The following is a 57671-nucleotide window of genomic DNA, read 5'->3' as shown; positions in this document are numbered from 1 at the left end:
CAAAACCTCGAGCACCGGGGAGACTCTGAGGCGTGCGACGCAACGGCCAAGCCGTTGCAGGAACATCTTCTTCAAATGACCACGATGCAGGGTGACCACAAAATCCCATCTGCGGATCCCTCAAATTCCCAGTCCGAGAATCGCCGCCGAGGTTTCCAAAACCTCGAGCACCAGGGAGTCTCTGAGGCGTTCGACGCAACGGCCAAGCCGTTGCAGGAACATCTTCTTCAAATGACCGCGAGGCAGGGTGACCTCAAAATCCCATCTGCGAAACTCTGCGCCATCTGCGGCTCCCGCAAACTCTCAGCCCGGCGATCGCCTGCCGGCACTCAGCGCGCGGCCACGCTCTGCTCCAACAGGGCAATTTCTCCCTGGCGGGCAAAGTCGATGGCCTCACCCAGAATGCGGGCCACTTCCTGCGGCGCGTGAAAACCCATGGAGTTTTCCGCCGCGACAAAATCCAGACGCCATTGCGCTTTCCGCTGCAGCGCCTGCGCGCGTTGCAGGCTTGCTTCCGGCACGCCGGCCGCGCGCGCCTTCTGCAAGGCCGCAATCAGGGCCACCACCGCTTCCTCGGTGCGCGTCATCAGCGCCTTGGTGCGATCCTGAATCGCTTCCGCGCGCGCTTTGATTTCGGTCTCGGTAAAATGATGGCAGGTCTGGCAGGCGCTCGCCACATTGAGCAGCGGACTGCGCACGTGATGATCGCTGACCTTGATGGCGCCTTCGCGCTTGTAGGGCATGTGGCAATCGGCGCAGGCCACGCCGCTGGCCGCGTGAATGCCCTGGCTCCACATCTCGAACTCGGGATGCTGCGCCTTCAACACCGGCGCGCCGCTGGCGGCGTGCGTCCAGTCTTTGAATCCCATCTCGTCATAGTATTGCTCGATTTGCTCGACGCGGTTGCCCCTGTGCCAGGGATAAGTCAACAGCTTGCCTTCGCCCTTGAAATAGTATTCGACGTGGCACTGGCCGCACACGAACGAGCGCATTTCCTGACGCGTGGCGAGCAGGTTGGGATCGTAATCGCCCTTGCGGCCGTCCTGGCGCCAGCGCTCGATGCTGGGCAGATGGGGCACTGGCTGCTCGCTGGCCGCCAACGCGCGGATACCGTTGAGAAAGCCCGGTCGCGTCACGCGCAACTGCATGCTGGTGGGATCATGGCAATCACCGCAGGTAATCGGCGCGGTCACCATCTTGCGCGCCTCGGAATAGGGCATGCCGCAGACGATCTCGAAGCCCTTCATGATCTGTTCTGAACGGGTTGCCGCGCCCGCCTGCGCGCCGGCTTGCAGATAGGCGGGGATCACCGCGGAGTGGCAATGCAAACAGGCGCCGGGTTGCGGCACCGCCTTTACGCGCTCGGTCTCGTCCTGGTCCGACAGCATGTAGGCATGGCCGCGTTCCTCGCGGTAATCGAGGCCGAAAGCATAGCCCTTGAAGATTTCACGCCAGCGCGGATCCTCATCGAGTTTTTGGAAGGCTTCACTGCCGCCGTGGCGGGTGCGTTCGATGTCAACCGTGCGTTTGTAGCTGTCATACTGGCGCGGGTAGTTCTTGCCCCACACCGCCGGGTCGATGGTGTCTTCGTCGATTTCCACCACGCGAAAGATGTGCTGCTTGCCCTCTTCCTTGCGCTGCGCGATGTTCTCCATCAGCAGCATCACCGCCGCCGTGGCGAGCGCCACCACGCCGATCGCCAGGCCGTAAATCATGCGGCCGGGCTTGCGGGAAGCAGGTTGGGAAGATCCATTCATGTCAGTCACCTGGTTGATCATTGTGAGGGGCCGTGGCCCACGCGCTTATGGCATTGCACGCAATTGATTTCCTCGCCGTCGTGCGCTGCGCCGGCCACGACTTCACTGACGAATTCGCGGTGGCAATACAGGCAGTTCTGCTGCAGCACTGCCTGGCTGCGGCGGCGCAGGCGGATCGGCTCGTGGAAATCCTGCAGGGTGAAACCCTTTGCATGCCAAAAGCCGTTTTCCAGTTTGGTGAAGTACTTGGGAATGAAGGAATGCGGTACGTGGCAATCGTTGCAGGTGGCAAAGGCATGGTGGCTCGCCTTCTGCCAGCCGTCATATTGCTCACGCATGATGTGGCAATTCACACACGCGCGCGGATCATTGGAGAGATAAGAGGCACCGCGCGCATAGTAAAATGTATATCCGCCCATCCCCAACAGCAACCCCAGCAAGACACTCAACACCAGCAACGAGATGCGCAGTCGATTCATGAGGCCATTGTCGTTTCACGTCCACTCGGTTGTCTTTGCAGCGTCTTCGCTCGCGATGCACGCTCGCCCCGTGCGGCCGGTTGCGGTTTGCGACACGACAGCCCGGCCGGCAGAACGGCTTTTTTGCCGGCGAAATAGTAACAATTTGCCAACAATTGAGCAAATGATTTTCTTCGCGCACCGGCAAAAGTTCAACTTTGAGATTTCCTCCGACCAAGCTGTAATTCTTTCATCGTCACACAAACCTTCTGCTCACGGCGTGCACGCTGCCGGCCGCCGCCGCTCCCATTGCGCTGGATCGCCGGGAGAAAGCGCAAGTCATTGCGCAAGTTGATCCGCCGCCGCGACCGGCGAGCCGGTTGATTCGCACATGGGCAGGGCGGACGATGCGCGGCGCGGTTCGTTCTCCCGCCTGTTGCATTGGCATGAGAATTGACTTCGGCCACGGTTGGCATTCTCGACCGGCAGCGGCACTGTGCACGCCACCTGCTGTTGCCGGCCTTCGCTCTTTGTCATCGTGTGCGCGCCCACCGCCGCAGCGGAAACCGTTGCCTCCTTTACCGGCAGCCGCCCCGGCGCTTGCCGCATCATCTACAGGACGTGAAAGACCTCAACCTCGAGAAAGGGTGAAAGACATGGATCGTGAACTTCACCGCAGGCACTGGAACGTTTTGTTCCTCCTCATTGCATTTCATTACAGCGCATTCACGCAATCACTGCAACATGGCGAAGGGGATCAGGACTTGCCGGCGGGAGCGGATTTCTCCGGCCCCAGCAGCATCAGCAGCGGCCTTCCTTCTGCCGGCCTGGCAAGCACCGGCATTTGGACGAACAGCGCCGAGCTCAAGCTGCTGCCGATGCAAGGCCCGGCATGGAAAAATCTCAAATACATTGCGAACCAGCCGGCCGGCACGCCGGATCTGTCGAATCAAGATGATCCGGTGAACGTGAAAATCATGGCCAAGGCCCTGGTCTATGCCCGCACCGGCGAAACGCGCTTGCGCGCCGAAGTGATCGCGGGCTGCATGGCGGCCATTGGCACGGAAAAAGGCGGCCGCACGCTTGCGCTCGGCCGCGAGCTGGCCGCTTACGTGATTGCAGCGGATTTGGTCAAACTCCCGGCCGCCGAAGACCAACGCTTCCGCGCCTGGCTGGTGGAGACGCTGGCCGAGAATCTCTCCGGCAAGACGCTGCGTTCCACCCACGAAGAACGGCCCAACAACTGGGGCACGCATGCCGGTGCCAGCCGTGCGGCGGTGGCGGTCTATCTCGGTGATCAAGCCGAACTGCAGCGTTGCGCGCAAGTCTTCAAAGGCTGGCTGGGCGACCGGAATGCTTATGCCGGATTCAGCTTTGGTGACCTCTCCTGGCAGGCGGATCCCAGTCGGCCGGTGGGCATCAATCCCAAGGGCGCACGCAAAGACGGCAAACCCGTGGATGGCGTGCTGCCCGATGATCAACGCCGCGGCGGGGATTTTTGCTGGCCGCCGCCGCAGGAGAACTATGTGTATGAAGCCTTGCAAGGCGCGCTGGTGCAGGCCGTGATTCTGCATCGCGCCGGCTACGAGGTGTGGAATTGGCAAGACCAGGCCCTGCTGCGCGCGTATCAATGGCTGCATCAACAGGCCGATTTTGCCGCCACCGGTGATGACAACTGGCAGCCGCATGTGATCAATTACTATTACGGCACGCACTTCCCTGCGCCCACGCCCGCCAATCCCGGCAAGAATGTGGGCTGGACCGACTGGACGCACGGCAGCGCGGCGCAGTCACCCACAGCCATAGAAGAACGCAGCGTGTTACCGCCCCGCGGTTTCGTGCTCGAACAAAATTATCCCAATCCTTTCACCGCAACCGTGGGCGCAACTCAAATCAACTATGAAGTGGACGCGGCCACCACGGTCTCCGTGGCGATTTTCAATGTCATGGGACAACACCTGCGCACTTTGTTCAATGGGGAGGCACAACCGGGCCGGCACACGGTCTCGTGGGACGGCCGCGGCAAAGATGGCTCGGCCGTGCCAAACGGGCTTTATGTCTATCGCCTGCATGCCGGCAACCAGACCATTGCCAAAACGCTGATGCTCGCACGCTGAGGCGGCCGTTTGAGCAATGCCGTCCATTTCGGGCTACCTGCGATAGATTTCAGAAGTCAGACTTTTCTTTGCAGGCCTTTGCGGCTTTGCGTGCGTTTTTGTCTGCTTTGGTTCCGGCTCGTTCGGCTGGTGCAGCTCTCACGGTTTCATTTCAAGTTTGGCAGGCCAATCGTGCGACCCCTCTGCGCATCCGAGTGACATGGGTTGTAATCTTGTTGGTTCTCTGCCGCAAGGCTGCCGCTGTTGTTTTGATTGACCGTCCCCAAAATCTCAGCAGGAGTACATCAAAGCGGTGAATGCTCACGCGCAGTTTTTGCGAGGCCTGGTTTGTGGTTGCCTGGCGCTGATGAGCAATCCGGCCGGGCTGCCTGCGCAATCGACCGGCATTTGGATCAGCGCCGCCGAGCTGGCGCCACTGCCCACTGCCGGCCCGGCGTGGGAAAACCTCAAAGCCGCTGCGGAGGTGGAAAGCGGCCGGCCGAATCTCGCGGATCAAAACGACCGCACCAACGTCTGCGTGCTGGCCAAGGCCCTGGTCTATGCCCGCACGCAGGAGGAACGCCATCGCCAGGAGGTGATCGCTGCCTGCCGGCAAATCATGGGCAGCGAAGAGGGCGGCCGCGTGCTGGCGCTCGGCCGCGAGTTGGCGGCTTACGTCATTGCGGCGGATCTTGTCACGCTGCCTTCCAACGATGATCACAACTTTCGCGGCTGGCTGCGCAATTTGCTCGACCGCCGGCTCGCCGGCCAGTCGCTGCGTTCCTGCCATGAAACCCGGCCCAACAATTGGGGTACGCATGCCGGCGCCAGCCGCGCCGCCATTGCTGCCTACCTGGGCGATCGCGCCGAGCTGGACCGCGTGGCGCAAGTCTTCAAAGGCTGGCTCGGTGATCGCAGCGCGTATGCCGGCTTCACTTTTGGTGATCTCTCCTGGCAGGCTGATACCGCCCATCCGGTGGCAATCAATCCCAAAGGCGCGCTGAAAAACGGCAGGAACATCGACGGCGTGCTGCCGGATGATCAACGCCGCGGCGGACCGTTTCGCTGGCCGCCGCCGCAGGAGAACTACGTGTATGAGGCCTTGCAAGGCGCGTTGGTGCAGGCAGTGATCTTGCATCGCGCCGGCTATCCGGTGTGGGAGTGGCAGGACCAGGCTCTGCTGCGCGCCTTTGTCTGGCTGCACGCGCAGGCCAATTTCCCCGCGACCGGCGATGACAGTTGGCAGACGCATTTGATCAATCATTTCTATCACACCGATTTTCCCGCGCCTGTGCCCTCCCGGCCGGGCAAAAACGCCGGCTGGACTGACTGGACGCATCCCCGCCAATAGCGGCCTCCTCGTGCACGCAACTATCGCGCAACCAACAACCTGCGAACCAGAGGGTGAATTCACATCGACGCTATCCCACCACCTTCAACCAGCCCTACCAATTCCAAAGAGGCTATACTGCGCAGGCAGCAGAAAAAACAACTCCGTCACGCCGATACCGTTGCTGCGCCGAAGCGACCACGCCACACCATCAAACCGCCGGAGTTCCCCACTCGAGGTGATGACCGGAATTTCCGCTAAAACCCGCATTGTGGGTAAATATGAACCGAAAAGAAAGAAATGTTAAAGATTTCGCTAAGATCATTCCGGTTCGGACACCATGAGCTACTTTGAAAGGGATTTCAAACAGATGCTGCACATGCGCATTCCAGGAGAAGTGGAAGGATGCCGGTGGGGCGGGCACCATAGAGTCTGGGCGCCCATTCTCCTGCTTGCACTGGCGCTCAGCGAGCTCTCGCTTACGGGATGCGCCAGCACTCCCTCCACCCGAGTTGCGGCCAGCCCCGGTTTGCGTTCCTCTGCCACCCTGCCGGCCTACCGCGACCGTGTCGCCATTACGGGCGTCGCGAGCGCGCCCCCGGAGTATCGCATCAACATTCTCGACGAGCTCGAAATCAAGACCCGCTATCACGAGCGGCTGAATGAAATCGCCAAAGTCCGGCCGGATGGTCGCATCACGCTGGAAGCAGTCGGCGACCTCTATGTCGTGGGCCGCACGCCTTCGCAAGTGGACAGCCTGATTACCGCCGCCTATGCCGAGATCGTGCATGCGCCGGAGGTGACGGTTTATGTGCGCAATTTCGCAGGGCTGGCGGTCTATGTGCTGGGTGAAGTCGACAAGCCCGGCCAGCTCGAACTGCTGCCGAACATGACCGTGTTGCAGGCACTGGCTGCGGCCGGCGGCCCGATTCGCGGCGCCAAAATGAACAGTGTGATTGTATTGCGGCCCGATCAGGCGGGTGAACTCACCGGCGTGCGCGTCGATCTGGCGCGGCCGGCGCTCGCGGCGGCCGCGCATCAGGACTTGTATCTGCAGCCGCAGGATGTGGTTTATGTTCCCAAGACGTTCATCGCCAACGTCAACGAGTTTCTCACCCAGGTGTATGACGGCCTGTTTCCACCTTTCGACATCTACCTGAGGGCCTTGCGCGAATACAACCGCCCCCGTTGAGCGGCGCGGGTGACAAAGCAGGAAGCTTTTTTTGAGATGGAGATCAGATGACACTCGGCAGCAACAACTCTCTCGAACCACGACGCCCCGAGATGGCGATCGCTGACGCCTCCGCCCTGGCCGCCGCGCCGCCGCCACCCGGCGTGTCGCTGCGCGACTTGGGTCTGATGATTTACCGCCGCCGCAAGCTGGCGCTGCTCGTCTTTGCCGGCATTTTTCTGACCGTGGGCGCGGTGACCATGATGATGCCCTCCGTGTATGTGGCGCGCGCGCAAGTCATGCTCAAAAAAGAACGCGCCAGCACCATCATCTCAGCCAATGAAGCCACCGACACCGACACGCGGCCGACGATCTCCGAAAACATCCTCAACTCCGAAATCGAGATTCTGAAGAGCGCCACGCTGCTCCGCAGTGTGGTCAACACCAACGGCTTGTACAAACGCCTGGTCAAACCGGAGGCGGTCGCCATTTTGGACAGCGCCCTGGTGGTGGAAATCGCGGTGGCCACGTTTGCCAAGGCGCTGGAGTGCCAGGCCGTGCCCAAGTCGAACATCATCGAGATCAGCTACGAATCCGAAGACCCGCGCCTGGCGGCGCAACTGGTCAATGAACTGTGCCGCCGGTATGTGGACCGTCATCTCGAAGTGCACGAAAGCCGCGGCGTCTATTCCTTCTTTCTGCATCAGGCACAGGCCTTGCGTGATACGCTGCAGGTGGTCGCCGCTCAACTCCGGCAATTTGAAATCGAAAACAATCTGATTGCGCCGGACAAACAGCGCGAGCTGTTGCTGCAGAAGATCGCGGAATATGAAGGCCAGCGCAATGCCGCGCGTGCCGGCGCCCAGGCCGCCGACCGCCAGGTTGGTTTTCTCGAACAACAACTGGCGAACGAGCCGGAGCGCATTCACACGCGCAAGCAGCGCGCTTCCGCCAGCGTGCTGGAAGCGATGAAGCGCGAGCTGGCCGAACTGCAGGTCAAATATGACTTGCTGCGCCAGGAGGAAACGCGCAGCCGGGCTGCTGCCGCGCCCAACAGCCGGATGACGCGCAGCCTGCAGGCGCGCATTGCCCAGCTCGAAGAGGCGATTCAGGCCGAGCAGCGCGCCGAACAGCCGACCGCGGTCGCGGACATCAGCAATACCGTCCTGCAACTCTCCAGCGATTTGACGCGGGCGCGCATGAGTCTCGTCGGCTATCGCGCCCAGGAGGAAGAACTGCAAAAGGCCATCGACCAGCAGAAAGCCCTGCTTGCCGGCCTGGAGCGCGCGACCCTCACTCACGAGGCTCTGCTGCGCCAGTTGCACCTGCACGAGAACAATTATCTGCTGTATGCCAAGAAACAGGAAGAGGCACGCATCTCGGAAGCGCTCGACCGCGAGAAGGTGGCCAACGTCAGCATCATCGACCCGGCGAGTGTGCCGCTCACCGCGGTGCGGCCGAACCGGAAAATGAACCTGGCGCTCGGGCTGGCTCTGGGTGTACTGGTCGGTTTGGGCGCAGGGCTGGCTGCGGGTTATTTCGACAGCTTGATACGCAACCGCGGCGACCTCGAGCGTCAGCTCAATGTGCCGGTGCTGGTGACCATCCCCGAGGGGGACTGGCCGCTCAATCTGCTGGCGGAGGAGAATTATGATCCCCGCGCGGAGGCGTCGCAGCGAACCTAACATGGAGTCAGCCCTCACCTTGCCATCATACAACTACAGAAATTCAGAGGCCTCGCCGGCCGGCGACCTGCAAGGGATTTCGCTGCCCGAGGCGGAAGCGGGAATCGTCTCCCCATCCAGCGGCCGCTTGCTGCCGGCGTTGAGCAAAGAACAGCTCAAGCTGCGCAACGCGCTGTTGCTGGCGCGCGAACAGCGCGGTATTCGCTCGGTGCTGCTCACCGGCGCGGACGAAGGCACGGGCGTCACCGCGGTCGCGGTCAGCCTGGCGCTGGGTTTGAGCCTCGATCCCCAAAAAGAGATTTTGCTGGTGGACGCCAATGTGCAGCGTCCGCAATTGCACCGCATTTTCCCGCTCAAGATGAGCGAGGGATTGAAGACCACAGCCAGCGAGGGCGGAAGTTACCTCGAGATGGCGGTGGTTGCCGGACTGCCCAACCTGCATGTCATGCCGGCCATCGGCGGCGTGTACGGCACACCTTTCGAAGCGCGGCGCTTTGCCGCCGTGGCTGCGGCCCTGCATGAGACCTTTGATTTTGTCATTCTCGACGCCCCGGCGTTTGGCACCACGCCCGAGGTGGCAATGCTGAGCGCCTACGTCCAAAGCGTGATCATCGTGGCCGAGGCCGAGCGCACCCGCGTGCCGGAAGTCCGGGAGATCGTTCGCGAGCTGAGCCGCGTCAAAGCCACCCTCCTGGGCGTCGTGCTCAATCGCGAACGGGAGCAGTTACCTGCCTTGATTCGCAAGTGGCTTTGAGGCCACGACGCCTTCCCCGCACACGGTGTTCAGCAATTTCACCGCGGGACTCGTCAGGCCCGGGGCGGGGTATTGTGTTATTGCCGGCAGCAGAACACCTCACCGCCGGCACGGCGGGCTAAAGTGCGTTGCTGCTGGCTGCGGCTGAACAACGCCGTGCCGGCCACCTCAATTTCGCGGTCACAGGGTTGACAGCAGCACGCACAACCACGATTCCGGTTCAGGTCACCCGAGGCTATTTTTCGCGCCCAGTTCATGACAGCGAGCATGCGACATTCTATCGAATTGCTTCAGACCGCACGCCAATCCGCAGGCAACGACTTCATTTTGGAGCCGTGGCTGCTGGTGATCATCCTGGCGTGTCTGACCTCGTTTTTGTTGGGCCTGCTGTGGCAGCGGCACCGCAACGGTGCCAGGACCGCCAAGAGTTTGCAGGCCGGCTGGCATCGTGCGATTCTGCCGTACGGCAAATCACTCACCCGCATGATCGCGGAGTTGGAACGCGCGCGGCGCTATCATCGCACGCTCACCCTCACCGTGCTGGTGGTGGATTATGAGGTGAACAAGCCCAAGCGGCGCGGCCTGCCAACCGTGTTGGGCGATGCCGGCCTGGCGTCGCAGTTGCTGCTCTCCCTGGTCAGCTCTTTGCTGCGGGAGAATATGCGGAGCAGCGACCTCGTGACCTACAATGCCACCGATGATCGTTATATCATCCTGTCACCGGAATCATCGCTGGCCAGCGCCGAGCAGGCGGTGGCACGTCTGCAACGCCTCATTTCGAATCGCACCAAAATCACGATGCGTTTTGGGGTCGCCGAGTTTCCGGCGGACGGCCTGATCCTGCCGGACCTCGTCGCCCGCGCCCATGCCCGCAGCCAACGGAAGGCTGCGGAACATCCACCTCAAATAGACGCTGCCAAAACCAACCAAGGGGTGCAGCGCACGGAACCCCTGGTGTCATCTCTGAAATAACATCACGACGACTCACCCGGGCTGCGCGGACGCGCAGCGAGCCTCAGGAGGTGGCGGTTCCATGCAAGGTGCCTATTTCATCGGAGAAACATTGCCCGCCAGCGCGGCGATTGCCGCGGCGCAGGTGGAAAAACCCTGGTATCTGCGCGGCGAAGTGCGCAACAAAGTGCCGGGCAGCAATAAAACGTATCAACTCGTCAAACGCGGTATCGATTTGATCATCAGCCTGGCGGCGTTGCCGGTGGCGTTGCTGTTGCTCGGCCTGTGCGCCCTCGCCATTCGCATCGACTCGCCCGGGCCGGTGTTCTTCTTTCAATACCGCACCGGCCGCGGCGGCCGGCGCTTCAAAATGTACAAGCTGCGCACGATGGTGGAAAACGCCGAGCAGCTCAAGGAAAAATATCTCCATCTCAATCTGCTCACCTGGCCGGACTTCAAGATCGCCGATGATCCGCGCATCACGCGCGTCGGCAAGTTCCTGCGTAAAACCAGCCTGGATGAGCTGCCGCAGATCTTCAACGTTCTGCACGGCGAAATGAGCATCGTTGGGCCGCGCCCCACTTCCTTCAGCGCCTCCACTTACAGCCTGTGGCATACGGCGCGGCTGGAGCTGAAACCCGGCCTCACCGGATTGTGGCAGGTCTGCGGCCGCAATGAAATCGATTTCGACGAGCGCTGCCGCCTCGACATCGCCTACATGCGCTACCAGTCCTTCTGGCTGGATTTGCGGATCATGTTCCGCACCGTCTCGGTCTTGTTCACCGGCCGGGGAGCCAACTGAGATGGCGGCCATTCTGGTGACGGTCTTCTGGCTCGCGCTCGCGGTGCTGTTCTATGCCTACGCCGGCTTCACGCTGCTGGTGATGGCATGGGCGCGCTTGCAGCGGCGGCGCGTGCTGCAGGCGCCCATCACCCCGCGGCTGAGCCTGATCATTCCAGTGTGGAACGAGGAGAAAACCATTGCCGGCCGGCTGGATAATGCCCTCGCCCTGGACTATCCCAAATCCGCGCTCGAAATCATCGTGGCTTCGGACGGCTCGGACGACGGCACCGAGGCCATGGTCGCGCGTTATGTCGGGCAGGGAGTGCGGCTGCTGGCGCTGCCGCGGCGGGGCAAGCTGCATGCGATCCGGGAAGCCGTGGCCTGCGCCACCGGCGAGCTGCTGGTCTTCTCCGACGCGAATTCCATGTACCAAACCGAGGCGCTGCGCAAGCTGGCGCGCAACTTCGCCGATCCGCAAGTAGGCGGCGTGTGCGGCAATCAAATCTATCTCAAGGCCGGCCGGCACGCGGACACCACCAATCAGGGCGAGCATCTCTATTGGTCTTTTGACAAGTGGCTCAAGCAACAGGAGAGCCTCACCGGCAGCATCGTTTCCGCGCACGGCGCGATCTACGCGATCCGGCGCACGCTGTACCGCCATCCGGCGAGTGCAGCCGTGACCGATGACTTCGCCATTTCCACCGCGGTGATCGAACAGGGCTATCGCCTGGTGTTCGAGCGCGAAGCCGTTGCCTATGAGGAGCCGGCGCCGGCAGCAGCGCGGGAATTCAGCCGCAAGGTTCGCATCATGACGCGCGGTCTGCGCGGCGTGCTGTTGCGCCGCAAGCTGCTCAATCCCCTGCGCCATGGTTTCTATGCCGTCACCCTGTTTTCGCACAAAGTGGTGCGACGCCTGGTACCTGTTTTTCTTTTGCTGTTGTTTGGTGCCAGTCTGGCGCTGGCCACGCACCATGATTTCTACGCGGCCGCGGCAATGGGGCAGGCACTGTTTTATGCGCTCGCCGGCCTGGGCTATGGCTTGCGGCAACGGCGCAGCGGCCGGCTGAAATTGTTCTATATCCCCTTCTTCTATTGCCTCGCCAATGCCGCCGCGTTGGTGGCGCTGGCCAAAGTGCTGCGCGGCGACCGCATCGAACGCTGGCAGCCGCAACGCCAGATCGCCACCTCCGACGTGCAGATAACCTGAGCGGCGCGGCGCTCAAGCTCGAATACATTGATCTCATCCTTGGAGAACCTCCCGGCATGAAAATTCTGATTGTCAGTTCAATTGATCCCGAAGCCATTGACCGGTTGCGACAGCGCCACGCGGTGGAGTGCGCTTTCAATCCTCCGCCGGCGCTGCTGCGCGAAAAAATCAAGGATTGCGCGGTGATCATCTGCCGCAGCGGCGTCGAGCTTGATGCCGCGGCCCTGTCGTGCGCCCCGCGGCTGGGCTTGATCGTGCGCGCCGGCTCCGGATTCGACAATCTCGACCTCGAATACATTCGCACCCACAACCTCAGAATGGTGCGCATTCCCGGTCCCGGCGCACAAGCAGTCGCGGAAATGACCTTTGCCCTGCTGCTCGGACTGGCGCGCCGCGTGGTCGAAGCCGACCGGTTGTGGCGCCAGGGCCGATGGGTGAAGAATGAAATGATCGGCAATTTGTTGACCGGCAAAACCCTCGGCATTGTCGGTTGCGGCAACATCGGCACGCGGGTGGGACAGTTGGGCGTGGCCTGGGGCATGCAAGTACTCGGTTGCGTGGACTCCTCCTCCGCCAAGGAATCCGAACGCCTGCGGGAAAAAGGCATCACGCTCACCAATTTTGCGGAGGTACTTCGTGCCGCGGATTATCTAACCGTGCACGTACCGCTGCAGAATTCCACCCGCTACTTGATCAACGCGGCGGCGCTGGCGGCCATGAAGCCCACCGCCTATCTGGTCAACATGGCGCGCGGCGGCGTGGTGGAGGAAGCGGCATTGCTCGCGGCGCTGCAGCACAAGCGCCTGGCCGGCGCGGCGCTGGACGTCCACGAGCAGGAAGGCGAAGGCAAAATTTCGCCGCTGGCCGCTTTGTCGAATGTGATTCTCACGCCGCACCTCGGCGCGATGGCCGCGGATGCGCAGCGCGAGATCGGCCGCATTGCCGTTCAACACATTGAAGCCTTTGAAGCAGAATACCACCGCCGGTAGGCGAGCCATTCAACCTCTGAGAGATTATCAACCAGGATCGACAACATGAACAGAGCTGCCAAGAAACGCGCGGCATTGCGCGCCGGATTGCAGGCCCCCCAGCCCGTGGTGGCGGTGGGCGCGCACGATGCCATGAGTGCACAATTGATCGAACAATACGGCTTTGACGCCATCTGGGTCAGCGGTTTTGGCGTCTCCACCATGACCTATGCCCTGCCGGACTTGAATCTGGTGACGATGACGGAAGCGCTGGAAGCGGCAGTGCGCATGGATGCCGCCACCAATCTGCCGGTGGTGGCGGATTGCGACAACGGCTTCGGCGGCCTGACCAACGTCGTGCGCACCGTGAAGGAATACGAACGCGCCGGCATTGCCGGCATTTGCGTGGAAGACAATGTCTTTCCCAAGCGCAACAGCCTGTTCTCCGGCGAGGCCAAGCGCGAGCTGATCCCCCTGGCCGAGCAGGCGCGCCGCATTCGGGCGGCGAAGCAGGCGCAGGAAGCGCGCGATTTCGTTTTCATCGCGCGCGTCGAAGCGTTGATTGCCGGACACGGCGTGGCGGCGGCCTGCGAGCGCGCCGACGCCTATGCCGAAGCCGGCGCGGATGCGATTCTGATTCATTCCAAAGACAAGACGCTGCGCGAAATCGAAGGCTTTCTGCAGAGCTGGAAGGGTCTGGGCAAGATTCCGCTGGTGGCGGTGCCCACGCTTTATCCCACGTTCACCGTCGAACAACTGCATGCCAAGGGTTTTCAAATGATCATCCTGGCGAATCAGCCCATGCGCGCGGCGGTCAAAGCCATGGAAGACACGCTGCGCACTTTGCAGGAAAAGCGCAATGCCGCGGCCGTGGATGATCACATCGCACCGGTGAATCACGTTTTCGAGCTGGTGCGGACGCAAGAGACCATCGCTCTCGAAGAAAAATAGCGCGTGTGAGCCCGCTAATCCGGACCACCGTGAGGGTGCGCGGCGCTGGGTCCGGCGCCACGCGCTTCCTCACCGGGCGCCAAAGCTTTCGGAGTTCCACGCTCGACGTGCATGGCTGCAAATCAATCAAACGGGATGCGTTCCAATGTCATCTGCAAAACGTCTGTGGTTATTGGGGGCGGGTGCCTTGTGCTTGCTGGCACTCGCCGGAACGGCCGCCAGCAAATTGTGGCAGGAGAGCACCGTCATCAAGGTGGCGCCGGTGACCGAGACGGAGCCGGTGCCCTCACGGGGAGACGCGGCCGATGATCCGGCGATTTGGATCAACCGCACGAATCCGGCGCTGAGTACGATCATCGCGACGGACAAAGACCTGGGGGTCGGCGTTTATGATCTCTCCGGCAAGGAACTGCAATTCCTGCGCGACGGCGAGATTAACAACATCGACCTGCGTCCGGGCTTTCCCCTTGCCGGGCGCACGGTGGACTTGGTGACGGGCAGCAATCAGAGCAACAACACGATTGCGATCTACCAGGTCAATCCCGACACGCGCGCGCTGGAAGAGGCGGCGGCGCAGCCGATCACCACCTGCGCGCCCTATGGCTCCTGCATGTATCGCAGCAGCCTCTCCGGCAAGTTCTACTACTTTGTGAACTCGCGCGAGGGCGACGTCGAACAATGGGAATTGTCCGACAATGGCGCCGGTAAGGTGGCGGCGCAGCGCGTACGCGCCTTCAACGTCGGCGCGCGGCCCGAGGGCTGCGTGGCCGATGACGAGCTGGGTTACCTTTACCTTGCGGTGGAAAAGAAGGGCATCTGGAAATTCGGCGCCGAGCCGGAGGCCGGTGAGGCTTACACCGTGGTCGACCGCACCGGCTGGTTCGGCAATCTCGTGCCTGACGTCGAAGGCCTGGCCCTCTATGACACCAAAAACGGCACCGGTTATCTCGTGGCCTCCAGCCAGGGTGAAAGCAAATACGTGATCTATCGCCGCGAAGGCGACAACGAGTTCGTGGCCAAATTCAAGATTGTAGCGGGCAACGGCATCGACGAAGTCACTCACACCGACGGCTTGGAGGTGGTGAATTTTGATTTCGGCCCCGCCTTTCCCGAGGGTTTGCTGGTGGCGCAGGACGACAAAAACGACAAGGGCCGGCAGAATTTCAAACTGGTGTCGTGGCAGGCAATTGCCGAAGATCTGTAATCGCCCCGCCCGGCGCCGCCACTGCAGGAGAATCGAACGACTTTATGCCCGCTGCAACAACACCTCTGCCGCACGCGATCGTCATCGGCTTGGATTGCATCACCGGTCTGCAGACCGCCCGGATTCTCGCCCGGCACCGCGTCCCGGTCATCGCGCTGGCCAAGGATGCCAGGCATTACTGCTGCCGCACCCGGGTGTGCGAGCGCATTCTGCAGGTCAACACGGCCTCGGACGAACTGGTGCAGGCGCTGGAGACACTGGCGCCGCGGCTGCCGCACCAGGCCGTGCTCTTTCCCTGCACCGACATGAGCGTGCTGTTGCTTTCGCGGCACCGCCAGCGGCTGCAAAACTGGTTTCACTTTGCGCTGCCCGAGGCCGCGACCGTGGAAATGCTGATGGACAAGATCAGCTTCTACACCCATGCGCAGCAGGCGGGCTTGCCCATTCCCGCGACCTTCTTTCTGCGCAATCGCGCGGAGGCCGTGGCCGCCGCGGCGCAGTTGCATTATCCCTGCATTCTCAAACCGCCGATGAAAACGCCGGTGTGGGAGAAGAACACCAAAGCCAAAGTCTACAAGGCGGCCAGCGGGGCCGAGTTGCTCGCGCTGTATGAGCGCTGCTCGCCCTGGGCGGAGGTGCTGATGGCGCAGGAATGGATTGCCGGCAGCGACGCGCAGCTCTATTCCTGCAATTGCTACTTCAACGCGCAGGCAGAACCACTGGTAACTTTCGTGGCACGCAAGCTGCGCCAGTGGCCGCCGGAAACCGGCACCAGTTGTCTGGGCGAGGAATGCCGCAACGACGAGGTGTTGCACCAGACACTGCGGCTGTTTCGCGGGGTGAAATATCACGGCCTGGGTTATGTCGAGATGAAGCAGGATGTTCGCACCGGCAGACAATATATCATCGAGCCGAATATTGGCCGGCCCACCGGCCGCTCGGCGATTGCCGAAGCCGGCGGCGTGGAGTTGCTCTACACCGCCTATTGCGATCTGCTCGGCCGGCCGCTGCCGGCGCAGCGCACGCAGATCTACCGCGGGGTGAAATGGATCTATTTGCGCCGCGATGCCCAGTCCGCCTTCCATTACTGGCGGCGGGGCGAGCTGACGCTCAAGGACTGGTGGCGCTCGGTGCGCGGCCGCAAGGGATATGCGGTGTTTTCCTGGAGCGATCCGCTGCCCTTCTGGAGCGATCTCTTTCGCGCTTTCACCCTGTTTCCGCGGCGCGCCGGCGCGCGCAAACCGGCCGTGGCCGCGACTGCCGCGCCGCCTCCGCAACCGGCGCGTTTGGAACGTATCAACTGACGCCGGAAGTCTTCCAGGAAGGAGCGCATGTCACCTCTGATCGGCAATGCGGGTTCACCTCCCGACCATATCGACTACGATATTCATGGCTTGGTCGGCGTGCGCCTGCTGCAGCCCACGGCCGCCGAGGCCGCCGCTGTGGCCCGCCAACTCGGTCCGCTGCAAGCGCCGCTGCAGCGAAAGCCTGACCTCACCATCCGCTTTGTGGACCATCTCCCCACGCCCGGCTTGCGCTTGCTGGGTCTGGAGAAAAACGGCTATACCCGCGACGGTTTCTTCATTCTGCGCAGCAGCAAGAAGAAGGCAAAGGTTCGCCTCGATTTTGCCCAGATCGGCGGCCCTTGTGAAATCGTCTGTGAACGCGGGGTTGCCACCGTGCCGCTGCTGCTGGCGATGGTCAATCTCACTGCCTTGCAGAAAGACTGCGTCGCGCTGCATGCCTCCGCCTTTGTTTACCAGGAAACCGGCATCATCGTGACCGGCTGGGCGAAAGGCGGCAAAACCGAAGCGCTGCTCGCCTTCGCGCAACACGGAGCGCGCTACGTGGGCGACGAGTGGATTTTGCTGCGCGGCGACGGCCGGGAAATGTACGGCGTGCCCGAAAACATCCGGTTGTGGGACTGGCATCTCGATCTTCTCCCCGAGCTGCGGCGTCGGGTCAAGCGCGAACATCTGCTGCGCTTCAAGGCGATTCATGCGCTCGACCGGCTGCAACACAAACTGCCGCAGCGCCGCAGCCTGCTGCCGGTGAAATACTTGCGCGAGGCCATGCCGGCGCTCAAACGCCAGCTCAATGTCACTCTGCCCGCAGCCACGATCTTTGGCGAAAGGTGCGGTCCCTTTTCCGCCCGGCCGGAGAAGATTTTTCTGGTGGCGAGCCATGACCTGCCGGAGACGCGGGTGGAGCCGGTTTCGCCGCAGGAGATTGCCGCGCGCATGAGCGCGTCGATCCAATACGAGCTGTTGCCGTTCATGGAGCATTACCTGGCGTTCGCGTTCGCGTTTCCGGAACGGCGCAACGCCTTCATCGAACAAGCGCCGCTGCGCCAAGCCGAGATCCTGGGCCGTGCGCTGGCCGGCATGGAAGCCTATGTGGCCTGGCATCCCTATCCGTTTTCATTTGATGACTTGTATCGGCAAATGAAACCGTTTTGTGCGAAGGGCGCCGGCGCCGCGAATGTGTGAATTCGACAAGGAAGGCATTCAGCGTGACTCTTCGCATGCTTCGCCGAGTGGCCGTGAGTTTGAGCGTGAGCGCCGTCACCATCTTTGGGCAGGTTCCAGATACCATCACCGTGACACCGCGGTTGGCGACCACCGCCGTGCTCACCGACGCCGATGATCCGGCCATTTGGATTCACCCCACCCGCCCCGAGCGCAGCTTGATTCTGGGGACGGACAAGGGCGCGGCGCCCAATGGCGGCCTCTACGCGTGGAATCTCGACGGCTCGCTGCAGCAGCGGCTGGTGCTGCCTCGCCCGAACAACGTCGACGTACGCCGGGGCGTGCCACTGGGCGGACAATTGGTCGACATTGCGGTGGTCACCATGCGTGCCGATCATGAGCTGCGCGTGTTCGCGATCTCTCCTGAAACGCGCACGCTGACCGAGATCACCACGGCCGGCGGCATCGAGGTTTTCAAATCGCCCTACGGCCTCACGCTCTATCAGCGCTGGCATGATCGCGCCTTGTTTGCCATCGTCAGCAGCAAGCACGATTCCACCCGGTCGCAATTGTGGCAACTGCGTCTGCAAGATGACGGCAGCGGCCGCGTGCAGGGCACCCTGGTGCGGCAGTGGGGCAATCATGCCGGCATCATCGAAGGCATGGTCGCGGATGATCAATTGGGCTATCTCTACGCCTCCGAGCAGGGCGCCGGCATTCACAAGTATTACGCCGACCCGGACCACGGCGACGAACCGCTCGCCTTGTTTGCCACCGAAGACGGCATTGCCGGCAATCACAAAGGGCTGGCGCTCTATGCCTGTCCGGACGGCACCGGCTATTTGCTGCTGGCGACGCCCAAGGATCAGGCCCTTCGCCTCTATCCGCGCGACGGTGAGCCGGGACAGCCGCATCGCCACCGCCTGCTCACCACCGTGCGTCGCACGCAGGGGGAAACCGGCGTCAGTGTGGAGGTCACGAATTTCCGCACCTCGAACGACTTCGCCAACGGCCTGCTGGTCTGGCATGATGAACTCGGCCGCCGCTTTTCATTGATTGGTTGGGAGGAAATCGCGCGTGCGTTCTTGCACGTCTGTGTCGCTGCGGTCACCTCGTCGGGGGTCGCTGACGAAAGTGCCGGCGCGGGGATCGCAGGTTTTGCATTGCACCAAAACCATCCCAACCCCTTCAATCCGCAAACGCGGATTCAATTTGACCTGCCGGCCGCGGGTTGGGTGCAACTGGCGGTCTTCGATGTCCTGGGGCGGCGCCTCAAGACGTTGCAGGAGGGTTGGCTGCCCGCCGGCGCCCATGCGGCCTGGTGGGATGCCACGGACGACCGCAGCCAAATGGCGCCCAGCGGAACTTATTACCTGCGGCTGCACACGGAAGGATTCACCGAAACCCGCAAAATGACCTTGCTGCGTTAGCTCGATCACCTCTTGGAGGTCGCGTGTTCAGGAATTGGAATCAGATAATTTGACCAGGAGGTGTTGCATGCGTTGCGCGCAGACGCTGCTGGACTGTGCCCATTCAAACTTCTTCGCCCGTGCCGGCCTGCTGGCGGTGACGGTCGTGCTGCTGTTGGCCGCCGCCCCCGCCGCGGCGCAGGAATGTGCCTCGACCCCGATCGTCACGGGTTATCGGGATCACAACTACGGCAGCTCGCCTTACAGTGAAATCACCGCTTCCAAACCGGAAAGCAAATTGTGGTGGAATGACGGCTATTGGTGGGGATGCTTGTGGAGCAACGCGACGGCGCAGTATCGCATTCACCGTTTCGACCGCGCCAATCAATGCTGGCGCGACGTTGGGCCGGTGATCGACAATCGCAGCAAGAGTCTGGCAGATGCGCTGTGGGACGGCCAATATCTTTACGTCACCTCGCATCTGGTTTCGAGCAGCGGACCCACGCGCCTGTATCGCTATTCCTACAATTCCGCCAGCCAGAGCTACAGTTTGAACAGCGGTTTCCCGGTCGACATCAACAATGAAAACACCGAAGCGCTCACGCTCGCCAAAGATTCCAGCGGCCAGCTCTGGGCGGCGTGGACCGCGGGCAACAAGGTCAAGATCAACCGCTCCGTGGGCGACGACTACACCTGGGGCAGCGCCTTTGTGCTGCCGGTGCAGGGCAACAACCTGGCCTCGGATGACATTTGCGCGCTCGTCGCCTTCGGCGGCAACCAGATCGGCGTGATGTGGAGCAACCAGGTTGACCGGAAAACCTATTTTGCGACCCATCTCGACAGCAAGGCCGATACCGCCTGGGAGCCGCGCGAAGAGGCGCTGGCCGACGCCAATCTCGGCGCCGTCGCCGACGATCACATCAATCTGAAAGTGATGCCGGATGAAGGCGGCAATGTCTACGCGGTGACCAAAACCAGCTTGAGCGGCTCCAGCTCGCCTTTGATCTTTTTGTTGAAGCGCGACGTGAACGCCAACTGGTCGCGGCACATCTTCGGCACCAAGGCGGAAGATCACACCCGGCCTCTGCTGCTGATCGACGAAGAACATCGCGATCTTTACATTTTCGCGATGAGCTTCAAAACCTCGCCGCGCCGCATCTACATGAAGAAGAGCAGCCTCGATCACATTGTGCTCGCCGGCGGATTGGGCACGGAATTCATCCACAGCGCGACGGATTCCTATGTCGACAATCCCACTTCCACCAAGCAGAACCTGAACAGCGCCACCGGGCTGCTGGTGCTGGCGAGCGACAAGAATACCAAGAATTATCTGCACAACTACATCGATTTGGGTGACGGCGGCGGCGGTGAGCCGGGCAATGTGCCGCCGCTGGCAAACAATGATGCCGCCACCACGCCCGAAGATCAAGCGGTGGCCATCAACGTGCTCGGGAATGATTCCGATACCGACGGCAGTCTCAACCCGGGCAGCGTGACGGTGGCCGCGGCGCCGGGCCACGGCACGACTGCAGTCAACGCCGCCAACGGCGTGATCACCTACACCCCGCACGCCGATTACTACGGCTCCGATTCTTTCACCTACACGGTGCGCGACAATGACGGCGCCATTTCCAACGCCGCGACCGTGAGTGTGACCATCGCCAGCCGCAATGATGCGCCGGTGGCGAACGCGGACGCCGCCACCACCTCGGAAAACGCCGCAGTAACCATCGCCGTTTTGGCCAACGACTCGGACGTGGACGGCAGCCTGCAGGCCGCGAGTGTAACCATCGTGCAGGATCCGATCTTCGGAATGATCACGGCGATCGACCCGGTGAGCGGCGCGATCACCTACACGCCTGACCAAGGTTATCAAGGCGCAGATGAGTTTGCCTACACGGTGGAAGACAACGAAGGCGCGCTGTCGAATGCCGCAACGGTTACGCTTTCCGTGACCGGCGCAGGGTCCGGGACCGTGACTTTTCTGGTCAGCGACGATGCGTATGTGAAATCCTCGAGTCCGGCGAAGAACTATGGCGCCGAAACCACCTTGCGCTTGCGCAGCGGCGATCCGATTTACAACAACTATTTCAAATTCAACCTCACCGGTTTGACTGGCGGCGTGCAGAGTGCCAAGCTGCGGCTGTTCGTCACCGATGGCGGCCCCGACGGCGGCGCGCTTTACGCGGTTTCGAATTTCTACAAAGGCACTGCGACGCCGTGGAACGAAGCGGGCATCACCTGGAACAATGCGCCGGCAATCAGCGGAGTGCCGCTGGTGCAAAGCGGCGCGGTGGGCGGGGGTGTGTGGGTGGAATATGATGTCACCGCGGCCATCAACGGCGAGGGCGTTTACAGCTTCGCGATGACCACGGCCTCCACCAACAGCGTCTATCACAGCTCCCGCCAGGGCGAGCACCCGCCGGAGCTGTTGGTCGCGGCGAACGGCAGCAGCGGCGGCGGTGAACCCGGCAACCAGCCGCCGGTCGCCAACAACGATGCTTCCGATACGGCGGAAGATCAGGCCGTGACCATCGCCGTGCTCGGCAACGACGAAGATGCCGACGGCACGATCGCTCCCGGCAGCGTTGCCCTCGCCACCGGCCCGAGCCATGGCACAGCAGTGGTGAATTCCGCCACCGGTGAAATTCACTATACGCCGGCGGGCAACTACTTCGGCGAGGACGATTTCACTTACACGGTACGGGATGATGACGGCGCGCTCTCCAATGCCGCCAGCGTTACTGTAACCATCACGCCGGTGAATGATCCGCCGCAAGCCGAAGACGACAGCGAAACCACGGCGGCGGACACGGCAGTCGAGATCGATGTGCTCTCGAATGACAGTGACGTCGAAGGCGACCTTGATCCTGCCAGCGTCGCGATCGTGGCCTCGCCCGGCCAGGGCAGTATCATCACCATCGCTCCCGCCAGCGGCGTGATTACCTACGCGCCGGCAGCCGGATTCAGCGGCTCGGATCAATTCACCTATTCCGTGCAGGACAACGAAGGCGCCACCTCCAACACCGCGACGGTAACGGTCTCGGTGGGCAGCTCGACTCCGGCAACGCTGACGTTTGAGCCGAGCGATGACGCGATGGTAAAATCCTCGAGTCCAACGAAGAACTATGGCAACGACAGCACCCTGCGCCTGCGTGCGGGTGATCCGCAATACTACAGCTTTCTCAAATTCACGGTCACCGGCGTGAGCGGCATGATCCAATCGGCCACGCTGCGGCTGTATGTCACTGACGGCAGCAATGACGGCGGCACGGTCTATCTGGTGTCGAACGCCTATCGCAACAGCAGCACGCCGTGGCAGGAATCCGGCATCACCTGGAACAACGCGCCGGCGATCAGCGGCGCCCCGCTCGCAGCCGCGACCAATGCCGCCGCCGGCACCTGGGTCGAATATGACGTCACCAGCGCCGTCGCCGGCAACAGCACCTACAGCTTCGGCATGAGCAGCGCTTCGACCAACAGCATTTACTTCAGCTCCAAGGAAGCGGCATTTCCGCCGGAGCTGGTGATCACGACTGGCGCGGCTCTGCCTGCCGGGGCGACGGCCACCGCCGATCAGTTGGTTGACATTCGCCTGGCGAGCGAAGGCGGGCAACCGGCAGAGTTCTATCTCGCGCCGGCTTATCCCAATCCCTTCAATCCCGCGACGGTGATTGCGTATGGCCTGCCGGAGGCCGCACCGGTGCGCCTGTCCATCTACAACCTTTTCGGCCAGGAAGTGATCAAGCTGGTGGAGGGCGTGCAGCCCGCCGGAAGCAAACAAGTGCATTGGAACGGCAGGAATCAAAACGGCAACACGGTCAGCTCCGGCATTTATCTGATTCGTCTCAACGCCGGCGCGCATCAATTCATCCGCCGGGTGACGTTGCTCAAGTGATGCCATGCCGGGCACCGATGAGACGAAAAAGGCAGGCCCAAACTCTTGATTGAAAGCTGTCGCTTGCGCGTGCCGGCGGGCGCGCGCAAGCGGCTGCAATCGGGAAACATCTGCGTGGGACAATCCAGCAAACACTCAACACCTTCAGCAGCAGAGCAAGCGGCGTTGAAAGTTCTCTACCTCACCACCGAGATTCCCTATCCTTTGACCAGCGGGTTTCTGCGGCACTATCATTTTCTGCGCAGCCTGGGGCAGAAACACAAAATCACCTATTGCTCGCTCACCAAAAAGCCGCGCATCTCCCCGGAAGCCCTCGCGGCGCTCCAGCCTTTTACCGAGAGAATCATGATTTTTGGCGAGACGCGACCGCGCGAGCCGCTGTGGGTGCGCTGGCTCGGCGCGCTGCCGCTGGTGGGCGCCAAACCGCAGAAGGCGCTGCGCTTCCGCGCAGCAGCGCGCGCCATGAAAAAAGCCGTGCGGGAATTGCTGCAGCGGGAAGCCTTCGACGTGGTGATGTACAGCGGCAAGAACACTTTTCCCGTGATCGCGGATCTGCGCGGCGTGCCGATCGTGGCGGATTGCTGTGATGCCACTTCGGCGCGGGTGCGTGGCGAGATGCGGCATGCCAACTTCGCCCGGCGGCTCTGGCTGCTCATGCGCTATCTCGAAGTGCGGCGGATCGAGAAGCGTCTGGTGCGGAAGACGCCGCATCTGGCGTTTGCCTCACGGCGCGATCGCGCGCTGCTGCTGGCGGGCGCGGAGAATGGCGAAATCATTCCGCAGGCGGTGGAGGTCGATTTCTGGCGCCGGCTGCCGGAGCCGCGAGCGGACAATTGCATCATTTTCACCGGCGTGATGAACTACGCGCCCAACCACGACGCCGCCCTGTTCCTGCTCGAACACGTTTGGCCGCGGTTGCAATCGCTGTTGCCGAAACTCGAGCTGGTGCTCGCCGGCCGCGATCCGTTGCCGGCCCTCAAGGCGGCGGCGCAACGAATCCCCAACGTCACGGTCACCGGCTTCGTCGATGACTTGCGGCCGTATCTCAGCCGCGCCACGCTCTATGTCGCGCCGATTCGTTTTGCTTCCGGCGTGCAAAACAAAATTCTCGAAGCGCTGGCGATGGAGCTGCCGGTGGTCACCACACCGGTGGTTGCCGAAGGCCTGCGCTTGGGTGACGGCAGCGCGGCGCCGCTGCGGGTGGCGCAGAGCGCGCCGCAATTCGCGGCCGCCATCGTTGAGCTGCTGCAACATCCCGAGGAGTGCCGGCGTCTGGCGCAGGCCGGCCGGCAATTCGTCGAGCAGCATTTTGTCTGGCCGCGCAATATCGCAAAACTCGAGGCACTGTGGCTGGCAGCGGCCGGCCGCAATGGTGCCGCGTGAGCGGTGCCGGCGCACCAGCCGCGCGCGCGACACCCAATTCCACCAGCTCATTCATTTGAAAAAAGAGTGACGATGTTCTCGGTTGCAGTCATTGGCCCGGATGGCGCGGGCAAAACCACCATCGCGCGCCAGCTCGCAAGCGCCGGCGAGCTGCCCATCAAGTATTTGTACATGGGCATCAACATCGAGTCGAGCAATGTGGCCTTGCCGACTTCGCGCTTGATCGAATTTATCAAGAAGCTGCGCCGCCGGAGATCCGGGGCGCCGCCGCCTGCCAGCAACTCGCTGCATCAGCGCAGCAGCGGCTCCGGCAAATCCAAAAGCCGGCTGTGGGCGCTGGTGAAACTGTGCAATCGTCTGGCGGAGGAATGGTACCGCCAGTATCTCTCCTGGCGCTACCGCCGTGCCGGCGCGATCGTGGTCTATGATCGCCATTTCAAATTCGACTTCGAGCGCGAGGAGAGCCGCAACGGCGAGCGCCGGCCCTGGAGCGATGGTTTGCATCGCTGGTTCCTGGCCCGCCTCTATCCCGCCCCGGATTTGGTGATCTATCTCGACGCGCCGGCGGAGGTGTTGTATGCACGCAAACAGGAAGCGAGCATCGCTTACCTCGAAGCGCGGCGCCAGGCTTTCCTACGCCAGGGAAAAGTGACGCGCAATTTCATCACGGTCAATGCCAATCAGCCCTACGAAGCCGTCTATGCCGAAGTGGTCCGACACATCAAAAACTTCCAGCAGACAAAGCGCCTCTGAAATCCTGGCATCGCCGCCGGATCACGCGAGCAACGGCAAGAGCGGACAGCCGCACGAGGCCGCCGGCGACTTGCTCACCGCGATTTTTGCCTGGCTGGAGCAGGAAAAAATCAGCTATGCGCTGCTGCGCGGTTACGACGAGTTGAGCCAGCCGGGCGACAAGGAAGTCGATCTGTTGGTCGCGGCCGCACACTTGCCACGGCTGCGCGAGCTGCTGCAGGCCGCGGGTTGCGCGGCGCTGCCGGCTTGGGGCCACGCCCCGCATCATTTCTTTCTGGGCTATTCACCGGTTGCGGGAGAATGGCTGAAACTCGACGTAGTCACCGAGTTGCGTTACGGCAAACCGGTTCGCCATCTCGCGGTTGCTCTGGCGCAGAGTTGCTTGCAACATCGGCAGGCACAGCCGCCGCTTTATGTGCTGGCGCCGGAAGATGAGTTCCTCACGCTGGTGTTGCATTGTCTGTTGGACAAAGCCGGCTTTCGCGAGGCACGGCGCCGGCGTCTCACTGCGCTCTTTGATCAAATCGCCGGTGACGAGGCCAGCCGCCGGCGTCTCGAACGGCATGTGCAAAACCATCTCGCGCCGTGCCTGACCTGGCCGCAACTCAGCCGCGCCGCCGCAACCGATGATTGGCAGGCACTGCTGTCCGCGCGGCGTTTGCTCGCCCGCCAGCTTTGGCGCAAACAGCCGGCAGCCGCTCTCGGACGCAATCTGAGTACTCGGCTGTTGCGGCGTTTGCGCTTTGTGCTGCACGCCCTAAGGCAGCCGGGCCTTTCGGTCGCATTGCTTGCTCCCGACGGCGCGGGCAAATCCACGCTGGCGGCGGCGCTGCAACGCGACTTTGGCTTGCGGGCAGAATTGCTCTACATGGGCACCAACGTGCAGGCCAGCACCGTGGGTTTGCCCACGACGCGCTGGCTGCACCGCCGGCAGAAGGCAGCCCGCTCCGCCGGCTTGCGGCTGCTGCTCAAGCCCGTCGGCTTTGTGAATCGCATGCTGGAACAATGGTATCGCTTCGGCTATGCGCATTTCCAAAAATGGCGCGGCCGGATCGTGGTGTTCGATCGCTTTGTTTATGATGCCTGGGTCGCGCGGCCGGCCACCACGCTGCGCCAGCGCATGCGCCGGGCGCTGCTCAATCTCGGCTGGCCCACCCCGGATTTGATCATCCTGCTCGATGCGCCCGGCGAGCTGCTTTATCGCCGCAAAGGCGAGCATTCGCCGGCTTGGCTGGAACAACAGCGCCAGGGCTATCTCAGCCTGCAGCACAGCCTGCCGCAAATGGTGGTGGTGGAGGCCTCCCAGCCCGCTCTCGTGGTACAACGCGCGGTGACCGCGATCATTTGGGAGCGCTATCGCAAGCGGCATGCGAAGAAATAGTGTTCGACCGGAATCGCCGCCTTGCAAGAGAAGTGTTCCGGCAACGGCTGGGCCGTTGCAGGCAATACCGCAGGGTTTCCGCGCCACGCGGCGTTCTGGCAACTTTGGCTGAGCCGAGGTTGGAACATTCTCGGACGCAGACGAAATGAATCATCCGTGCCGGTAACAGCCCGCGCCGCGGCGCAGCGCATTTCAGAAAATTTGCAGCCCACGGCTGTATCTCGAAACAGGATAACATGGCAGATTCCACAACCGAAATCGCGGCCCCGCCCCGCACAACCAAGAAGGACGCGGCGCGCAAGCAGATTCGCGGCTCCAGCCTGCTGTTGAGCGGCCGGCTGCTCTCCGTCGGCCTCAACTTCGTATCGCAGGTGCTGATCGTTCGCCATCTTTCCACCAGCGATTACGGCGCCTGGGCCTACGCGCTCTCGGTGGTGTCCTTCTGCCAGGGCTTTGCCACGCTCGGCCTGGATCGCGCGATTTCGCGCTTCATTCCGATCTATCATGAGAGAGAGGAATACGACAAGCTCTTCGGCACCATCGCGCTGGTGTTCGGCACGATTCTGCTCACCAGTTCGTTGCTCATCAGCGCCTTTTTTGCGATGCCGGATTTGATCGCCAAGCTGATGGCCGAGGGCAAGGCTTCGTTCACGTTGCTCTATGTGCTGATCTTTTTGATTCCGGTCGAAGTGCTGGATGGCCTGTTCATGGGCCTGTTCGCCAGCTTTTCCAACGCGCGTTCGATCTTTTTTCGCAAGCACGTGCTCGGGCCGCTGCTGAAGCTGGCGGTGGTGATGTTGTTGATGCTGTTTCAAAGCGACGCCCTGTTTCTCGCCTACGGCTATCTGTCCGCGAGCATACTCGGGGTGTTGATCTACGTTGCGCTCTTTCTGCGCATGTTGCGCCAGGAGAACCTCATTGGCCGCTGGCGTGCAAGCGGCATGGCCGTGCCGCTGCGCGCCGTGTTTGCCTTCACCCTGCCCATGATGACTTCGGATCTGGTTTCCGTGGTGATCCATTCGGCTGACGCCCTGCTGCTCGGCTATTTTCACGACGCCACGCAAGTCGCCTACTATCGCGTAGTGCTGCCCGCGGCCAAGCTCAACACCATCGTGATGAACAGCTTCGCGCTGCTGTTCACGCCCACCGCGGCGCGGCTGTTCGCCAAGGGAGATCATGCCGGCATCAATGAACTCTACTGGAAAACCGCGATCTGGCTGGCGGTGCTGTCGTTCCCGGTGTTCGCGCTGACGTTTTCCGTTGCCGAGCCGCTCACGCTCTTTCTCTACGGTGAGCGCTATCAGCAATCCGGCATCATTTTGGCGCTGCTGTCGCTGGGCTATTACTTCAGCGCCGCGCTCGGCTTCAACGGCCTGACGCTCAAGGTGATCGGCCAGCTGGGTTACATCGTGCGCATCAATCTCGCCGCCGCACTGATCAATGTCATCGTCAACCTGCTGCTCATTCCGCGCTATGGCGCGCTGGGCGCGGCGATCGGCACCGCCGGCACCATGATCGTGCACAACATCTTCAAGCAAACCGGGCTGCGCCTGGCCGCGGGCGTGAGCTTGTTCGAGAAGAGTTACTTCTCCTTCTACTTGCTGCTCGCGCTCAGCGCCTGCGGACTGTTCGTGCTGCAATTCGCGGTTGAAACCAATTTTTACGTTGCCGTGACGCTCGCCGCCATGATTTCCCTGTTCGTGATCATGGTGAGCAAGAAGCGGTTGCACGTCGCCGAGAATTTCCCCGAGCTTCTCAAGCTCCCGCTGATTGGAAAGCTTTTGCAGTGACACGCATGCTCGACCTCACTTTACAAACCGAATTCATCCCGGGAACGAATCTCACCGGTGGACTGGCCTGCGCGCCCTGGCGATTTCTGCTGCCGAGCTTGCAGCTCAGGCGCGTGCTGACCCTGGGCCTGCCCGGCTTGCCCACGGTGCAGGCATTGACCGCGCTTTGCCCGGAGATCACCGTGATCGCTGCGGCGGTTCCCGCGCAAATCGCCCGCAGCGCGGAGTGGGATACGCTCTTCAGCCGCGGCCTGCGGCTGGTGACTCCTGCCGAGTTTGCGGGGTTGGCGCTGCCCGAGGCCGGCGTGGATCTGATTCTGCTCGCCGGCCGGCAGGGCGTGCCGCACGCGCTGAAGCATCCCGCCTTCCTGGAGAGCTGCGGCCGCCTCTTGGCGCCGCACGGCACGATCTATTTCGAGAGCCACGGTTACGGCAAGCGCCTGATCGCCGCGCGGCTGCTGGCAAAACTGCGGCACCTGGGTCTGCCGGCCGCGCGCCACTTTTGGCTCACGCCGTTCGGCGGCGACTGGCGCACCGCCTTCCCGTTGGGCGAAGTGGCCATGGCGCGCTTTGCGTTTGCCAACCTGCTCTACGGCCAGTCGAGGTCCAAGCGGTTGATCAGCCGGCTCGGACTCGCGCTCAGCAGCTCCGGCCAGTTTTCCCGCCTGATGCCGCGGCATGCGGTGCTGGTGAATCGCGCCGGCGCTGCCGCGGGAGTCCATGCCCCGCCGCGTTTCTTGCGCGAACTCGCCGGCCAACAGGGCGTGGATTTGTCGCACTACCGCTGCGGCGTCTCCGCCCGCGGAAAATACAATTCCAACAAGACCATCTTTTTCTTGTTCGATCGCAAGAGCCGCCGGCCCGAGCTGGTCGTCAAAATGACGCGCGCGCCGGAGTTCAACTACCGCCTGGAAAATGAACAGCGCATGCTGGTGCGCTTGCAGGCACAGGGCTGTGCGCCGCCCGGCAGTTTTCCCGAACCGGTGTTTTTCGGCCACCATGCCGGCCTCGCGATTTGCGGCCAGCGTGCGGTGCACGGCGTACCCTTTCGCAGCCGCACAACCGGCACCGTCGCGTGCCCTATCGCAGCCCAGGCGATTGACTGGCTGGTGCAGGTTGCCGCGGGTTCAGCAGCAGAGAATCGACTGCCGGCGGCAACGGCGGCAGATACAATGGGAGTCCTGTTTGCGCGTTTCACCGGGCTTTATGATTTGTCGCCGGCGGAGCATGATTTTCTCCAGGAACAAATCGCGCAGGTACGCGCAAGCCGCCAGCCGTTTCCGGCGGTGTTGCAGCACGGCGATCCCGGCACCTGGAACATGCTGGTGTCCGAGCAGAACCGCGTGATCGTGATCGATTGGGAGGCCGGCGAGGCGCAGGGCATGCCGCTGTGGGATTTGTTCTATTTCATGCGCTCCTACGGCAACTGGATGGCCCGCCGGCAAGGCCTGCACGATTCGTTGCACGGCTTTGCCAGGATGTTCCTCGCCACCTCGCCGGCGAGCGCGTTTCTCTCCCAAACCGTGGCGCGCTATTGCGCCGCGATCGGCCTCGAGCGCGAATTGGTGGCGCCGCTCTTCTTCACCTGCTGGCTGCATCGCGCCTTGAAGGAGGCCAGCCGGCTGACACCGGCAACCCTGGGCGAGGGACATTACTACAGGCTACTCAAGCTGTGCATCACACAACGCCATGCGCCCGGCCTGGCTGCCTTGCTGGACTCGAAACCGCCGGGCCACTGTTCCGCTTCCCGATCTTCACAGCATTTGATACGGGTGTAACCATGCGTGCTCACCTCCTTTCCATCAAAGCCCTGTTGGCGATCGCCGCCTTTCTGCTCGGCCTCGGCCTGCTGGCCTATCTGGCCTCGCATGAGCTGCTCATCTTTCTCGTCCTCGGCAGCTTCGCATTGCTCGCCGGATTTTACCTGTTTCGTTCGCCGGAAACGGCCACGCTGCTCTTCACTTTTGTCTTCTACAGCAACATCGCGGTGCTGGCCTATCAATTCCACGGCGTGCCGCAACCGGTGGCCGCCGCCGTGCCGCTGCTGCTGACTTTGCCGCTGGCCCGCTTTCTTTTCGTGCAGCGGGAAGGCTTCATTTTCGACGGCGTGTTGGGGCTGATGGTGCTTTACCTGCTGACGCTCATTCTCGCTTCCTTCACCTGCAAAGACGTTTTTCTGGCACTGAGTGAAATCGGCAACTATGCGCTGGAGGGCATCGTGCTTTATTTTCTCGTGCTCAACGCAGTGCGGCGCCTGCCGGACTTGCAGAAGGTCTTGTGGACGCTGCTGCTGGTCGGCAGTTTTCTCGGCAGCTTGAGCATCGTGCAGGAAATCACGCACACCTATGACAACAATTATCTCGGCCTGGCGCAGCGCAAGAAGTCCATCGACTTCGAGAATCTCGATTACGACGTCTATTCCGGCGCCAAACGCGCGGAAGGCCCGGTGGGTGAACAGAATCGCTATGCGCAAATCATGGTGGTGCTGTTGCCGCTGGCGCTCTATCTCTTTTATGTCGAACGCTCGCGCCGGCGCTGGCTGGCACTCGCGGCCGCCGGCCTGATTTTGAGCGCCATTTTGCTGACATATTCGCGCGCCACGTTTCTCACTTTGCTGATTCTCTTTCTGCTGCTGGTGGCCTTCAAATACATTCGCCCCCGCCACGCCGTGGCCGCCGGGCTGGCATTGGCTGCCGTCGTGGCGATTGCCCTGCCCGATTACGTCAATCGCATCAGCGGACTGGTCAACATCACGAATCTGCAAGCGCACGACGCCAAGACCCGCGCGCTTGACGGCTCGTTGCGCGGGCGCTACGCCCAGAACATTGCCGCGCTGCACGTGTTCGTGGACTATCCGCTCACCGGCGTGGGGCCGGGCCACTTCTCAAAATTCTATGTGCGCAAATACGGCAACGAAGTCGGCACCAAACTGCTGCGCGGCAACCGGCGCGCGCACAACATGTATCTCGAAATGGCGGCGGAAAACGGCATGATCGGCTTGACCGCCTTCCTGGCGATCGTGCTGTTCCTGCAAGCGCAATTGTGGCGCGGCCGTCAGCGCTGGCTGCAGCACCGGCCGGAGCTGGCGCATCTGGCGACCGCCTTTTTCTTGAGCATCATTGCCTATCTCGGCACCGCCGTCTTTCTTCATCTTTCTTATCAACGTTACTATTGGTTCCTGTTGGCGCTCGCCGGCATCGTCCTGCAGATTCTCAAAAACGAGGCCCGTGCCCCGCAGCCGGCGCAGGCAGCACGCGCACCCGTGCCTGCAGCAGCATGAAGGGCAAACTCTGACAGCCATGAATCAAGTTTCCGAACCTTGCGTGCAACGGCTGCGGCAGCATCTCGCCGCGGCCGCCTCCCGCTACTACCCTGAGCTTGCCTCTGATGAGCTGAAGATCGAGCTGGCCGGCGCTGCGCCGCACAACGCTTCGACGATCTACCATTTCCGGCTGCAGGCCAATGGTTGCCAGCAGGGCGTGCTGGTGAAGACACCGCCGCTTGCGGGGCACCATCCGCCTTCGGCTCAGCTCACTGCGCCGGAAATCAAGTTTCGCTCGGAATACGAGGCGCTGGCCGATATTCATGCCCATTTCAACCGCCTGGGCGATGCGCGCTTCGCCGCGGTGCGGCCGCTGGATTTCGTTGCCGAGGTGCTGGGAATCGTGATGGAGGAAGTCAACTATCCCACCTTGCGTTCGAAGTTCTCCAAAACCAGCCGGCTGCAACCCTGGGAACGCAGCCCAGAGTTCTTCATTCCGTTTCGCCACGCGGGAAGCTGGCTGCGTGCCTTTCATGCGTTGGACCGCGGGGAGCACGCCACGCCGCGCGAGGTTGACCGTGATGCTTTTCTCACCGTGCTCAATGGCTTGGCCGAAATCCTGTCGTCGGCAATCGGCAATCATTCCTTTTTTCAAAAGCTCACGGCGCGCCTGCAGCAGGAAGCGTTGCAGATTCTCCCGGCACAAATGCCGCTGGGATTGACTCACGGCGATTACGCGCTGCGCAATCTGCTGGTTGCGCCCGGCAATCGCGTACTGGCGCTTGACACCCAGGCGCGCTGGCTGATGCCGGTCTATGAAGACGTCGCCTATTTTCTCACGGGACTGATTACCACCTGGCCGCAGGTGCTCAGCCAGGGCCTGGTTTTCGAGGCCGGCCATCTGCAACGTTGCGAGCAGGAATTTCTGCAGGGGTATTTTGAGCACGAGGCCATTCCGTGGGAAATCATCCGGCTGTTTCGTCTCAAGCTCATGCTGCAAAAATGGTCGGCAAAGACACTGAGCGTGCAGCGCCAGCCCGGCAGCCGCTATGCTTCCACGGTGCGGCAAAGACTGCTGCATCGCTTCTTCTACAAAACCGTGACTGCCATGCTGGACGGCCGCCTGTCGCCGACGAGTTCATCCCGAGGCCAGACGCGATGCACGCCGCAGCCCACGAGCGCAGCTGCGGCCACCCGGCCGCAGCGTTCAGATGAGCTGCTGCAATTGTCCCGCCGGTTGGACTGGCGTTTCCTGCTGCCGGAGCCGCGCTTGCAGCAGGTTGCTTACTTCGGGCCGGCGGAAAGTACGCTGGTCACGGCGCTCAAAACTTTCAGCGAGTCCCTGACGATGCAATCAGAGGCGCCCGCGGCCGCACGAACCGCAACACCGCCGCGATTCGCAGTGGTGATCGCGGTTGCGCCTGCGCCGGCAGCATTGGCAGAAATTTCGGAGGTGCTGCTGCCGGGCGGCTGTTTGTATGTGGAACTCGGCAGTGTTTTCGCCGGCCGCAAACGCAGGGCGGGGCAAGGCTGGCGGCAGGCTCTCTCCGGACCGCAGGAATATGTCGCGGCATTGCAGCGGCTGGGCTTTGAACAAGTCGTGGCCTACTGGCATCGCCCGAGTTTCGCGGCTGCGGCGCAAATCATTCCCCTGCGTGATCCGCTGGCGCTGCAATTCGTGCTGGGCCGGCGCTCGCATGATTGGAAGAATCGGCTCATCTCCGCCCTCGAACGAGCCGCCTTGCATTCCGGCGCGCTGGCGCGCTGGATCGGATGCGTCAGTCTGGTGGCGCGCAAAGCATCGCTCACATGAACACGATCATCTCATTTCTCCAACAAAACTGGCCCCGGCTGGGGCTGCAACACCTCGGTGAACCGCAACGCTTGTCGTGCGTGTTTGCCACGCCGCGCTTTCGCGCCTCCAGTCACGTGATTGCATTTCTGCTGGCAGAGGGCCGTGACCAGCCCGTGCTGGTGGCCAAGCTGCCGCGCCTGCCGGGTGACAACGGCCGTCTCGAGCGCGAGGCCGCGAATCTGCAGACGGCGCAGCAAGCGCGGCCCGGCGGCTTTGCTTCCATTCCGCGCCTCATCGCTTTCGAAGAATTCGGCGGCCACAAACTGCTGCTCGAAACCGCCGTCGCCGGCCAGCCGATGAAGCCGGCAATCGTGCGGCAACAGCCGGAGCATTGCCTGCATGCCGCGCTGGCGTGGCTGCTCGACTTTCACAGTGCCACCCGCGCGCAAGCCGCGTCCACGCCGGCACAGCTCAACAAACTGGTCACGCAGCCGCTGGTGCAACTCCAAGCCGGGCTGTCCGGTTTTGGTGAAGATGCGGTGCTGATCGAACAAACGCGGCGGCTGTGCGAGCCGCTGCTCCGCCCCGGCCTGCCGCTGGTGCTCTCCCATGAAGATTTCAGCCATCCCAACATCTTGATGACAACCAACGGCAGTATCGGCGTGGTGGATTGGGAGCTGGCGGAGCCGCAGGGCTTGCCGGCGGGCGATCTTTTCTTCTATTTGACCTACGTAGCCTTTGCGCGGCACAACGCGCGGCGCACGGCCGGCTATCTCATCGCCTTTCAAGAGGCCTTCTTCGGTCCGCGCGCCTGGGCGCTGCCGCATATTCGAACCTATGCCGCCCGTCTGGCAGTGCCCGGCGAAAGGCTCACGCCGCTCTTTGTTTTGTGCTGGGCACGCTACCTCGCAGGATTGGTGCAGCGGCTGCAAGGCGAACACGATTCGCGGCAACCGCTCAGCAACGAGACCGCGCACTGGCTGCGTCAAAACCGATACTATCAACTCTGGCGGCGCGCGATCGAGCAGGCCGGGCAATTGCGATTGGCGGGTTGATCATGCTGCGTGTGCTCACTTACCATCGCGTCGCGGATCCTGACACCACGCCGCATTTGAATCCCCGCATGATCAGCGCCACGCCGGCAGTCTTCGCACAGCACCTGCGCCACCTCAGCCGGCGCTATCGCGTGCTCGAAATCGCCGAGGTGCTGCAGGCGCTGAACCACGGCACGCGGTTGCCGGAGCGCGCCGTACTGCTGACTTTTGACGACGCCTACACCGACTTCGGCGAGATCGCCTGGCCCCTCTTGCGCAAATACCGGCTGCACGCCACGCTGTTTGTGCCGACCGGATTTCCGGATCACCCCGAGCGCGCGTTTTGGTGGGATCGTCTGTATCAAGCGTTTCGTGCTGCTGCGCCCACCGAGCTGCAGCTTGAACCGCTGGGCGTTCTCTCTCTCAAAGACACTGAAGCACTGCGGCAGGCGCTGAAACGAACTCAGGAACACGTCAAAGCGCTGCCGCACGCCGAGGCCATGACGTTGGTGGAGCAGCTCTGCGCGCGCCTCCTGCCCCAACCAGCGGCGCCGGTGAGTGTGTTGAGCTGGCAGCAACTGCGACAGCTTGCGGCCGAGGGCGTGACGCTGGGGGCACACACGGTGAATCATCCGGTCATGACGCAGATTACGCCGGAGCAGGCTCGCCGCGAAATCGTTCAGTCGCAAGCGGATCTACAGCGCGAAATCGGCAAAACCCTGCCGATCTTTTGCTATCCCAGCGGCGGCCACGATGAGCCGGTGGTGGCTTTGCTGCGCGCAGAGGGTTTTCGGCTGGCCTTCACCACCGCGGACGGCCATAACGATCTGCGGACCGCCGATCCGTTGCGGCTGCGGCGCACGAATCTCACCCTGCGCACCACGCCTGCGCTGTTTCGCGTTCGCCTGCTGCCCTGGGCCGCGCAAATCGACGCCTGGCGCCATCGCGAAAAGGTTGAGAGGAAAACCAAGCCCAAGCCGAGGCAAGCACAGAGCCCGCAACCCAACGCCGCGCCTTCGCCGCAGGCCGGGATGAAACTGGCCTACATGATGTCGCGCTTTCCGAAAATCTCCGAAACGTTCATTCTTTATGAGATTCTCGAACAGGAGCGCCTCGGCATTCCGGTGGAAATTTATCCGCTGCTGCGCGAGCATCAGCCGGTGGTGCATCCCGAGGCCGCGGTGCTGACCCGGCGCGCGCATTTTCATCCCTTTCTCTCCGCCGCGATTGTGCAGGCCAATCTGCACTTTCTGCGCCGGCAGCCGGGAGTTTACTTGCGCACGCTTGCTGAAGTCTTGCGCGGCACCTGGGGCAGCCTGAACTTTTTCTTCGGCGCGCTCGGCATTCTGCCCAAGGCCGTGCGTTTTGCTCATGAAATGCAACAGCAAGACGTCACGCATGTGCATGCCCATTTTGCCAATCATCCGGCGCTGGCCGCGATGATCATTCACCGCCTCACCGGCATTCCGTTCAGCTTCACGGCGCATGGCTCGGACTTGCACAAAGACCGCCGCATGCTCGATCAAAAAGTGGCGGCCGCTGCCTTTGCCGTCACCGTTTCATCATTCAACAAAGAAGTGATGATCAAGACCTGCGGCGAGGCTGCACGGCGCAAGATTCATGTCATTCCCTGCGGCATCGATCCCGCGGTGTTCAACCCGCCGGCGGCCAAGTCCGCAGAAGAGAAGTTGCGCATTCTGTGCGTCGCTTCGCTGGAGGAAGTCAAAGGCCATCGTTTTCTGATCGAAGCCTGCCGCCGGCTGAGCGCCGCCGGCTTTGATTTGGTGTGTGATTTGGTGGGAGAGGGGCCGCAGCGGAGGGTAATCGAACAACAAATCGCGGCCAGCGGATTTGCCGATCGCATCATTTTGCACGGCAGCCGCACGCGCGGCGAAGTCGCTCGTATGCTGCAAGCCGCCGAGGTGAAAGTGCTGGCCAGCGCGCCGACCAAAAGCGGCAAACGCGAAGGCGTGCCGGTGGTGTTGATGGAAGCCATGGCCAGCGGTTTGCCGGTGGTCTCCAGCCGGCTGTCAGGCATTCCCGAGCTGGTGGAGCACGGCCGCACCGGCTTGCTGGTTGCACCCGGCGACGTTGACGGCTTGGTGCAGGCGCTGCAACAACTGCATGCTGATCCGGAATTGCGGCGGCGCATGGGACAAGCCGGCCGCGAAAAAGTGCTGGCGCAGTACAATCTGCAGCGCAACACCGCGAGGTTGGCGCAGTTGATCGGCCATCCCGAGTCGTGGCAGCAGGCGGAATGAGCAGATCCGGTGACTCTTTAGGTGCCAAGCCGACGGAAGCCTGTCCGCAAACACCACCGCCCGGGCGCTTCGTCATGAACAAGAGAACAGCATATTCAACTTGTGCACGCCATGGGGCGAAGCTCCCGGGCGGTTTCTTCATCTCTCGAACCGACACGAACCAGATCCCCCCACGGCTGAGCCGTCGGCTGCCCGCTGCAACCCGCGTAAGCAGGGTACGATGATCTCGCCGTTTGCTGCAAAATCGCTTCGCCTCTTCCTCTCGCCTTCATTCGATCACGATTTCATCTGCAAACAACCAGGCCTCGCCGCCGGCGGCATAGTGCCACGTAGGACAGTGGCCGATATTGCGAGCGCGCACGCGCACGTAGCGGCCGGTCAAATCCTCAAATGCGCGGGAAAATTCCTGCAGCATCGCGCCTTGATCTGCCGGCGTGGTTTCGTGGCGGAATGCGGCAATGGTCTTGAAATTCTCACTGTCATCTGAGACCGCAAATTCCACTGCCGTGGGAAAGAAGATCCAGGATCCCACATTCTGCAGAAACCCGACCGCAATCCGGCGCAAGGGGCGCACCCGGCCGCAATCGACGATCGCCTCCAAATCATCCTTTTGATAACCCTGCCAGGCGCCGCTGCGAAAGTTGGCGGTGCCGCGCACGAAATCGACCAACGCCTGATCCCCGCCGCCGGTGTAAGGCGGGCGGTATACCGAGCGCAGCTCCAGCCGGCGTTGTTCGGGCATGGCAATAAAGGTTGCCTGTTCGACCTGGCTGGGGCGCATTCCTTCTTTGAAGGCAATCGCCTTCACCGTGGTGGTGGCTTTCACATGAATGGGATTCTCGTAACGCGCCGCTGCCGCAGTAGGCACGCTGCCCTCGAGCGTGTAATGCAGCGTCGCGCCGGGCGTGGGACTCGCGAGGCGAACGGCTAGCGAGTCGAAGAATGAGGCCGAGGGTGCTTGAATCACGGGTGTCACCACTGCCGGCCGTGCCGTGATGCTCGCGTGGGGCCGATCTTCCGCGGCAGTTGCCCAGCGATAATTGGGCACAGCGCCCATCTGCAGAGTCAACTTGCCGCCGGCCAGGAGGTCGGCGTGCCGCAAAAAGGATTGGCGATAATCCTTCCCGCCCAGGCGCGCGGACTGGACATATTGGTTCGCGGCAGAAACTTGCTCGCTGGCAATGACGAAGCGCGTGCTGTCCTCGAGGTGAAGCGTGGCCTGTTCGAACAGCGGGCTGCCGATGACATAGAAATCTGATCCGGGACAAACGGGATAGAAACCCAGCGCGCTGAACACATACCAGGCCGACAATTGGCCGCAGTCATCATTGCCGCACAATCCCTCGGGCGAGTTGGTGTAGAACTTCGTCATGATTTCTCGCACGCGTTCCTGGGTTTTCCACGGCGCGCCGGCGTAGTTGTACAAATAAGCCACGTGATGGCAAGGCTCGTTGCCGTGGGCGTACTGGCCGATCATGCCGGAAATATCGGGTTGAAACTTTCCCGGCAGCGCGGAGTCGGCGTGAAACAGCGAATCGAGTTTGGCGATGAACGCCGCGTCGCCGCCGAGCAGCGCAATGTGATCATTCACCGCATGCGGCACGAAGAAGCGATAGTGCCAGGCATTGGCCTCGGTGTATTCGAAAATGACTTCCGCAGGATCAAAAGGCGCGATCCAGCCGCCGTTGCGCCGGCCGCGCATGAAGCCGGTGTGCGGCTCGAACAGATTGCGGTAGAATTGCGCGCGTTCGAGGTAAACCCGCTCGGTTTCGCGCTCGCCCAGCCAGCCGGCCATCTGCGCGAGGCACCAGTCGTCGTAGGCATACTCCAGGGTCTTCGACACCGATTCCGCCTCGTCCTCGGCGGGAATGTAGCCGAGCGCGCGATAAGGCCGCAGGCCAAGCTCATCGGCTTCGGCGCTGTGGCGCATCGCGGCCAGCGCCTGGTGCGCCTCGAAACCGCGAATGCCCTTGGCATAAGCATCGGCAATCACCGGCACGGCGTGATAGCCGATCATCGTGCCGGTTTCGTTGCCCGCCAATTCCCACACCGGCAACCGGCCAGCTTGCCGGTACTGCGCCAGCATGGTCTTGATAAAATCGCGGCTGCGTTCTCTCTCGAGAATGGTAAAGAGCGGATGGGTGGCGCGGAACGTGTCCCACAAGGAGAAAACGGTGTAGTTGGTGAAATGCTCTGCCCGATGCACCCGGCCATCGCGGCCGCGATAACGGCCGTCAACATCCATGAACAAGTTGGGCGCCAGCAGGGTGTGATAGAGCGCGGTGTAGAACACCGTGGCCTGGTCTGCTGAGCCACCGATTATCGCGATTTTCCCCAGCGCAGCATGCCACGCCGCTTCAGCCGCCCGCCGCACGCGGGCAAAATCCCAATCCGGAATCTCCTGCTGCAAATTGCGCCGCGCGCCGGCAATACTGACCGCCGAGAGGCCGACTTTTACCAGAATCTCCTGCTGCGGCCGCGTGGTGTAGCGCACGAAAGCCTGCAGATTCGTGCCCGCGGCTTTGGCCCGGCCGGGAAGAATCCGGCCCCCCTCAGCAACGCCGCAGGCGGCAAACGGCTGGGAGAACTGCGCCACGAAGTAGACGCGCTGATCCGCGGCCCAGCCCTGCGAGCGGCGCAAACCCGCGATTTCCGTGTCGCTGACAAACTCCAGCTCCGCCTCCAACACGCGATCCGGGCCCAGGCCGTGCAGCAAATCGAGAATGATATTCGCCTCCGAGGAAGCCGGGAAAACATACTTGTGCAGGCCGGCGCGGGCGGTGGTTGTCAACTCCACGGCGATGCCATGCTCCTCGAGCAGGACGCGGTAGTAGCCGGCATGTGCCTGTTCGGTGGCGTGGCGGAATCTCGAACGATAGCCCGACTGCGGTTGATCTTCGGAACCGGGCGTGAGCTGCAGTACGCCGATGGTCGGCATGAGCAAAATGTCGCCGTAATCGATTGCGCCGGTGCCGCTCAGATGGGTGTGGCTGAAGCCCAGAATCGTGCTGTCGGAGTAATGATAGCCGGCGCAGGCATCCCAGCCCTGCACGCGCGTGTCGGGGCTGAGCTGTACCATGCCGAAGGGCAGGCTGGCGCCGGGAAAGGTGTGGCCGTGGCCGCCGGTACCGATAAGGGGATTGACCAGGCGGGCATAATCGGCGGTGCCGGCCGGCGCGCTGGCGACCGCGGCCGGCAGCAGGAGCAGAAGCAACAAGATTGCCTTCATTGTCTTTTCCTTCCAAAATAGGGCCGCCCGGGCGGCACCCCGGTGGCAGTCATGAGAAGCCGCCCGGCCAGCGCAACAAAAATTCTTATAGGAATCCTAAATTTCTGCTTGCATCGGGCACGCCGCATCTTTATATTGCTTAGGATTCCAAATCAACTGATTCTCCTCACTTCATCACAGGAGCAAACCGATGCACACCACTCGCTTGCTGCGGCGCGCCGGCCTGGTGCCGGCTGCCGGTCTGCTGATTGCGCTGGCCGCCCTGGCCGCCAACCCCTCCCGCCCGGTGGCTTATCCCGAGGGCTATCGCCAATGGGCACACGTCAAGACCATGATCCTGCAGGAAGGCCATCCGCTGTATGAGACCTTCGGCGGCATGCACCACATCTATGCCAACGCCAGTGCCCTCACCGCCATGAAAGCCGGCCAAGCCTATCCCGACGGCGCCGTGCTGGTGTTCGATCTGCTCGAAGCGAAAACGGAGAACAACGCCGTGGTCGAGGGTAGCCGCAAAGTTGTCGGCGTGATGCAAAAAGACAGCAAGAAATTCGCGGAGACCGGCGGCTGGGGCTTCGAGGGTTTCAAGGGTGATACGCGCGAGCGCGTGGTTACCGACGCGCAGACCGCCTGCTTCGCCTGCCATGCCGGCCAGAAGGACAAGGATTACGTGTTCGCCAGCTTCCGGCCATGAAACGGCCTCACGTTTGTCTGCTGTTTTCAGTGTTGACTTTGGTGCTGGCAGGGATTATCATGCGGCCGCGTCTTCACCCGGCGCCGCCGGGCGCGCAGATTTACAGCGAGTGGGGATGCGGCACGTGTCATGGCGTTGACCAGCGGGGCACAGCGACCGGACCGCCGTTGCAGGACCTGGCGCAGCACTGGCAGCGGAAGGAATTGCAGCAGTACCTCCAGCATCCCGCCACGATACGCGCCCATGACACGCGGCTGCAAGCGCTGGCGCAACGTTATCAACCCATCATCATGCCCGCCGCTGAAGACTTGCGGCCTGAGCAAATCAGCGCGCTGGCAGATTACCTTTTGCAGCATTGACCTTTGGCCGGCCGGCAGCCGCCGCGCCGGCCAGCATGACGAATACTGCAACGTGAAGTCGAATTCTACTGCACAGACAAATTGCCCCAAGGGGCGAAAGGTAGAAGCGAAGGGCAACGCCCTGGAAAAGAAAACCGTAATCAGGAGAAATCACCAAGCCCCAGGGACAAATGCGACAGCTCCTATCAGTTCCCAGGGCGCTGCCCGTGGGCTATGACATGCGACCCCGTCGCGGTCAACCCGGCCTTCTAAACGAGGAGAGTGTACACCTAACGTTGCAGTACCAACCCATGAGAAAATGGCATGGCAGGCCTATTTGATCCCGCGCACCAGCACGAAAATCCCGACGCCAAGATTGCGGCCGCGCTCGAGCGGCTGTCGCAGGCTTTTCGGGTGTTATTGTGGGAGCAGAACAAAGAACACAACCTCAGCCCGATTCAGATTCAATTCCTGGTGTTCCTGCTGCATCACAGCAAGACTGCCTGCACCGTGAGTTTGCTGGCGCGGGAATTCATGCTGACGCCCGCCACCGTGAGCGACGCGCTGACCACACTCGAGGGCAAGGAGTTGATCGAGCGGGCGCGCTCCGAGATTGACCGGCGAGTGGCCACGCTCCGCCTGACGCCACAGGGCCGCAAAGTCGCGCGCAAACTGGCGAGTTGGGCGGAAGTGGTGCAAACCGGCCTCGCCACTGCTGCTCCGCAGGAGAAGCTGGTGGTGATGCAGTTTCTGATGCGCTTGATCGCCAATCTCCAGCAGGCCGGCGTGGTGAGCGTGGCCCGCATGTGCCTCACCTGCCGTTTCTTCCAGCCCAACCCTGATCCCCAGTCCACCGCGCCGCACTATTGTCGATTGCTCAATCAACCGCTCAGCCCGGCCGGGCTGCGGTTCGATTGCCCCGATCATGAGCCGGCTGCTGAGCCGGCGTGATCCTCTCAGGCCGCCAACTCCAGCTCGGCCCACTTCCCCTCTCCCTCCCACACGCGCACGGTGAAAGGGTAGCGCCATCTTTCCCGGAAACGCCGTGCGAGCATCTCGCAGATGTTTTCCACCGAGGGATATTCCAGAAAATCATTGAGGGATTTGTGATCATACTCGGCCAGCACGGCGCGGATGATTTGCTTCATGTCGCCGAAATCGAGGATCATCCCGGTTTTGTTTTCGCCGGTGATGATGACTTCGACCTTGTAGGTGTGGCCGTGGATCCTGCCGCATTTTTCATGGCCGGGGAGGAAGTGGGCGCAATCCATGTATTCGATATAACCAAGCTTCATGGCAAATCTCCGGAATCGAATCAACGCGGGTGACGGAATGACGGCGGACGGCAGCCGCAACCGAATGGCGCAATGGTCGAGAATTTCCGGGAGAAATGCAAGTTTGGAAAATGTGCTTGCTTGCCGTGAAAAAAATCCTAAACTCTCAGCCGTTAAATCGCAGCGTTGGTGAATGGTTTGCAGGGAAGGAGGTTGCATGCTCAATTACATCTGGCTGGGATTGATCGTCATCGCGGTGGTGACCGGCGCGGCCACCGGCAACATTCAGCAGGTCACCAAGCAGGCGTTCGATTCCGCGGAGACCGCGGTCAAAATCGCGTTGGGCTTGATCAGCATCATGACGCTGTGGCTGGGCATCATGAAGATTGCCGAGCAGGCGGGCTTCATCCGCATGCTGGCCCGCGCCCTGGCGCCGGTGATGCGCCGGCTGTTCCCGGAAGTGCCGCCGGAACATCCGGCGATGGGCGCGATGCTGCTCAACATCGCCGCCAACTGGCTGGGCCTGAGCAACGCCGCCACGCCCTTCGGCCTGAAAGCAATGGAGGAACTGCAGCAGCTCAATCCCAAAAAAGACACCGCCACCAACGCCATGGCGATGTTCCTTGGCATCAACACTGCCAGCATCACCCTGATTCCGAGCACGATCATCGGCATCCGGGTCTCGCTGCAATCCAACAATCCCTTCGAGATCATCGGCACCACCATTTTCGCGAGCGTTTGCGCCACCACCACGGCGATCATCGTGGCAAAACTGTTGAGCGGGCTCCCGGCGTACCGCAAGGACGATCCGCAGCTCACCGCGCCACCACCGGAGGGCCAACATGGGTGATTTTTTCCGCGCCGCACTCGAATTGATTTCGACCTGGGCAATCCCGGCTTTGCTGCTGGTGATCCCGCTGGTCGGCTTCTTCCGCAAAGTCAAAGTCTATGAATGTTTCGTGGAGGGCGCAAAGGAGGGGTTCAATGTCGCCGTTCGCATCATTCCGTTTCTGGTGGCGATTCTGTTTGCAATCGGCATGTTTCGCGCCTCCGGCGCCATGGATCTGTTCGTGAAGCTGCTCTCGCCGGTGACGGATTGGATCGGTCTGCCGGCGGAGGCCCTGCCGGTGGCCCTGATGCGGCCGCTCTCCGGCAGCGGCTCGCTCGGTCTCGCCACCGAATTGATGAAAACCCACGGCCCGGATTCATTCATCGGCCGGTTGGTTTCCACCATGTACGGCAGCACCGAGACGACTTTCTATGTTCTGGCGGTCTACTTTGGTTCGGTCTCCATCAAGAAAATCCGGCATGCGCTGGCGACCGGCTTGATTGCGGACGTGGCCGGCTTGCTCGCCGCGGTTTTCATCTGCCATTTGATTTTTGGATGAACCGCTCGCCGGGCTTGCAGTTGCACGGGCGGGGTGTTATTTTCCCGGCCGGCGTTTCCATTCAACTTGACAACCTAATGAGGTATGCAGTGCAATTTCTTCATTCCCCTCGCTACCATTGGCTCAAAGGCCTCGGCGTGTTGCTGGTGTTGCTCGGACTGGCCGGCTGCAGCGCCAGTCGCACCGCCAGCAAACCGGAACGGCCGGCAACCACCCGCACGGCGCCGCGGCCGACCACACCTGCAACCCGGCCCGCCACTGCTCCCGCGAATACTCCGGCAGCCGATCCCGCCGGCATGACCTATGACGAATCCTTTGATCCCTCCACTTTGCGCGAGCCGCCATTCGACATTCCCCCCAAGCTGCCGCGCGAACAGGTGCAATCGCAATCCTTTGTTCAAGTGCAAACTGACACGGCGGCGGGCGATACGTCCTGGGTGACGGTGTCCGGTTACCAGCTGCAGTTGCTACAAACCGAGGACGGCCAGCAGGCGCGCGAGGCCATGAAAATCGCGATACTTGATCTCGACACTGAAGTGCAGGTGATCTACGAACCGCCGTACTACAAAGTGCGAGCCGGGCGCTTCGTCAATCGCTATGATGCGGAACGGCTGCAGAAGCTGGCGGATGAGAAGGGATACACCTATGCCTGGGTGGTGCGCACTCTGGTGCGGGTGCGTGCCTATGAGTTGAGCAACCAGCAGTGACTTGCGTCCACCTGCTGAAGCGATTCTGACAAGTTACCATCGTTCGGTTTGGCACGCCCGGAATAACTGGCGAAATTTCAAGGGCTTTGTTCATTCCGGTGCCAAAATTCCGTTTGGAAACCGAACGATTTTTTATTAAATTGCGCCGTCAATTTTGGGAGAGAAGCATGTCTGGTCACAATAAATGGGCCAAAGTCAAACATGTGAAGGCCAAGCAAGATGCGATTCGCGGCCGCATCTTCACGCGTCTCATCAAGGAGATTGCCCTGGCTGCCCGCAACGGCGGCGGCGATGAAAACTCGAATGCGCGCTTGCGCAAGGCCATTCAGGATGCCAAGGCCGCCAACATGCCGGCGGCCAACATCGAGCGCGCGATCAAACGCGGCACCGGCGAGCTGGAAGGCGTGAGCTATGAAGAAGCCACCTACGAAGGCTATGGCCCGGGCGGCGCCGCGCTGATCGTCGAGGTCGTCACCGACAACAAGAACCGCACGGTGGCCGACATTCGCCACTTGTTCTCCAAACATGGCGGCAACATGGCGGAATCCGGCGCGGTGGCCTGGATGTTCGAGAAGAAGGGTATTTTCACGGTGACCACCGGCGGCCGCAGCGAAGACGAATTGCTCGAAGCCGTCATTGACGCCGGCGCGGAGGATCTGAAATACGATCCCGAATCCTCCGACATCCTGTCCACCCCCGCGGATTTCGAAGCCGTGAAAGCCTCGCTCGAAAAGAAGGGCATCGCCATCGAAAAGGCGGAAGTGGGGATGTATCCCAAGAATACCGTCAAGGTGGATGGCAACGACGCAGTCAGGCTGCTCAAGCTCATGGACGTGCTCGATGAGCATGACGACGTGCAGCACGTCTATTCGAACTTCGACATTGCCGATGAGGTCATGAGCCAGTTGGAATAGCCTGCTGACGCCTTCCAATCACGCACACAATTCTTCTATCCCGCGACGAACACTTGCGATGCAGGGATGCCTAATTTTGGGAGCAGATCCCGGATTGATCACGACCGGTCTTGGCTTGATCGAAGCCAGGGGCGGTCATTGTTTTTATAGAGGGTCTGCCGCGATTGCGCCGCCGCGCGACTGGGCGCTCGAACGCCGCCTGGAGCATCTCTTCACTGCGACTTGCGAATTCCTGGCCACGCACCGGCCCGCTTTCATGGTGGTCGAGAAACTCATTCATGTGCAGAATTCGCAGGTGGCGCTCAAGCTCGGGCATGCCCGCGGCGTGTTGCTGCTCGCCAGCGCGCGTTCCGGCGTGCCGATGGTCGATTACACTCCTCGCGAAGTGAAGCTCGCGGTCTCCGGCAACGGCGCAGCTTCGAAGGAACAGATTCAAAGAATGGTGCAGGCGGTGTTGGGCATGAAAGAACTGCCCGTGCCGCACGACATTGCCGATGGTTTGGCGCTGGCCATTTGCCACGCCCATCGTACGCTCAAGCCAGCCCGCAACGCCCTGGCCTGAACAGGCACGCCACGGCAAAATTCCCGGGCTTTGCTGCCACCTCAAACCTGGCCTGATAGAATGATTGCGCAACTGCACGGCCGCCTGATCAACAAATCTCCCGCCCGCCTCCTGCTCGAGGTCAATGGCGTCGGCTACGACATTGCGATTCCCCTTTCCACCTATGAGAAACTCGGGCCGGTGGGTGACAGCACCACGGTGTTCACCCACTTGCTGGTGCGGGAAGACGCGCTGCAGCTTTTCGGGTTTGCCACGCAGGAGGAGAAGCAGCTCTTCTTGCATCTGCTCACCGTCAACGGCGTCGGCCCCAAAGTGGCGCAGAGCATTTTGAGCGGCTGCACGGTCGAGACTTTCTGCCGCTACATACAGCACAATGAAGTCGGTGCGTTGACCGCCATTCCGGGAATCGGCAAAAAAACCGCGGAACGGCTAGTGGTGGAGTTGCGCGACCGGCTGGCGGGCTTGGCGGTCGCGGGCGAATCCGCGGCCGCGCCGGCGGTGTCGGCGCAGGCCAATGAGGCGTTGCTCGCCCTGGTTTCGCTGGGCTATCCGCGGCCGGCCGCGGAAAAGGCGATCAAACGGGCGGTGGAAGAAAACGGCGCGCTGAGCGTGGAAGCGTTGCTCAAAGCCGCGTTGCGCCACATTTGAATGAACGAGCTCGAACATGGCTGAGAAATTACTGCACGTCAACGATCGGCGCGCCACCAATCCCGATGTCCTGGAAGGTGAGCGTGATTTCGATCAGCGGCTGCGGCCGGCACTGCTGGACGATTTCATCGGCCAGGAAAAGATGAAGAACAACCTGCGCGTGTTCATGCAGGCGGCGCGCGGCCGCCACGAAGCGCTCGATCACGTGTTGCTCTACGGCCCGCCCGGCTTGGGCAAGACCACGCTGGCCAACATCATTGCCAACGAGATGGGCACGCAGCTCAAGAACACTTCCGGGCCGGTGTTGGAAAAAGCCGGAGATTTGGCCGGCTTGCTGACCAACCTGGGCGAGGGAGACGTGCTCTTCATCGACGAAATCCACCGCCTGAATCGCGTGGTGGAGGAATACCTCTATCCCGCGATGGAAGACTACAAGCTCGACATCATCATCGACAAGGGCGCCAACGCGCGCTCGATTCAACTGCGGCTGCCCAAGTTCACCCTGGTGGGCGCCACCACCCGCGCCGGCCTGCTCACCAGCCCGATGCGCGCCCGCTTCGGCGTGGTCATCCGGCTTGATTACTACACCGCCGAGCAACTGCGCATCATCGTCGAGCGCTCGGCGCGCATTCTGCAAATCGCGATCGCGCCGGCGGCTGCGGTGGAGATCGCGCGCCGCTCGCGCGGCACGCCGCGCATTGCCAACCGCCTGTTGCGCCGGGTGCGTGACTTTGCCCAGATCGACGGCGACGGCGTGGTCAGCCTGGAGCTGGCAAAATCTTCGCTGGCGCAACTCGATGTCGACGAACTCGGCCTGGACGAGATGGACAAGCGCCTGCTGCGCACGCTGATCGAAAAGTTCAGCGGCGGGCCGGTGGGCGTCAACACGCTGGCGGTGGCGGTGGGCGAAGAAGCCGGCACGCTCGAAGAAATCTATGAACCCTTTTTGATCCAGGAGGGTTTTTTGAAGCGCACACCGCGCGGCCGGGTGGTCACGCCGCGTGCCTATCAGCATCTCGGTTTTTCACGGCCGCCACACCAAGCTGCCACCCAGCAGGAATTTTGGTGAGCGCCGCGGGCTTTTGCATACTCCCAACGCCGCCACCCCGGCGGCGCCGCTCGCTCGCGAGGGGCGAACTGCTAACCAAATGGAAAGACGTTGACCGATGAAACTATCTGATTTCAAGATCAACATTCCGGAAAAACTTATTGCGCAATACCCCGAAAAAAAGCGCGACAAGTCCAAGCTCATGGTGGTTGACCGCGAGCAGAAGACGATCGATGAGAAAGTCTTTTCCGACATCGTAGACTACTTCGGGCCGGACGACTGTTTGGTGATCAATGAGACCAAGGTTTTTCCGGCACGCTTGATCGGCACCAAGGACAAGACCGAAGCCAAAGTCGAAATCTTTCTGCTGCGCCAGTTGGAAAACGGCCTGTGGGAAGTGTTGGTGCGGCCGGCACGCAAAGTGCGCGTCGGCAACCGCCTCTCGGTCGGCCGCGATTTGGCCTGCGACGTGATCGACAACACCGTTTCCGGCGGCCGCGTCGTGCGCTTCAACTTCAACGGCGATTTCTTCGAGATCGTCGAGAAGCTCGGCCAGTCGCCGCTGCCGCCTTACGTCAAGCGCAGCCCCGAGCCGATGGACAAGGAGCGCTATCAGACCGTCTATGCCAATATCCGCGGCGCGGTGGCGGCGCCGACCGCTGGCCTGCATTTCACCAAAGAGCTGTTGAAAAAGATTTCCAATAAGGGCACGCGCATCGTGCCGATCGTGCTCCATCTCGGCTTGGGCAGCTTCCGGCCGGTGATCGTCGAAGATTTGAGCCGCCACAAGATGGATTCGGAATACTTCGAAATCAGCCCGCTCACCGCGCAAGCCATCAACGAAACCATGAAAAAAGGCGGCAAGGTCTATGCGGTGGGCACCAGCGTGGTGCGCGCGCTCGAAACCGAAGTCACCAGCGAAGGCTGGGTCAAACCCGGCCGCGGCTGGACCGACAAATTCATCTTTCCGCCCTACGAGTTCAAAATCGTCGACCGGCTGATCACCAACTTTCACATGCCGTGCTCCACCATGTTGATGTTGGTTTGCGCCTTTGCCAATCGTGACCTCATCTTCAAGGCCTATCGCAAAGCCGTCAAGGAGAAGTGGCGTTTCTTCAGTTATGGCGATGCCATGTTGATTCTTTAGTCCAGTCCATGGAGAACGGCGTGCAAGCTTCCGCGATCATCGTCGCCGCCGGGCAGGGAACGCGGTTTGGCAGCGAATTGCCCAAGCAGTTTCTCCTGCTCTGCGGCCGCCCCATTCTGGCGCACACGCTGCTGCGCTTCGAGCAAGCGGAGGCAATTACCGCGGTGGCGCTGGTGGCGGCAGCGGGTTGGGAGTCTTACATCGAACGCGAGATCATCGCCCGCTTTCAGATCAAGAAGTGCCGCCCTCTGGTCACCGGCGGTGAGCATCGCCAGGACTCGGTGTGGGCGGGCTTGCAAGCGCTCAATCCTTCCGCCGGCAGCGTGGTCGTGGTGCATGATGCCGTGCGGCCGCTGTTCTCGCCCGGCCTGCTGGCACGCGTGCTCGCCGGCTGCGAGCAGGCCGAGGGTTGCATTCCGGGCGTGCCGCCGAAGGACACGGTGAAGGAAATTTCCGCACAAAACATCACCAAGACGGTGAATCGCGAAATACTGCGGCTGGCACAGACCCCGCAGGCCTTTCGCGCGCGCGCGCTCAAGCAGGCGTTCAAGCGGGCACGCGAAGAAAACTATTACGCCACCGATGAGGCGGGATTGATCGAACACGTGGGCGGCAAAGTCGTGTGGGTGGAGGGGGAGGAGAAGAACTTGAAAATCACCACGCCGAGCGATTTGCAAGTGGCGGAACTCTTTGCGCGGGAGCTCGGCACGTGCGCGTAGGTTTTGGCTACGATGTTCATCCGCTGGTCAGCGGTCGGCCGATGATTCTCGGCGGGGTCACCATTCCCCATGACACCGGCTTTGCCGGCCACTCGGATGCCGACGTGCTCAGCCACGCCATCGGCGACGCGCTGCTGGGCGCCGCCAATCTCGGCGACTTGGGCACACATTTTCCGGATAGCAGTCCGCGCTTCGCCAATGTCTCCAGCCTGCTGCTGCTGCAGGAGATTGCCCGGCTGCTGGGCGAGCAGCACTATACCATCATCAATATCGATTCCACCCTCGTGCTCGAGGCGCCCAAGGTCATGCGCTTCGCTCCACAGATGCGCGAAAATCTTGCCTCTGCCCTCTCCCTCGCTCCCACTCAAATCTCCATCAAAGCAACCACCTCGGAAAAGTTGAGCTTCATCGGCCGGCAGGAAGGCGCAGCCGCTTTTGCCGTGGCGTTGATCGAACAAAAGCAAGAGTCGCTCCGCTAACGAATGCAATGGGGAAGGCAGGCATCGGGCGGGAAAGCTTGCCGTGGAGAAATCGATCCCAACGGAACGGTTTCTCCACGGTGATCAAGCAAGGTGCGAGGGGCACTATGCGCGCTGCGAAAAAGCAGTCTGGCTCTGCGCCGCGCTTTTTTTTCTCCCCCCAACACCGGCAACCGGGCGTCAATAAACTTCCAACTCGTGCGCCAGCAGCCGATCCTGCTCGAACAAGAAGCGGCCGTCAAAGCGTCTGCCCGCCAGCATCTGCGGCAGCCAGAGGCGATCATCGGCCCACATCTCGTCATAGGGAATGTGATCGATCGGAGTCCACAACGGCGTGGCCTCCTCGGTCTCCTGCGGTTCACCCTCCCAGGCGGTGGCGGTGAACACGCGCACGTGCAGTGCCAAGCCATCCACAAACTGGAAGCGGAGCGTGCCGCGCTCTTCCACGTCCAGCGGCGTGATGCACAATTCTTCCTGCACCTCGCGAATGGCGCACTGGCGCGGCGTTTCACCGGGATCGATGCGGCCGCCCGGCGCATTGATTTTGCCGGCGCCCAGTCCGCGCTTTTTGCGGATGAGCAACAGCCGGCTGTCCTGCATCACAAACAGCAGAGTGGCGCGCATGAGCGGCTGCCAGTTGGCCCAGTCGATCTGAGCGAAGCGCGCGTCGTTATGATTGTGATCCCGGTGGGGCATGGCCGCGACTGTGCTCATTTCTTGAAAATCTTCTTGAAGAATTGCTGCAGGTCGGCCCAGGACTTTTCGTCGGCGGCACGATTGTAACCCAGCGGCAGGTTGAACTTCTGGGCCGCGCTGTCGGCTGCCGGGTTGGTGAAGCTGTGCTTGGCATCGGGATACGAAATGAACTGGAAGTCGACCTTGGCGTCCGTCATCTCTTTCTGCAAGGCCGCGATCTGCTCCGCCGTGGCAAATTGATCCGCCGCGCCGTGGCACACCAGCACCGCCGCTTTCACCTTTCCCGGCTGCGCCGGCGTTTGCGTGCCGTAGCTGCCGTGAAAACTCGCCACGCCCTTGAGAGCCACGCCCAGGCGCGCCATCTGCAGCACCACGCCGCCGCCGAAGCAATAGCCGATCGCCGCAATGCGGGTGGAATCCGTCGTGCGGTGTTTTTTGAGCAGTGCCAGGGCGGCCTCGAATCTCGCCTGGGCGGCGGGCATGTTTTGCATCACGGCACCGGCGAATTTGCCGGCGTCTTCGGGATGCTCGGCGCGCTTGCCGTCGCCATACATATCGACGGCCAGCGCAGTGTAGCCAAGCTGCGCCAGCATATCGGCGCGGTGGCGGGCATATTCATTATGGCCCCACCATTCATGCACCACCAGAACGCCGGGACGGCGGCCTTTCACCGCGTCATCATAGGCGAGATATCCCTTCATCGTCACGCCGCCGGCAGCATAGGTCACCTGCTCGTGCCGGACTTCGGCAAAGGCAGTAACCATGGCCGCCAGCACCAGAATGAATGCGGGACGAACGACTTTCATAACAGCCTCCTTTGGTTGATGATCTTGCGGCACTGCAGATGATGCGCAGAGACCTCGCCGCGCAAACCTGCAGCCCCGGCGACCCGCCGGGCAATTGCGCGCGGAATATAAAGATCAAACCGGCAATCCGCAATTGGGAATTTCTTGCGGCCGCGCCATGCCACAGTGACTGTGGGTAACGCAGTCAGCATGTCGACTGCCGGCGGGACGTCTGCGCGGCGTTTACCACCGTGACGGAATCCATATCCGCCGGTTGACTTTCGATTTGACATTCAAGCGATCATTGCCTACTTTCCGGCGTCCTCAGGAGCACTCAAAAGGGAAATCTGCATGCTGCGATCGATTCTTCTCGCGCTGGCGGCGGCCATGCTGCCGGCGATTGTCGTCGCCCAGCCGCAAACCAACAAACCCGCCCAGCCGAGTTACCAAGTGGGCGAGACGATTGCATCCGAGACCTTTGTCTACAATCGCATCGGTGAAAAGAAACATCTGCTCGAGCTTGCCGGCCCGGAGACCAAAGTCATCTACCTCCTGCTGTTCGGCGGCGCCAGCGCCAGCCCGGTTGAAACCTACGGCGGCATTTGGTGCAACGATTCCTTCAACGACCTGCCGATTTCCAATTACCTCTATCTCAAATATCGCGAACGCGGCGTCACCTTCGTGGCCGTGGCCTGCCCGCCGGTCTACAGCGAGCAGGATTACGGTTACCCCGGCGACACGTTTCTCGCGCTGCCCGAGAGCGACCCGGCCTGGCAGCAGGAATACGAACGCTTCGTGCAGACGACCTGTGCGTTGCAGGACAACCGCGTCATTCCGTTCGATCGCATCTATTTCGATCCCAAATTCCGGCTGATGTTCAATCGCAAGAAGTACGCCGAGGGCGTGGCCTTCTCTGATTCGATTTTCCCGTGGATGGGCAAACTCAAACCGGCCAGCGACCGGCAAAGCCATTCCCTGCCCGCGATCTGGTTGCTCTCTCCCAGCGGCCAGGTGCTGCACGAAGCGTTCGTGGGGAATCGCTACGGTACGGTTACCCAGCGCATCATTTTCACGGTGCGCGACCTCGAAGCGGCACTGGAAAAAATCCTGCAGCAGTGACTCAGCCATGTATCGCGAAGATCAATTCCAGCAAAATCTGCCCCCGGGCGAATCCATTGTCGGCAAGAACGTGGTGCGCAAAGAGGGCCAGGCGAAGATCATGGGACAGGCGCAGTACGTCGACGATCTCACCTACCCCGGCATGCTGTACGGCAAAACCATCCGCAGCACGATTGCGCGCGGCACCATCACCGCGATTCACTTCGACCCGCAATTCGATTGGTCCGCCGTCGTGGTGGCCGACTATCGCGACATTCCCGGCCGCAACGTGGTGGCGTTGATCGAAGCTGACCAGCCGTTGCTGGTGGAACGCGAAGTGCAGCATCACGACGAGCCGGTTCTGCTGCTGGCCTGCGGCGACCGCGAGCTGCTGGAAGAGGCCGCACGCCACATTCAAATTTCCTACCAAGAGAAGCCGGCGGTGCTGCACATGCAGCAGGCCATCGCTGCCGGTGAAAGCGGCGACGCCGGCATGATCATCCGGCCGCCGGACAACACCATCAAAAAATACTGCATCGAACGCGGTGATCTCGAGGCCGGATTCCGCCAGGCCGAAGTCATCGTCGCGGGCACCTATCGCACCGGCTTGCAGGAGCACGTGTACATCGAGCCGCAGGGCATGATCGCCATCCCCGGCGCCGACGGCTCGCTCACGCTGCAAGGCTCACTGCAGTGCCCATACTACGTGCACAAGGCCATCAAGACGCTGTTCAATCTGCCCGATGACAAGGTGATCGTGGTGCAAACCACCACCGGCGGCGCATTCGGCGGCAAGGAGGAATATCCCAACATGATCGCCGGCCATGCCGCACTGCTGGCGTGGAAATCCGGCAAGCCGGTGAAGCTGGTCTATGATCGCCGCGAAGACATCGCCGCGACCACCAAGCGCCACGCCGCGCTGGTGCATCACAAAACCGGAGTGACCCGCGACGGCCGGCTGGTGGCCGCCGATATCGAGGTGATCATGGACGGCGGCGCCTATGCCACACTGAGCGCCGTGGTGCTCTCGCGCGGCGCGATTCATGCGCTCGGCCCCTACCGCTGCCCCAACGTACGCATTCGCGCGCGCGTGATGGCCACCAACACGCCGCCGGCCGGTGCGTTTCGCGGCTTCGGCGCGCCGCAGACTTGTTTTGCTTATGAAATGCAAATGAACCGCATTGCGCAAACGCTCGGCCTTTCTCCGCTCGAGCTGCGCCGCAAAAATCTCGTGCGGACCGGCGACATTACCGCCACCGGCCAGAAGCTCACGCTCAGCGTAAGCGCCGAACAAGTTTTGGAGGCGGCGGTGCAACGCGCACATTATGAAGCAGAACGCGCAGCAGCGGCAAAATCCTCCGGCTCACACAAGCGCCTCGGTGCCGGATTGTCGCTGTTCTATCACGGAGCCGGCTTCACCGGTAGCGGCGAGGCCCGGCTGCCCACCCGCGCCGGCGTGGAATTGCTGCCGGAAGGCAAAGTGCGGATTCTCACCAGCTCCATCGAAATGGGCCAGGGCACGGAAACCGTCTTCTGCCAACTCGCCGCTGAAGCGCTGGGCATTTCCTATGACGACGTCGTCTTCGCGCAGCCCAACACCGCTTATGTGCCGGACAGCGGCCCAACCGTGGCCTCGCGCACGTGCATGATCGTGGGCAAGGCCCTGCAGGACGCCGCCCGCGAAATGAAAAACAGGCTCGAGCGCTTTGCCGCGGAAAAGTGGGAGGCACCGGACGCCAGGCTGCACAACGGCGAGTTGTGGATCGATCATCGCAGCGCGATCAGTTTCGCGCATCTCGCCCGGCAGTATTTCGAAGCTGAAGGCGAGCTGCGCGTGTTGCATGGCTACTCGCTGCCGCCCGATATCAAGTGGGACGATGACACCTATCGCGGCGATGCCTATCCGGTGTTTGGCTGGGGCGCGGAGGTCGCCAAAGTCGAGGTCGATCTGGACACCTTTGAAGTCAAAGTGCTGGAATGCGTTTCGGCGATTGATTGCGGCAAGGCGTTGCATCCGCTGCTGCTGGCAGGCCAGATCGAAGGCGGCACGCTGCAGGCCGTGGGCCATGCCACCATCGAGGAGGTGATCATGGAAAACGGCCGGGTGCTCAACGATCGCATGACCACCTGCCTCATTCCCACCGCATTGGATGCCCCGGAAATGCAGGTGGTGCTGATCGAGAATCCCTATCCTTTCGGCCCGCACGGCGCCAAGGGCATCGGCGAACTGCCGATGGATGGCGGCGCGGCGGCCGTGGCGGCGGCGGTGTGGCACGCGACCGGCGTGCTGCCGGAAGAAGTGCCGATGACTCCGGAAAAGCTGCAAGCCGCCCTCGCCCGGGCACAATCCGCAACCGGCGAAATGCCGCCGAGCATAGCCGGCGCTTGAGCGCAACTGCGGCGTGGGCTCAGCAACACTCAGGAGTGCGACTGCGCGATGGAAATTCACTTCGAAGTCAACGGCAAAGCCTGCCAGGTGGAAACACCGCCGATGAAGCGCCTGCTCGACGTGCTGCGCGAGGATTTGCATCTCACCGGCACCAAGGAAGGCTGCGGAGAAGGCGAATGCGGTTCGTGCTCGGTGATTCTCAACGGCGAAGTGGTCAACGCCTGCCTGGTGCCAGCCTGCCAAGTGGAAGCGAGCACGATCATTACCGTGGAAGGCCTGGCAGACGGCGGGCGATTGAGCGTGGTGCAACAGGCCTTCTTGGAACATGGCGGGGCGCAATGCGGCATTTGCACGCCCGGCATGTTGCTGGCCGCCACGGCTTTTCTCGAGGAAAATGCTGCACCGGAGCGCGAACAAATCAAAGCCGCGATTGCCGGCAATCTCTGCCGCTGCACCGGCTACATGAAAATCATCGATGCCATTGCCGCGGCAGCAAGCGGCCGGCTCGAACCTCAGAAATAAAGCTGCTCCTCCGCGATTGAGCGCAATTCTTTCAACTCGCGAGTCCGCATGATTTCGACAATCCAAGCCTGGTCACCCCGCACGCTGGCGGAGGCCTATCAACTCCTGGCGCAGGAGCAGGGCCGCATCAAAGTGCTGGCCGGCGGTACCGATTTGATGGTTTCGCTTCACGCGCGCACGGAATGCCCTCCGGCTTATTTGAATGTGTGGCCGCTGGCGGAATTGCGCGGCATAGCGGAAACAAACGAGTCCGTGCGCATCGGCGCGTTGACGACTTACACGCAACTCATGCGCTCGACGCCGGTGCAGCAACACGCGCCGATTTTGGCGGAAGCGGCCGGCGTGATCGGCGCCCGGCAAATTCAAAACCGCGGCACCCTGGGCGGCAACATCGTCAATGCCTCGCCCGCCGGCGACACGCTGCCCGTGCTCGCGGTGCTGGAGGCGGAGTTGGAAATCGGCAGCAGCCGCGGCATGCGCCTGGTGCCTTTCAATGCGTTCTACACCGGCTATCGCCGCACCGTGCTGGCGGCGGATGAATTGCTGCTGGCAGTGATCCTGCCGAAACGCCGGCCGCAGGAGCAGCACTATTTTCGCAAAGTGGGCACCCGCCAGGCGCAGGCCATTTCCAAAGTGGTGATGGCGCTGCTGCTGCAACAAACGCAGCCGGGCCGGGTGGATTTCATCAGGATTGCCCTGGGCAGCGTCGCGCCCACGGTAATGCGTGCGCCGCTAACCGAGGCGCTGTTGCAGAATCAATCCCTTTCCCCCGCTCGCATCGCGGCGGCACGCGAGCAAATGATGGCGGAAGTGCAGCCGATTTCCGATGTGCGCTCCACCGCCCTCTATCGCCGCACGATCGCGGGCAACATACTCGCAAGGGCTTTGTATGAGCTTGGGCAACGCAACTAGCCTGCTGAGGCGGGCGCTGCTGGTGCTGGCAGTGGGCAGCTTCGCGTGTGGCGGCGAAAAATTTCCGCTGCCGCAGCAACCCGAGGGCAGCGATGGCACGACGGTGGTGAGCGATACGACTTACCTGCAACTGCGGCCGGTGTGGAACGCGGAAACCGGATATGCTCTCAGCCAGCCGCAAGACGTGCTCGTGGGCCGCGAGCCGTTGATTTACATTGCCGACACCGGCAACGATCGCATTCTGATGCTGGATTTGGCGGGCAATCTGCTGGGACAATCGCAAACCATCGACAATCCGGTGGCGCTGACGCAGGATACGAAACTGAATCTGCTGGCGGTGACCGGCAGTAACAAGATTTACCGCCTCAATTTGGTGGCGGTGCAGCATCAAATTGCGCAGGCGCCGGTGGAGGCCGTTTTCACCGAGGTCGACAATCCCGATCGGCGCTACACCGGCATTGCCGCCCAATTGCAGTCGGTGCAGGGCCGCGCGGTCATCAACTATCTCGTCACGGCGACCGGCAATGAGAAGAATGACAATCAGATTCTGGTCTTCCCGGAGAGCTTTCAGGTGCGCGTTCCGGATGCCGCCAATCTCGAAGCCAATGGCTTGGGCATCATGTCGGCCTCCAATCCCAGCGGCATCACGGCGCTGCGGGATTTTTCGCCGGATTTCATTTTCTGCATGACGGGCCAGAATTCCTTCAAGGTGCAATGGCTGACGGCCGGTGAGTTCGGCTACGCACCGCGGCTGAATCCGGCCGAGGGCAATTTTGATCTCTTTGCCGCGGACAAGTTCTTGCAACCGGAAGACGTGGCGGTCGACGCGGAAGGCAACATCTACGTGATTGATGCCGAGCTGAACGCGCTGTTGAAATTTTCGGCGAATGGCGAGGAACAGCAATCGTTTGGCAGCGCCGGCTCCGGGGAAAAGCAATTCCACAATCCGCAGGGCGTGGCGTTTTTCGACAAGACGCTTTACGTGGCGGACACGGGGAATAACCGCATCGTGCGGTTCAAGCTGTCGACGGAGGTCAATCCTTGAGGGTGTCTGGTTGGGAAAGTTATTTGGGACAAAATAGTTGGATGTTTGTTGCGTGAGGGGGAAGCAGCTTTCTGCCTGATGAAGGCGCGCGCCGGCGTGAGGCAGTCAAACCGGGGAAATTTGAAACTGGGGTCACGTCAAGACACAAATCCTGTTAACTCGACAAATTTACATTGCGAAGACTACCGCAGAGTTGGCATGCCGGGATGGTCTGAATTCTCAGCGGCCTCTGCGTCTCCGCAGTGAATCTGACCTAGCCCAACTTCCGCAGATGAAGATTTTTTTGAAGCTTTTTGGGTAGCGGATCAAGGCTAAGCACTTGATTCCGTG

At 61.7% G+C, this 57671-nt stretch carries 48 protein-coding genes; 42 read left to right on the top strand and 6 right to left on the bottom strand.

From position 1 onward, the window contains the following. Positions 1 to 329: 329 nt before the first annotated feature. A complete protein-coding gene (locus L6R21_25285) occupies positions 330 to 1757 on the bottom strand; it encodes an ammonia-forming cytochrome c nitrite reductase subunit c552 (GenBank protein ID MCK6562528.1) in 1428 nt (475 codons plus the stop codon). A gap of 17 nt (positions 1758 to 1774) precedes the next feature. Beyond that, positions 1775 to 2236: a cytochrome c nitrite reductase small subunit gene (nrfH, locus tag L6R21_25280; GenBank protein ID MCK6562527.1), complete on the bottom strand. Its 462-nt coding sequence runs from the start codon at positions 2234 to 2236 to the stop codon at positions 1775 to 1777. A 635-nt stretch (positions 2237 to 2871) separates the two neighbouring features. Here nrfH and L6R21_25275 point away from each other — a divergent pair. From L6R21_25275 to L6R21_25160, 24 genes are all read left to right on the top strand, one after another. Further along, on the top strand, positions 2872 to 4332 hold the full coding sequence (locus L6R21_25275; GenBank protein ID MCK6562526.1) for an alginate lyase family protein: 1461 nt from the start codon (positions 2872 to 2874) through the stop codon (positions 4330 to 4332). 346 nt (positions 4333 to 4678) lie between these two features. Next, a complete protein-coding gene (locus L6R21_25270; GenBank protein MCK6562525.1) occupies positions 4679 to 5662 on the top strand; it encodes an alginate lyase family protein in 984 nt (327 codons plus the stop codon). A gap of 319 nt (positions 5663 to 5981) precedes the next feature. Next, on the top strand, positions 5982 to 6833 hold the full coding sequence (locus tag L6R21_25265; GenBank protein MCK6562524.1) for a polysaccharide export protein: 852 nt from the start codon (positions 5982 to 5984) through the stop codon (positions 6831 to 6833). Positions 6834 to 6880: 47 nt separating this feature from the next. Further along, positions 6881 to 8497 carry a hypothetical protein gene (locus L6R21_25260; GenBank protein ID MCK6562523.1) on the top strand — a complete coding sequence of 539 codons (1617 nt, stop codon included), beginning with the start codon at positions 6881 to 6883 and terminating at the stop codon, positions 8495 to 8497. A gap of 1 nt (position 8498) precedes the next feature. Further along, positions 8499 to 9251, top strand: coding sequence for a CpsD/CapB family tyrosine-protein kinase (locus L6R21_25255; protein MCK6562522.1), 753 nt, complete (start codon positions 8499 to 8501; stop codon positions 9249 to 9251). A gap of 267 nt (positions 9252 to 9518) precedes the next feature. Then, the gene (locus L6R21_25250; protein ID MCK6562521.1) at positions 9519 to 10223 is read left to right on the top strand and encodes a hypothetical protein; all 705 of its coding nucleotides are present in this window, start codon (positions 9519 to 9521) and stop codon (positions 10221 to 10223) included. A 61-nt stretch (positions 10224 to 10284) separates the two neighbouring features. After that, positions 10285 to 11004 (top strand): sugar transferase, encoded by a 720-nt coding sequence (locus L6R21_25245; GenBank protein MCK6562520.1) that lies wholly within the window; start codon positions 10285 to 10287, stop codon positions 11002 to 11004. 1 nt (position 11005) lies between these two features. After that, positions 11006 to 12193, top strand: a complete 1188-nt coding sequence (locus L6R21_25240) for a glycosyltransferase family 2 protein (GenBank protein MCK6562519.1) — start codon at positions 11006 to 11008, stop codon at positions 12191 to 12193. A gap of 56 nt (positions 12194 to 12249) precedes the next feature. After that, positions 12250 to 13182 (top strand): hydroxyacid dehydrogenase, encoded by a 933-nt coding sequence (locus L6R21_25235; protein MCK6562518.1) that lies wholly within the window; start codon positions 12250 to 12252, stop codon positions 13180 to 13182. A gap of 45 nt (positions 13183 to 13227) precedes the next feature. Then, a complete protein-coding gene (locus L6R21_25230; protein ID MCK6562517.1) occupies positions 13228 to 14112 on the top strand; it encodes an isocitrate lyase/phosphoenolpyruvate mutase family protein in 885 nt (294 codons plus the stop codon). Between the two features lie 145 nt (positions 14113 to 14257). Continuing rightward, complete coding sequence (locus tag L6R21_25225; protein ID MCK6562516.1) at positions 14258 to 15316, top strand: phytase; 1059 nt, start codon at positions 14258 to 14260, stop codon at positions 15314 to 15316. 44 nt (positions 15317 to 15360) lie between these two features. Continuing rightward, positions 15361 to 16620 carry a carboxylate--amine ligase gene (locus L6R21_25220; GenBank protein MCK6562515.1) on the top strand — a complete coding sequence of 420 codons (1260 nt, stop codon included), beginning with the start codon at positions 15361 to 15363 and terminating at the stop codon, positions 16618 to 16620. A gap of 27 nt (positions 16621 to 16647) precedes the next feature. Beyond that, the gene (locus L6R21_25215) at positions 16648 to 17805 is read left to right on the top strand and encodes a hypothetical protein (protein MCK6562514.1); all 1158 of its coding nucleotides are present in this window, start codon (positions 16648 to 16650) and stop codon (positions 17803 to 17805) included. A 35-nt stretch (positions 17806 to 17840) separates the two neighbouring features. Next, positions 17841 to 19214 carry a phytase gene (locus L6R21_25210; GenBank protein MCK6562513.1) on the top strand — a complete coding sequence of 458 codons (1374 nt, stop codon included), beginning with the start codon at positions 17841 to 17843 and terminating at the stop codon, positions 19212 to 19214. A gap of 67 nt (positions 19215 to 19281) precedes the next feature. After that, a complete protein-coding gene (locus tag L6R21_25205; GenBank protein MCK6562512.1) occupies positions 19282 to 23091 on the top strand; it encodes a tandem-95 repeat protein in 3810 nt (1269 codons plus the stop codon). A 165-nt stretch (positions 23092 to 23256) separates the two neighbouring features. Beyond that, a complete protein-coding gene (locus L6R21_25200) occupies positions 23257 to 24474 on the top strand; it encodes a glycosyltransferase (protein MCK6562511.1) in 1218 nt (405 codons plus the stop codon). 72 nt (positions 24475 to 24546) lie between these two features. Further along, positions 24547 to 25227 carry a hypothetical protein gene (locus L6R21_25195; GenBank protein ID MCK6562510.1) on the top strand — a complete coding sequence of 227 codons (681 nt, stop codon included), beginning with the start codon at positions 24547 to 24549 and terminating at the stop codon, positions 25225 to 25227. Next, positions 25175 to 26608: a hypothetical protein gene (locus tag L6R21_25190; GenBank protein ID MCK6562509.1), complete on the top strand. Its 1434-nt coding sequence runs from the start codon at positions 25175 to 25177 to the stop codon at positions 26606 to 26608. The genes L6R21_25195 and L6R21_25190 overlap by 53 nt, the downstream gene beginning before the upstream one ends. Before the next feature lie 236 nt (positions 26609 to 26844). After that, on the top strand, positions 26845 to 28398 hold the full coding sequence (locus tag L6R21_25185; protein ID MCK6562508.1) for a flippase: 1554 nt from the start codon (positions 26845 to 26847) through the stop codon (positions 28396 to 28398). A gap of 5 nt (positions 28399 to 28403) precedes the next feature. Beyond that, on the top strand, positions 28404 to 30176 hold the full coding sequence (locus L6R21_25180) for an aminoglycoside phosphotransferase family protein (GenBank protein MCK6562507.1): 1773 nt from the start codon (positions 28404 to 28406) through the stop codon (positions 30174 to 30176). A gap of 2 nt (positions 30177 to 30178) precedes the next feature. Next, positions 30179 to 31678 (top strand): O-antigen ligase family protein, encoded by a 1500-nt coding sequence (locus L6R21_25175; GenBank protein ID MCK6562506.1) that lies wholly within the window; start codon positions 30179 to 30181, stop codon positions 31676 to 31678. Between the two features lie 19 nt (positions 31679 to 31697). After that, on the top strand, positions 31698 to 33473 hold the full coding sequence (locus tag L6R21_25170) for an aminoglycoside phosphotransferase family protein (GenBank protein ID MCK6562505.1): 1776 nt from the start codon (positions 31698 to 31700) through the stop codon (positions 33471 to 33473). After that, on the top strand, positions 33470 to 34510 hold the full coding sequence (locus tag L6R21_25165; protein MCK6562504.1) for an aminoglycoside phosphotransferase family protein: 1041 nt from the start codon (positions 33470 to 33472) through the stop codon (positions 34508 to 34510). Before L6R21_25170 ends, L6R21_25165 begins: the two co-directional genes overlap by 4 nt. A gap of 2 nt (positions 34511 to 34512) precedes the next feature. Next, positions 34513 to 36750 (top strand): glycosyltransferase, encoded by a 2238-nt coding sequence (locus L6R21_25160; GenBank protein MCK6562503.1) that lies wholly within the window; start codon positions 34513 to 34515, stop codon positions 36748 to 36750. 268 nt (positions 36751 to 37018) lie between these two features. Here L6R21_25160 and L6R21_25155 read toward each other — a convergent pair whose 3' ends face one another. Beyond that, on the bottom strand, positions 37019 to 39979 hold the full coding sequence (locus L6R21_25155) for a GH92 family glycosyl hydrolase (protein ID MCK6562502.1): 2961 nt from the start codon (positions 39977 to 39979) through the stop codon (positions 37019 to 37021). Between the two features lie 190 nt (positions 39980 to 40169). Here L6R21_25155 and L6R21_25150 point away from each other — a divergent pair, with 190 nt between their 5' ends. The 3 genes from L6R21_25150 (at position 40170) to L6R21_25140 (ending at position 41959) form a co-directional block, all read left to right on the top strand. Then, positions 40170 to 40670 carry a cytochrome P460 family protein gene (locus tag L6R21_25150; protein ID MCK6562501.1) on the top strand — a complete coding sequence of 167 codons (501 nt, stop codon included), beginning with the start codon at positions 40170 to 40172 and terminating at the stop codon, positions 40668 to 40670. Positions 40671 to 40729: 59 nt separating this feature from the next. Continuing rightward, the gene (locus tag L6R21_25145; GenBank protein ID MCK6562500.1) at positions 40730 to 41029 is read left to right on the top strand and encodes a cytochrome c; all 300 of its coding nucleotides are present in this window, start codon (positions 40730 to 40732) and stop codon (positions 41027 to 41029) included. 303 nt (positions 41030 to 41332) lie between these two features. After that, on the top strand, positions 41333 to 41959 hold the full coding sequence (locus tag L6R21_25140; protein ID MCK6562499.1) for a MarR family winged helix-turn-helix transcriptional regulator: 627 nt from the start codon (positions 41333 to 41335) through the stop codon (positions 41957 to 41959). 5 nt (positions 41960 to 41964) lie between these two features. Here L6R21_25140 and L6R21_25135 read toward each other — a convergent pair whose 3' ends face one another. Beyond that, a complete protein-coding gene (locus L6R21_25135; GenBank protein MCK6562498.1) occupies positions 41965 to 42303 on the bottom strand; it encodes a 6-carboxytetrahydropterin synthase in 339 nt (112 codons plus the stop codon). Positions 42304 to 42499: 196 nt separating this feature from the next. On the opposite strand from L6R21_25135, the gene L6R21_25130 reads away from it, so the two are divergent. The 10 genes from L6R21_25130 to ispF all read left to right on the top strand — a co-directional run bounded on the left by L6R21_25130 (position 42500) and on the right by ispF (position 49894). Beyond that, positions 42500 to 43132, top strand: a complete 633-nt coding sequence (locus L6R21_25130) for a nucleoside recognition protein (GenBank protein ID MCK6562497.1) — start codon at positions 42500 to 42502, stop codon at positions 43130 to 43132. Continuing rightward, complete coding sequence (locus L6R21_25125) at positions 43125 to 43670, top strand: spore maturation protein (GenBank protein ID MCK6562496.1); 546 nt, start codon at positions 43125 to 43127, stop codon at positions 43668 to 43670. The genes L6R21_25130 and L6R21_25125 overlap by 8 nt, the downstream gene beginning before the upstream one ends. Positions 43671 to 43759: 89 nt before the next feature. Then, a complete protein-coding gene (locus L6R21_25120) occupies positions 43760 to 44377 on the top strand; it encodes a hypothetical protein (GenBank protein ID MCK6562495.1) in 618 nt (205 codons plus the stop codon). Positions 44378 to 44544: 167 nt separating this feature from the next. Then, entirely contained in the window at positions 44545 to 45291 is a 747-nt protein-coding gene (locus L6R21_25115; GenBank protein MCK6562494.1) for a YebC/PmpR family DNA-binding transcriptional regulator, read from the top strand. 94 nt (positions 45292 to 45385) lie between these two features. Further along, the gene (locus tag L6R21_25110; GenBank protein ID MCK6562493.1) at positions 45386 to 45853 is read left to right on the top strand and encodes a crossover junction endodeoxyribonuclease RuvC; all 468 of its coding nucleotides are present in this window, start codon (positions 45386 to 45388) and stop codon (positions 45851 to 45853) included. A 60-nt stretch (positions 45854 to 45913) separates the two neighbouring features. Then, complete coding sequence (ruvA, locus tag L6R21_25105) at positions 45914 to 46501, top strand: Holliday junction branch migration protein RuvA (GenBank protein MCK6562492.1); 588 nt, start codon at positions 45914 to 45916, stop codon at positions 46499 to 46501. Positions 46502 to 46517: 16 nt separating this feature from the next. Next, complete coding sequence (gene ruvB, locus L6R21_25100) at positions 46518 to 47570, top strand: Holliday junction branch migration DNA helicase RuvB (protein MCK6562491.1); 1053 nt, start codon at positions 46518 to 46520, stop codon at positions 47568 to 47570. 97 nt (positions 47571 to 47667) lie between these two features. Further along, positions 47668 to 48696, top strand: coding sequence for a tRNA preQ1(34) S-adenosylmethionine ribosyltransferase-isomerase QueA (gene queA, locus L6R21_25095; GenBank protein MCK6562490.1), 1029 nt, complete (start codon positions 47668 to 47670; stop codon positions 48694 to 48696). Positions 48697 to 48716: 20 nt separating this feature from the next. Beyond that, on the top strand, positions 48717 to 49415 hold the full coding sequence (ispD, locus tag L6R21_25090) for a 2-C-methyl-D-erythritol 4-phosphate cytidylyltransferase (protein MCK6562489.1): 699 nt from the start codon (positions 48717 to 48719) through the stop codon (positions 49413 to 49415). Beyond that, positions 49406 to 49894, top strand: a complete 489-nt coding sequence (ispF, locus tag L6R21_25085) for a 2-C-methyl-D-erythritol 2,4-cyclodiphosphate synthase (protein ID MCK6562488.1) — start codon at positions 49406 to 49408, stop codon at positions 49892 to 49894. Before ispD ends, ispF begins: the two co-directional genes overlap by 10 nt. Before the next feature lie 180 nt (positions 49895 to 50074). Here ispF and L6R21_25080 read toward each other — a convergent pair whose 3' ends face one another. Both L6R21_25080 and L6R21_25075 read right to left on the bottom strand, forming a co-directional pair. Beyond that, complete coding sequence (locus tag L6R21_25080; protein ID MCK6562487.1) at positions 50075 to 50608, bottom strand: 8-oxo-dGTP diphosphatase; 534 nt, start codon at positions 50606 to 50608, stop codon at positions 50075 to 50077. Beyond that, entirely contained in the window at positions 50605 to 51396 is a 792-nt protein-coding gene (locus L6R21_25075) for a dienelactone hydrolase family protein (protein MCK6562486.1), read from the bottom strand. The genes L6R21_25080 and L6R21_25075 overlap by 4 nt, the downstream gene beginning before the upstream one ends. Positions 51397 to 51726: 330 nt before the next feature. Between L6R21_25075 and L6R21_25070 the strand changes: the two genes are divergently transcribed. From L6R21_25070 to L6R21_25050, 5 genes are read left to right on the top strand one after another with little or no spacing between them, the layout of a single operon-like run. Beyond that, positions 51727 to 52494, top strand: a complete 768-nt coding sequence (locus L6R21_25070; protein ID MCK6562485.1) for a hypothetical protein — start codon at positions 51727 to 51729, stop codon at positions 52492 to 52494. A gap of 7 nt (positions 52495 to 52501) precedes the next feature. Then, complete coding sequence (locus tag L6R21_25065) at positions 52502 to 54862, top strand: xanthine dehydrogenase family protein molybdopterin-binding subunit (protein ID MCK6562484.1); 2361 nt, start codon at positions 52502 to 52504, stop codon at positions 54860 to 54862. 48 nt (positions 54863 to 54910) lie between these two features. Continuing rightward, positions 54911 to 55384 carry a (2Fe-2S)-binding protein gene (locus L6R21_25060; GenBank protein MCK6562483.1) on the top strand — a complete coding sequence of 158 codons (474 nt, stop codon included), beginning with the start codon at positions 54911 to 54913 and terminating at the stop codon, positions 55382 to 55384. A 48-nt stretch (positions 55385 to 55432) separates the two neighbouring features. Next, a complete protein-coding gene (locus tag L6R21_25055; GenBank protein ID MCK6562482.1) occupies positions 55433 to 56296 on the top strand; it encodes a xanthine dehydrogenase family protein subunit M in 864 nt (287 codons plus the stop codon). Beyond that, the gene (locus L6R21_25050) at positions 56274 to 57341 is read left to right on the top strand and encodes an NHL repeat-containing protein (protein MCK6562481.1); all 1068 of its coding nucleotides are present in this window, start codon (positions 56274 to 56276) and stop codon (positions 57339 to 57341) included. The genes L6R21_25055 and L6R21_25050 overlap by 23 nt, the downstream gene beginning before the upstream one ends. Positions 57342 to 57671: the final 330 nt, after the last annotated feature.

The organism is bacterium (assembly GCA_023150945.1).
Lineage (GTDB): Bacteria > Zhuqueibacterota > Zhuqueibacteria > Zhuqueibacterales > Zhuqueibacteraceae > Coneutiohabitans.
This window is presented reverse-complemented; position numbering and strand designations above follow the sequence as displayed.

Excerpts from the sequence above, each read along its gene's own strand:
- L6R21_25070 (MCK6562485.1), top strand. The coding sequence starts at position 51,727 with ATGCTGCGATCGATTCTTCTCGCGCTGGCGGCGGCCATGCTGCCGGCG.
- L6R21_25140 (MCK6562499.1), top strand. The coding sequence starts at position 41,333 with ATGGCAGGCCTATTTGATCCCGCGCACCAGCACGAAAATCCCGACGCC.
- L6R21_25050 (MCK6562481.1), top strand. The coding sequence starts at position 56,274 with ATGAGCTTGGGCAACGCAACTAGCCTGCTGAGGCGGGCGCTGCTGGTG.
- L6R21_25080 (MCK6562487.1), bottom strand. The coding sequence starts at position 50,608 with ATGAGCACAGTCGCGGCCATGCCCCACCGGGATCACAATCATAACGAC.
- L6R21_25270 (MCK6562525.1), top strand. The coding sequence starts at position 4,679 with ATGAGCAATCCGGCCGGGCTGCCTGCGCAATCGACCGGCATTTGGATC.
- L6R21_25210 (MCK6562513.1), top strand. The coding sequence starts at position 17,841 with ATGCTTCGCCGAGTGGCCGTGAGTTTGAGCGTGAGCGCCGTCACCATC.
- L6R21_25255 (MCK6562522.1), top strand. The coding sequence starts at position 8,499 with ATGGAGTCAGCCCTCACCTTGCCATCATACAACTACAGAAATTCAGAG.
- L6R21_25215 (MCK6562514.1), top strand. The coding sequence starts at position 16,648 with ATGTCACCTCTGATCGGCAATGCGGGTTCACCTCCCGACCATATCGAC.
- L6R21_25130 (MCK6562497.1), top strand. The coding sequence starts at position 42,500 with ATGCTCAATTACATCTGGCTGGGATTGATCGTCATCGCGGTGGTGACC.
- L6R21_25145 (MCK6562500.1), top strand. The coding sequence starts at position 40,730 with ATGCGGCCGCGTCTTCACCCGGCGCCGCCGGGCGCGCAGATTTACAGC.
- L6R21_25190 (MCK6562509.1), top strand. The coding sequence starts at position 25,175 with ATGCCGAAGTGGTCCGACACATCAAAAACTTCCAGCAGACAAAGCGCC.
- queA (MCK6562490.1), top strand. The coding sequence starts at position 47,668 with ATGAAACTATCTGATTTCAAGATCAACATTCCGGAAAAACTTATTGCG.
- L6R21_25165 (MCK6562504.1), top strand. The coding sequence starts at position 33,470 with ATGAACACGATCATCTCATTTCTCCAACAAAACTGGCCCCGGCTGGGG.
- L6R21_25275 (MCK6562526.1), top strand. The coding sequence starts at position 2,872 with ATGGATCGTGAACTTCACCGCAGGCACTGGAACGTTTTGTTCCTCCTC.
- L6R21_25160 (MCK6562503.1), top strand. The coding sequence starts at position 34,513 with ATGCTGCGTGTGCTCACTTACCATCGCGTCGCGGATCCTGACACCACG.
- L6R21_25065 (MCK6562484.1), top strand. The coding sequence starts at position 52,502 with ATGTATCGCGAAGATCAATTCCAGCAAAATCTGCCCCCGGGCGAATCC.
- L6R21_25205 (MCK6562512.1), top strand. The coding sequence starts at position 19,282 with ATGCGTTGCGCGCAGACGCTGCTGGACTGTGCCCATTCAAACTTCTTC.
- L6R21_25240 (MCK6562519.1), top strand. The coding sequence starts at position 11,006 with ATGGCGGCCATTCTGGTGACGGTCTTCTGGCTCGCGCTCGCGGTGCTG.
- L6R21_25285 (MCK6562528.1), bottom strand. The coding sequence starts at position 1,757 with ATGAATGGATCTTCCCAACCTGCTTCCCGCAAGCCCGGCCGCATGATT.
- ruvB (MCK6562491.1), top strand. The coding sequence starts at position 46,518 with ATGGCTGAGAAATTACTGCACGTCAACGATCGGCGCGCCACCAATCCC.
- L6R21_25225 (MCK6562516.1), top strand. The coding sequence starts at position 14,258 with ATGTCATCTGCAAAACGTCTGTGGTTATTGGGGGCGGGTGCCTTGTGC.
- L6R21_25230 (MCK6562517.1), top strand. The coding sequence starts at position 13,228 with ATGAACAGAGCTGCCAAGAAACGCGCGGCATTGCGCGCCGGATTGCAG.
- L6R21_25125 (MCK6562496.1), top strand. The coding sequence starts at position 43,125 with ATGGGTGATTTTTTCCGCGCCGCACTCGAATTGATTTCGACCTGGGCA.
- L6R21_25115 (MCK6562494.1), top strand. The coding sequence starts at position 44,545 with ATGTCTGGTCACAATAAATGGGCCAAAGTCAAACATGTGAAGGCCAAG.
- L6R21_25180 (MCK6562507.1), top strand. The coding sequence starts at position 28,404 with ATGCTCGACCTCACTTTACAAACCGAATTCATCCCGGGAACGAATCTC.
- L6R21_25135 (MCK6562498.1), bottom strand. The coding sequence starts at position 42,303 with ATGAAGCTTGGTTATATCGAATACATGGATTGCGCCCACTTCCTCCCC.
- L6R21_25150 (MCK6562501.1), top strand. The coding sequence starts at position 40,170 with ATGCACACCACTCGCTTGCTGCGGCGCGCCGGCCTGGTGCCGGCTGCC.
- L6R21_25260 (MCK6562523.1), top strand. The coding sequence starts at position 6,881 with ATGACACTCGGCAGCAACAACTCTCTCGAACCACGACGCCCCGAGATG.
- L6R21_25175 (MCK6562506.1), top strand. The coding sequence starts at position 30,179 with ATGCGTGCTCACCTCCTTTCCATCAAAGCCCTGTTGGCGATCGCCGCC.
- L6R21_25155 (MCK6562502.1), bottom strand. The coding sequence starts at position 39,979 with ATGAAGGCAATCTTGTTGCTTCTGCTCCTGCTGCCGGCCGCGGTCGCC.
- nrfH (MCK6562527.1), bottom strand. The coding sequence starts at position 2,236 with ATGAATCGACTGCGCATCTCGTTGCTGGTGTTGAGTGTCTTGCTGGGG.
- L6R21_25235 (MCK6562518.1), top strand. The coding sequence starts at position 12,250 with ATGAAAATTCTGATTGTCAGTTCAATTGATCCCGAAGCCATTGACCGG.
- L6R21_25245 (MCK6562520.1), top strand. The coding sequence starts at position 10,285 with ATGCAAGGTGCCTATTTCATCGGAGAAACATTGCCCGCCAGCGCGGCG.
- L6R21_25170 (MCK6562505.1), top strand. The coding sequence starts at position 31,698 with ATGAATCAAGTTTCCGAACCTTGCGTGCAACGGCTGCGGCAGCATCTC.
- L6R21_25265 (MCK6562524.1), top strand. The coding sequence starts at position 5,982 with ATGAGCTACTTTGAAAGGGATTTCAAACAGATGCTGCACATGCGCATT.
- L6R21_25075 (MCK6562486.1), bottom strand. The coding sequence starts at position 51,396 with ATGAAAGTCGTTCGTCCCGCATTCATTCTGGTGCTGGCGGCCATGGTT.
- L6R21_25060 (MCK6562483.1), top strand. The coding sequence starts at position 54,911 with ATGGAAATTCACTTCGAAGTCAACGGCAAAGCCTGCCAGGTGGAAACA.
- L6R21_25250 (MCK6562521.1), top strand. The coding sequence starts at position 9,519 with ATGCGACATTCTATCGAATTGCTTCAGACCGCACGCCAATCCGCAGGC.
- ruvA (MCK6562492.1), top strand. The coding sequence starts at position 45,914 with ATGATTGCGCAACTGCACGGCCGCCTGATCAACAAATCTCCCGCCCGC.
- L6R21_25195 (MCK6562510.1), top strand. The coding sequence starts at position 24,547 with ATGTTCTCGGTTGCAGTCATTGGCCCGGATGGCGCGGGCAAAACCACC.
- L6R21_25185 (MCK6562508.1), top strand. The coding sequence starts at position 26,845 with ATGGCAGATTCCACAACCGAAATCGCGGCCCCGCCCCGCACAACCAAG.
- L6R21_25055 (MCK6562482.1), top strand. The coding sequence starts at position 55,433 with ATGATTTCGACAATCCAAGCCTGGTCACCCCGCACGCTGGCGGAGGCC.
- L6R21_25220 (MCK6562515.1), top strand. The coding sequence starts at position 15,361 with ATGCCCGCTGCAACAACACCTCTGCCGCACGCGATCGTCATCGGCTTG.